37 protein-coding genes and 1 riboswitch (1 of these 38 only partly in view) are annotated in these 57,671 nt (G+C 72.3%); of the genes, 26 read left to right on the forward strand and 11 right to left on the reverse strand.

Annotated elements, in window-relative coordinates; all coding sequences use genetic code 11:
* Positions 1 to 447 precede the first annotated feature (447 nt).
* The 5 genes from ACZ43N_RS23375 (at position 448) to ACZ43N_RS23395 (ending at position 9,886) form a co-directional block, all read left to right on the forward strand.
* Positions 448 to 3,153 carry a protein kinase gene (locus tag ACZ43N_RS23375; protein WP_468100039.1) on the forward strand — a complete coding sequence of 902 codons (2,706 nt, stop codon included), beginning with the start codon at positions 448 to 450 and terminating at the stop codon, positions 3,151 to 3,153.
* Positions 3,154 to 3,329: 176 nt separating this feature from the next.
* Entirely contained in the window at positions 3,330 to 5,213 is a 1,884-nt protein-coding gene (locus ACZ43N_RS23380; protein ID WP_468100040.1) for a serine/threonine-protein kinase, read from the forward strand.
* A 257-nt stretch (positions 5,214 to 5,470) separates the two neighbouring features.
* Complete coding sequence (locus ACZ43N_RS23385; protein ID WP_468100042.1) at positions 5,471 to 7,276, forward strand: serine/threonine-protein kinase; 1,806 nt, start codon at positions 5,471 to 5,473, stop codon at positions 7,274 to 7,276.
* 114 nt (positions 7,277 to 7,390) lie between these two features.
* Complete coding sequence (locus tag ACZ43N_RS23390) at positions 7,391 to 9,088, forward strand: serine/threonine-protein kinase (RefSeq protein WP_468100043.1); 1,698 nt, start codon at positions 7,391 to 7,393, stop codon at positions 9,086 to 9,088.
* 192 nt (positions 9,089 to 9,280) lie between these two features.
* Positions 9,281 to 9,886 (forward strand): TIGR03086 family metal-binding protein, encoded by a 606-nt coding sequence (locus tag ACZ43N_RS23395; RefSeq protein ID WP_468100044.1) that lies wholly within the window; start codon positions 9,281 to 9,283, stop codon positions 9,884 to 9,886.
* Positions 9,887 to 9,977: 91 nt separating this feature from the next.
* Here ACZ43N_RS23395 and ACZ43N_RS23400 read toward each other — a convergent pair whose 3' ends face one another.
* Positions 9,978 to 12,197: a glycosyltransferase family 4 protein gene (locus ACZ43N_RS23400; RefSeq protein ID WP_468100046.1), complete on the reverse strand. Its 2,220-nt coding sequence runs from the start codon at positions 12,195 to 12,197 to the stop codon at positions 9,978 to 9,980.
* A 231-nt stretch (positions 12,198 to 12,428) separates the two neighbouring features.
* Between ACZ43N_RS23400 and ACZ43N_RS23405 the strand changes: the two genes are divergently transcribed.
* From ACZ43N_RS23405 to ACZ43N_RS23425, 5 genes are all read left to right on the forward strand, one after another.
* Positions 12,429 to 13,820 (forward strand): diacylglycerol/lipid kinase family protein, encoded by a 1,392-nt coding sequence (locus tag ACZ43N_RS23405; protein WP_468100047.1) that lies wholly within the window; start codon positions 12,429 to 12,431, stop codon positions 13,818 to 13,820.
* A gap of 86 nt (positions 13,821 to 13,906) precedes the next feature.
* On the forward strand, positions 13,907 to 15,670 hold the full coding sequence (locus ACZ43N_RS23410) for a serine/threonine-protein kinase (RefSeq protein ID WP_468100049.1): 1,764 nt from the start codon (positions 13,907 to 13,909) through the stop codon (positions 15,668 to 15,670).
* 177 nt (positions 15,671 to 15,847) lie between these two features.
* Positions 15,848 to 17,503: a succinic semialdehyde dehydrogenase gene (locus ACZ43N_RS23415; RefSeq protein ID WP_468100051.1), complete on the forward strand. Its 1,656-nt coding sequence runs from the start codon at positions 15,848 to 15,850 to the stop codon at positions 17,501 to 17,503.
* Positions 17,504 to 17,557: 54 nt separating this feature from the next.
* The gene (locus tag ACZ43N_RS23420; RefSeq protein ID WP_468100053.1) at positions 17,558 to 19,363 is read left to right on the forward strand and encodes a GMC oxidoreductase; all 1,806 of its coding nucleotides are present in this window, start codon (positions 17,558 to 17,560) and stop codon (positions 19,361 to 19,363) included.
* Between the two features lie 245 nt (positions 19,364 to 19,608).
* The gene (locus ACZ43N_RS23425; RefSeq protein WP_468100055.1) at positions 19,609 to 20,337 is read left to right on the forward strand and encodes a hypothetical protein; all 729 of its coding nucleotides are present in this window, start codon (positions 19,609 to 19,611) and stop codon (positions 20,335 to 20,337) included.
* 666 nt (positions 20,338 to 21,003) lie between these two features.
* Here the strand turns inward: ACZ43N_RS23425 and ACZ43N_RS23430 are convergent.
* The gene (locus tag ACZ43N_RS23430) at positions 21,004 to 21,348 is read right to left on the reverse strand and encodes a chorismate mutase (RefSeq protein ID WP_468100057.1); all 345 of its coding nucleotides are present in this window, start codon (positions 21,346 to 21,348) and stop codon (positions 21,004 to 21,006) included.
* 393 nt (positions 21,349 to 21,741) lie between these two features.
* On the opposite strand from ACZ43N_RS23430, the gene guaA reads away from it, so the two are divergent.
* A complete protein-coding gene (guaA, locus tag ACZ43N_RS23435; RefSeq protein WP_468100059.1) occupies positions 21,742 to 23,322 on the forward strand; it encodes a glutamine-hydrolyzing GMP synthase in 1,581 nt (526 codons plus the stop codon).
* 20 nt (positions 23,323 to 23,342) lie between these two features.
* On the opposite strand, the gene ACZ43N_RS23440 is transcribed toward guaA, so the two are convergent.
* The gene (locus ACZ43N_RS23440) at positions 23,343 to 23,849 is read right to left on the reverse strand and encodes a pyridoxamine 5'-phosphate oxidase family protein (RefSeq protein WP_468100060.1); all 507 of its coding nucleotides are present in this window, start codon (positions 23,847 to 23,849) and stop codon (positions 23,343 to 23,345) included.
* A gap of 199 nt (positions 23,850 to 24,048) precedes the next feature.
* Here ACZ43N_RS23440 and ACZ43N_RS23445 point away from each other — a divergent pair, with 199 nt between their 5' ends.
* Entirely contained in the window at positions 24,049 to 24,843 is a 795-nt protein-coding gene (locus tag ACZ43N_RS23445; protein ID WP_055519575.1) for a class II aldolase/adducin family protein, read from the forward strand.
* 39 nt (positions 24,844 to 24,882) lie between these two features.
* Here ACZ43N_RS23445 and ACZ43N_RS23450 read toward each other — a convergent pair whose 3' ends face one another.
* Positions 24,883 to 25,806 (reverse strand): DUF4429 domain-containing protein, encoded by a 924-nt coding sequence (locus ACZ43N_RS23450; protein WP_468100062.1) that lies wholly within the window; start codon positions 25,804 to 25,806, stop codon positions 24,883 to 24,885.
* Between the two features lie 316 nt (positions 25,807 to 26,122).
* Here ACZ43N_RS23450 and ACZ43N_RS23455 point away from each other — a divergent pair, with 316 nt between their 5' ends.
* On the forward strand, positions 26,123 to 27,376 hold the full coding sequence (locus tag ACZ43N_RS23455; protein ID WP_468100064.1) for a hypothetical protein: 1,254 nt from the start codon (positions 26,123 to 26,125) through the stop codon (positions 27,374 to 27,376).
* A gap of 487 nt (positions 27,377 to 27,863) precedes the next feature.
* Complete coding sequence (locus ACZ43N_RS23460) at positions 27,864 to 28,397, forward strand: DoxX family membrane protein (RefSeq protein ID WP_468100065.1); 534 nt, start codon at positions 27,864 to 27,866, stop codon at positions 28,395 to 28,397.
* Positions 28,398 to 29,233: 836 nt separating this feature from the next.
* Here ACZ43N_RS23460 and ACZ43N_RS23465 read toward each other — a convergent pair.
* The gene (locus tag ACZ43N_RS23465) at positions 29,234 to 30,811 is read right to left on the reverse strand and encodes a PspC domain-containing protein (protein ID WP_468100067.1); all 1,578 of its coding nucleotides are present in this window, start codon (positions 30,809 to 30,811) and stop codon (positions 29,234 to 29,236) included.
* A gap of 130 nt (positions 30,812 to 30,941) precedes the next feature.
* Here ACZ43N_RS23465 and ACZ43N_RS23470 point away from each other — a divergent pair, with 130 nt between their 5' ends.
* Together ACZ43N_RS23470 and ACZ43N_RS23475 are read left to right on the forward strand one after the other, a co-directional pair.
* Positions 30,942 to 32,267, forward strand: coding sequence for a PspC domain-containing protein (locus tag ACZ43N_RS23470; protein WP_468100068.1), 1,326 nt, complete (start codon positions 30,942 to 30,944; stop codon positions 32,265 to 32,267).
* Positions 32,264 to 33,163 (forward strand): LuxR C-terminal-related transcriptional regulator, encoded by a 900-nt coding sequence (locus tag ACZ43N_RS23475; protein ID WP_468100070.1) that lies wholly within the window; start codon positions 32,264 to 32,266, stop codon positions 33,161 to 33,163. The genes ACZ43N_RS23470 and ACZ43N_RS23475 overlap by 4 nt, the downstream gene beginning before the upstream one ends.
* A 218-nt stretch (positions 33,164 to 33,381) precedes the next feature.
* Here the strand turns inward: ACZ43N_RS23475 and ACZ43N_RS23480 are convergent, their stop codons facing one another.
* Positions 33,382 to 34,461 carry a C40 family peptidase gene (locus ACZ43N_RS23480; RefSeq protein ID WP_468100071.1) on the reverse strand — a complete coding sequence of 360 codons (1,080 nt, stop codon included), beginning with the start codon at positions 34,459 to 34,461 and terminating at the stop codon, positions 33,382 to 33,384.
* A gap of 489 nt (positions 34,462 to 34,950) precedes the next feature.
* Here ACZ43N_RS23480 and ACZ43N_RS23485 point away from each other — a divergent pair, with 489 nt between their 5' ends.
* Positions 34,951 to 35,304, forward strand: coding sequence for a hypothetical protein (locus tag ACZ43N_RS23485; RefSeq protein ID WP_468100072.1), 354 nt, complete (start codon positions 34,951 to 34,953; stop codon positions 35,302 to 35,304).
* A gap of 52 nt (positions 35,305 to 35,356) precedes the next feature.
* On the opposite strand, the gene ACZ43N_RS23490 is transcribed toward ACZ43N_RS23485, so the two are convergent.
* Positions 35,357 to 36,538, reverse strand: a complete 1,182-nt coding sequence (locus ACZ43N_RS23490) for a C40 family peptidase (RefSeq protein ID WP_468100074.1) — start codon at positions 36,536 to 36,538, stop codon at positions 35,357 to 35,359.
* Positions 36,539 to 36,547: 9 nt separating this feature from the next.
* Positions 36,548 to 36,721: riboswitch (cyclic di-AMP (ydaO/yuaA leader) on the reverse strand.
* A 275-nt stretch (positions 36,722 to 36,996) separates the two neighbouring features.
* Here ACZ43N_RS23490 and pcrA point away from each other — a divergent pair.
* Positions 36,997 to 39,495, forward strand: coding sequence for a DNA helicase PcrA (pcrA, locus tag ACZ43N_RS23495; protein WP_468100075.1), 2,499 nt, complete (start codon positions 36,997 to 36,999; stop codon positions 39,493 to 39,495).
* 101 nt (positions 39,496 to 39,596) lie between these two features.
* Here pcrA and ACZ43N_RS23500 read toward each other — a convergent pair whose 3' ends face one another.
* Both ACZ43N_RS23500 and ACZ43N_RS23505 read right to left on the reverse strand, forming a co-directional pair.
* A complete protein-coding gene (locus ACZ43N_RS23500; RefSeq protein ID WP_468100077.1) occupies positions 39,597 to 41,186 on the reverse strand; it encodes a M23 family metallopeptidase in 1,590 nt (529 codons plus the stop codon).
* Between the two features lie 417 nt (positions 41,187 to 41,603).
* A complete protein-coding gene (locus tag ACZ43N_RS23505; RefSeq protein WP_468100078.1) occupies positions 41,604 to 42,464 on the reverse strand; it encodes a lipase family alpha/beta hydrolase in 861 nt (286 codons plus the stop codon).
* 690 nt (positions 42,465 to 43,154) lie between these two features.
* Here ACZ43N_RS23505 and ACZ43N_RS23510 point away from each other — a divergent pair.
* Positions 43,155 to 43,571 carry a cobalamin B12-binding domain-containing protein gene (locus ACZ43N_RS23510; protein ID WP_468100080.1) on the forward strand — a complete coding sequence of 139 codons (417 nt, stop codon included), beginning with the start codon at positions 43,155 to 43,157 and terminating at the stop codon, positions 43,569 to 43,571.
* Between the two features lie 176 nt (positions 43,572 to 43,747).
* Here ACZ43N_RS23510 and ACZ43N_RS23515 read toward each other — a convergent pair whose 3' ends face one another.
* Both ACZ43N_RS23515 and ACZ43N_RS23520 read right to left on the reverse strand, forming a co-directional pair.
* Positions 43,748 to 45,376, reverse strand: a complete 1,629-nt coding sequence (locus ACZ43N_RS23515; RefSeq protein WP_468100082.1) for a DUF5691 domain-containing protein — start codon at positions 45,374 to 45,376, stop codon at positions 43,748 to 43,750.
* 82 nt (positions 45,377 to 45,458) lie between these two features.
* Positions 45,459 to 46,817 carry an SWIM zinc finger family protein gene (locus ACZ43N_RS23520; RefSeq protein ID WP_468100084.1) on the reverse strand — a complete coding sequence of 453 codons (1,359 nt, stop codon included), beginning with the start codon at positions 46,815 to 46,817 and terminating at the stop codon, positions 45,459 to 45,461.
* Between the two features lie 133 nt (positions 46,818 to 46,950).
* Here ACZ43N_RS23520 and ACZ43N_RS23525 point away from each other — a divergent pair, with 133 nt between their 5' ends.
* From ACZ43N_RS23525 to sucD, 7 genes are all read left to right on the forward strand, one after another.
* Positions 46,951 to 48,132, forward strand: coding sequence for an ATP-binding protein (locus tag ACZ43N_RS23525; RefSeq protein WP_468100085.1), 1,182 nt, complete (start codon positions 46,951 to 46,953; stop codon positions 48,130 to 48,132).
* On the forward strand, positions 48,129 to 50,642 hold the full coding sequence (locus tag ACZ43N_RS23530; RefSeq protein WP_468100087.1) for a DUF5682 family protein: 2,514 nt from the start codon (positions 48,129 to 48,131) through the stop codon (positions 50,640 to 50,642). The genes ACZ43N_RS23525 and ACZ43N_RS23530 overlap by 4 nt, the downstream gene beginning before the upstream one ends.
* A 154-nt stretch (positions 50,643 to 50,796) precedes the next feature.
* Positions 50,797 to 51,999 carry a vWA domain-containing protein gene (locus tag ACZ43N_RS23535; protein WP_468100089.1) on the forward strand — a complete coding sequence of 401 codons (1,203 nt, stop codon included), beginning with the start codon at positions 50,797 to 50,799 and terminating at the stop codon, positions 51,997 to 51,999.
* A gap of 295 nt (positions 52,000 to 52,294) precedes the next feature.
* Complete coding sequence (locus ACZ43N_RS23540) at positions 52,295 to 53,455, forward strand: hypothetical protein (protein ID WP_468100091.1); 1,161 nt, start codon at positions 52,295 to 52,297, stop codon at positions 53,453 to 53,455.
* 261 nt (positions 53,456 to 53,716) lie between these two features.
* The gene (locus ACZ43N_RS23545) at positions 53,717 to 55,870 is read left to right on the forward strand and encodes a hypothetical protein (RefSeq protein ID WP_468100093.1); all 2,154 of its coding nucleotides are present in this window, start codon (positions 53,717 to 53,719) and stop codon (positions 55,868 to 55,870) included.
* Positions 55,871 to 56,419: 549 nt separating this feature from the next.
* Positions 56,420 to 57,598, forward strand: coding sequence for an ADP-forming succinate--CoA ligase subunit beta (gene sucC, locus ACZ43N_RS23550; protein WP_468100095.1), 1,179 nt, complete (start codon positions 56,420 to 56,422; stop codon positions 57,596 to 57,598).
* Between the two features lie 19 nt (positions 57,599 to 57,617).
* On the forward strand, positions 57,618 to 57,671 hold the start of the coding sequence (gene sucD, locus ACZ43N_RS23555) for a succinate--CoA ligase subunit alpha (RefSeq protein WP_055542035.1). It continues 831 nt past the right edge of the window; the window shows 54 of its 885 coding nt (coding positions 1-54); the start codon lies at positions 57,618 to 57,620; its stop codon lies beyond the right edge, outside the window.

The following is a 57,671-nucleotide window of genomic DNA, read 5'->3' on the forward strand; positions in this document are numbered from 1 at the left end:
GTCGGCGGGGTGTGCGTGATGACGTGAGTCCGCGGCGCGCCGGGCGGTTCCGGGCCGGCGGACGGAGGGTGCGGACGTACACCGGCGGGCGGCTCGGGCGGTGGTTCCGCGGCTGTTGTGCGCCGGTGCCCATCTCGTTATGGAGCCGTGAGGATGCCGCTCCGGCCGGATGCGCCGTACGGGGGCGTGCGGGGGCACGGGGTGGTGTGAGCTCGTCCGATACGAGGTCGGCCGGGGGAGTCGTGCCCGCCGGGTGAGTTCGGCGACGGGTGTTCCGGGGAAGATCGAGGGCGTTCGAGCGCATTCGAGACGGGTGAGATATCGCATCCCCTCAATGCGGGTTGCCTCCGGCACGTATCGTGAATGGCTGCGGACCGTACGCATCCAGAACGGAACGGGACGCCGGGCGAACGGAATTGACCAACCAGGCGGTCGGGGGAGGGCATCGTGGACGAATACGCGGGACGAGTACTCGCGGACCGCTACCGCCTGCCGCTGCCGCCCTCCGACGACTACGAGTTCGCCGAGAGCCGGGCCTTCGACACCTACAGCGGACAGGAAGTCCTCGTACGGCAGGTGCCGTTGCCCGAGGTCGTCGAGGCCGAGGTGCTCGACGCGGACGGATTGCCCGAGGGGTACGTGGCCCGGGACCGCGGGGCGCGCCGGGGCACGCCGCGCGCCACGCGAGGCACCGCCGACCCGGCCGTGCACCGGGCGATCGAGGCCGCGCAGGCCGCCGCGCAGATCCCCGACCATCCACGGCTCGACCAGGTCTTCGACGTGTTCGCCGAGGGCGGTTCGCTGTGGATAGTGAGCGAACTGGTGCCCGCGCGGCCCCTCGCGGCGCTGCTCGCGGAGCAGCCGCTGACGCCGTACCGGGCGGCCGAGGTCGCCTCCGACGTGCTCACCGCGCTGCGGGCGCTGCACGCCCACGGCTGGGTGCACCGCAACATCACCGAACGGACGGTGCTGGTCTGCGACGACGGCCGGGTCATGCTCACGGGACTCGCGGTCGGGGCCGCCGAGGAGGCCCTGTGCGGGTACGACCCGGTGCCCGCGCCGGACTTCGAGGATCGTCCCGGCACGTCCGGTGGTGGTCCGGGCGCGACGGGCGCTGGGCCGGTCGTGCCGGGCGGCCGTGATCCGGGAGTGTCCGGGGCCGGCCATGGAGGGGCCGCGGGAGCGGCGGGGCACGGTGGCGTCGGCGGTGCGCGTCCGGTTCCGGGGGCACTCGGGGCCGGCGGTGCCGGGGCCCGTGGGGTGGCCGCGCCCGGCGGTGCTCTGACGGGCGGTTCGTACGGCGGCCCAGCCCTCGGCGGCGGTGCCGGGGACCCCGAGGCGGCGCGCCGGGCCGCGATAGAGGCGAGGGCGGTCACCGACCCCTCGGAGGGGCAGCGTGCCCTGGAGGCCGGCGGTGACGTCCGGGCGGCACGGGCGGGCGCGATCGCGGCGTACCGGGCGGGGGCCCGCGCGGCGGCCCGTGTCCAGGACGACCGACGTGGCGGCCCCGGCACCGGGCTGCCCGCACAGCGACCCGCGCCCGGCGCGGCCCCGGACGGCACGGCACCGTCGACCACCGGCCGCGACGACGGCCTCCCTCCCGGACTGGCGACGAGCCCCGTACCACCAGGCCAGATCGCCGACCCGTACGGAGTCCGCGCCAACGGCGGGACTCCGACCACCGCCTGGCACGGCGCGCAGCCCCGAGGGGGCGCGCCCGCGCCCGGTGTTGGCGGCCTGACCGACCCGGCTCCGCGGGACGCGCGCCCCGGTGGCGTCCTGGGCGACGGCGCTTCGGCGAGTGAACCTGCGAGGCCCGCCCCGGACGTCACGCCGTGGGACCGGGCCGTCGGCGCCGCTCCCGGTCGGGGACCCGCCACGGCGCTCGCCGCCGAGCGGGCGCGGCAGGCGCGGATGGCGGTGGTGGGGCCGGTCACCGAGCGGTGGGCGCCCGAACAGGCCGGGCCGGTGCACGAGAACTGGCAGCTGGCGGCGCCGATCGGTCCCGCGACGGATCTGTGGGCGTTGGGGGCGCTGCTGTTCCGTGCGGTGCAGGGACACGCGCCGTACCCGGAGGAGAACACCGCCGAGCTGGTCGAGATGGTGTGCTCGGAGCCGCCCGCGTTCGCCGAGGAGTGCGGGCCGCTGCGCCCGGTCGTGGAGTCGCTGCTGCGTCAGGACCCCACCGAGCGACTGGACTTCGAGGAGCTGCGCGGCTGGCTGCGCTCCCTCGTACGGTCGGCGCCGGAACCCGAGGCCGGGGCCCACGTCGTGCCGGTGCCGCCCGCGAACGCGAGCCGGCTGCCGATCGTTCGGCGACGCGGCGAGCTCGTCCGCAGGCGCCGCGCAGGTCTGCCCGCGACCAGCGCTCACGCCCGGCACCGGCGCGTCCGCCAGGACAGGCCCCCGCAGCCCCGCAAGCTCGGCCGGAACCTGCTTCTGCTGATCCTGCTCGCGCTGGCCGCGGCGGTCGCATACGCCATCGTGTTCATGCCGAAGGCCGAGCCGAGCAGCGACGGCGTGGGCAACGGCGGCCGGACCGGCGCGGAGGGGCAGCCGAGTGCCCCGCCGGAGACCGGCAGCCAGTCCCGGCCCGACCAGAACTCCAGTTCGCCCGACGGGGGCGAGAAGGGGGAGGGGCAGGCGAGCCCGTCGGAGTCGTCCGGCGCGGAGGAGACCCAGACCGGTGGCCCGGAGGTCGCCCAGGGCTTCACCCTGCGCAAGGACGCCGAGGGCTTCCAGGTCGCCGTCGCCACCGGATGGGACCGCAGCCCCAAGAACGGGCGCGGCCAGATCGTGTACTCCCGGGGCGACTTCGAGCTGATCGTCGTACCCGGCCGGGACAGCACGGCGACGTACGGCAGCGACCCGCTCAAGTACCAGCGGGAGAGCGAGCGCGAACTCCAGCCGTTCCGTGACTCCACATGGGCCACGTCCGCCGGCATGCGGTTGGTCGAGGTCGGTGGCGTCACCATGGCCGAGGGGCAGTTCACCTGGCAGGACGCCGAGGGACGCGGTGTCTTCGTACGCAACCTCGCGATACTCCTCGACGGGAAGTACCACGTGGTGCAGGTGCGCGGGCCGGAGGCCGAGCGGGACGAGGTGACACGGCTGTACGAGCAGGCCGCCGACACCTACCGAGTGGCCGACTGACCCGCTGACACGGCGAGTTGGGCGCCCGAACGAACAGGGCGGCGGAAGGTTGCGCTCCGCTCGCGGAAGCGATAACCGTCACAGTGCTGTCTCTGTGCGGCCGTGCCGGTTCCCCGGTGGGAGCGCCGCTCCTTAACCTGACCCTGTCAAGAGCATTGCGGGGCAACGTGAATCAGATGCAGGGCCGGCTCATCGCCGAGCGCTACCGGCTCGTCGACGTCATCGGCAGCGGCGGCATGGGCAGGGTGTGGCGTGCCCGGGACGAGGTGCTGCACCGGGCGGTGGCAGTCAAGGAGTTGACGGCCGCGCTGTACGTCTCGGAGAACGAGCAGGCCGTGCTGCTGGCGCGGACCCGGGCGGAGGCGCGCGCGGCTGCGCGGATCAACCACTCGGCCGTGGTCACCGTGCACGACGTGCTGGAGCACGACAACCGGCCGTGGATCGTCATGGAGTTGGTCGAGGGCGTCTCGCTCGCCGACGCGGTCCGGGAACACGGGCGCGTCGAGGCGCGGGAGGCGGCCCGGATCGGGATGTGGGTGCTGCGCGCGCTGCGCGCCGCCCACCAGGCCGGTGTGCTGCACCGTGATGTGAAGCCGGGCAACGTCCTGCTCGCCGAGGACGGCCGGGTCATGCTGACCGACTTCGGCATCGCCCAGGTCGAGGGCGACACGACGATCACGCGCACCGGGGAGATCGTCGGTTCGGTCGACTACATCGCGCCCGAGCGGGTGCGCGGGCACGAGCCCGGGCCCGCGTCGGACCTCTGGTCGCTGGGCGCCACGCTGTACACGGCGGTGGAGGGCAAGTCGCCGTTCCGGCGCACCACCCCGCTCACCACCATGCAGGCCGTGGTGAGCGAGGAAGCCGCCGAACCGGTGGCGGCGGGCCCGCTCGGTCCCGTCATCGCCGCGCTGCTGTGCAAGGACCCCGCCGTACGGCCCGACGCGCAGGACGCCGAGCAGATGCTCGCCGAGGCCGCGGAGGGGCGGCGGCCGCGCGTCGCCCAGGCGTACGTGCCCACGCGGCAGCAGGCGGCGGGAGCGGCCGCCACGGATTCCGGCCCGCGTCGCCGAGATGACGTGGGCGAGGGCGACGGCGGGTCCGAGGCGGGCTCTCGTGGGGTTGGGGGCGGGCCTGAGACAGGCTCTCGACGTGCGCATGAGGGCGCGGGGGGAGGCGCCGGCGGCGCGTACGGGGGGCCTGTGGAGGGCGCCCGTGTTGCCGGGGCCGCCCATGCGTACGGCGGGACTCCCCAAGGGCCCGGCGGGGCCCCTGAGGAAGCCCACGGCGCGGGGCGTCCCGCCGCGGGCGCCGTGCCGTCCGCCGCCCTGGCTTCCGCCACCCCCGCGCCCGGCTTCGCGTCCGGCGCCCGGACGGTCGCAGGCCACGGCCCCACCGGCACCCCCGGCGGCGCCAGGGGGCGCGGACGCGCCCGTACCGTCGCCCTCGTCGTCCTGCTGGCCGCGCTCATCGGGGGCGGTGGCGCCGCCGCGATGTACTACGCGGACGAGTGGCGGGCGGCGAACACCTCGGCCACGGCCGGTACGACGGCCGGGACGGGTGGCACGACGACGGGCCAGGGCCGGCCGGCGACGGACGGCGTCCCCGAGGGATGGGTCCGCGTCGACGACCCGGAGGGTTTCAGCCTGGTCCTGCCCGAGGGGTGGAAGCGTCGGGTGGAGGGCGCGCAGATCGACTACACACCGGACGGCGGCGAGCACTTCCTCCGAGTGGCCGTCGACGACTCGCCGGACTTCGACAGCCCCTACCTCCACCAGCTCGACCTGGAGGAGCAGGTGAAGGGACGGCTCCCCGCGTACCGGGCGGTGAGCCTGGCCGAGAACCTCTACCGCGACCGCCCGGGTGCGCTGTGGGACTTCACCTGGACGGCGGCCCAGGACACCGACTTCCCCGGTCCGCGCCGGGCGATCGAACAGACGTATCTCGCCCGCGACGGAGTCGAGTACACGATCTACATGTCCTCGCCCGTCGCCGACTGGGACACCGCGCGCGAACAGTTCGACACGGTGCTGCGCAGCTGGCGGGAGGCACGGAAGTGACCCGAGGAACGCCCACTCAGCCCGGCCCCCTCGGTCCCACGGGGCCGGGCATCCATGGCGCCGGGCCCGCTGCCGAGTCCTGACAGGGCGACAGACCCGGCCACGCGGCTTTCCCGGCCCGGGCCCGGCGGATCTCGGGACCGGGGGCCTGTGCACGGCGCGTACGCGGCGCTCGCGAGACGCGCGTACGTCGCTTGTCGGCCAGCCCTGTCACGTGGCACCGGAGGGTTCCGGTCCGGTGCGGCATGATGGGGCGCATGGGGACCGAGGGGGAGAACGTCCGTGTCATAGCGGGCCGGTACCGGCTGGAGGCCAGGGTCGGCCGCGGCGGTATGGGCATCGTGTGGCGCGCCACCGACGAACTCCTCGGCCGGCGGGTCGCGGTGAAGGAGCTGGCCCTCGACCCCTCGCTCCCCGAGGAGACGTCCCGGCAACTGCGCGAACGCACCCTGCGGGAGGCCCGGGCGGTGGCCCGGCTCGGCCACCCGCACATCATCGTCGTCCACGACGTCGTCGAACAGGACGAACGCCCCTACATCGTGATGGAGTTCATCGACGGCGGCTCGCTCGCCGAGCGGGTCGCGGCCGACGGGCCGGTCGAGGCGCGGGAGGCGGCCCGGATCGGGCTCGCTCTGCTGGGCGCGCTGCGGCGGGCGCACGACGCGGGGGTCCTGCACCGCGACCTCAAACCCGCGAACGTCCTGCTGGAGAGGGGAACCGACCGGGTCGTCCTCACCGACTTCGGCATCGCCCAGGTCGCGGGCGCCACCACGCTCACCGAGAACGGGTCCTTCGTCGGCTCGCCCGAGTACACCGCGCCGGAACGGATGTCAGGGGTCCGAACCGGGCCCGAGTCCGACCTGTGGTCGCTGGGCGCGCTGCTGTGCACCGTGCTCAGCGGGGAATCGCCCTTCCGCCGCGACTCGTTGGGCGGCATCCTGCACGCCGTCGTCTTCGACGACATCCGGCCACCGGCCCAGGCCGCCCCGCTGCTCCCCGTCATCCGCGGGCTGCTGGAGCGCGACCCCGACCGGCGGCTCGACGCGGCTGAGGCGGAGCGACTGCTGCGCGCGTTCCGGGAGACCGGCCGTACGCCGCGGCCGCCCAAGGGGCCGCGCACCTCGACCGGTTACACCCCGACCCGGCGCGACGTGCCGCGCACGCCCCCGCCGCCCGCCGTCCAGGACGCAACGCAAGCCGGACACCGGGACCACCCCGAACAGCCGGGACAGCCCGGCGGCCCCGTGCACGACCAGGCGACGGCCCTGCCGGAGCAGCCCGCGCAGCCACGGCGGCCGCAGTCCACCAGGAGCATCATGGTCGCTGCCGCGCTGGTCGCGGCGATGGCGGGAGCGGGGGTGTCGGCGGCCGCGCTGCTGATGGGGGAGGGCGGCGCCGGGGGCGTCTCGCCGACCACATCGGTACCCCGTACGCCCGGCACGTCCAACACGCCGTCCGGCACGGCGGGCCAGCCGGGCGGGCCGGGCAAGCCCAGCACCTCCGGGACGACTTCGGGCGCGACGTCCGGTACGGCGTCCGGGACGACGACGGGCATGTCCTCGGGGACGTCGGGGGACGCCGCGCCCACGGTGACGCGCTCGCGGGCGGCCACCGCGCCGACCGTGCCCTCCGGGTACCGGCTCGCCCGGGACGAGCGGGGCTTCAGCCTCGCCGTGCCGGACGACTTCACCCGGGAGCCGCAGGGGGAGCGGCTCTTCTACATGTCGCCGGGGCAGTCGATCCGGATCGGCATCAAGGTCGACGATCCCGAGGAGGGCGGCCCGGTCGCCGTGATGCGGCGCTCCCACGAGGAGGGTCCCGCCACGAACCCCGGTTACCGGGACGGGCGGGTCGCCGAGACCACGCACCAGGGGCGGCCCGCGGCGCTCTGGGAGTTCACCTGGGACGGCTTCAGCTCGGCGGAGGGGCCACGCCACACGTACGACCTGTGCTGGGAGCAGGACGGGAAGCTGTACGACGTGTGGGTCTCTGCACCGGTCGGGAGGGTGAGCGAGGCGAAGGAGTACTTCGACGTGGCGGTGGACACCTTCGCGAGCCGGTGAGGCGACGTCAAGGTACGCGATAAAACGGAGATAAGGGACTTCCCGCGTCACGGGTCTGTGACTGGAGGGCGACCGGGCTGGAAGCCCGGGGGCTTGCACGATACAGATGAACATATGAGCAGCAACGGGGGAGCCCCTTACGGATCCGGCGAGCCGACGAGTTTCGGACTGCAACCGCCGCAGCCTGCCGTGCCGTACCCGGGCAACCCGTACGCGCAGCCGACGCCGCCGGACCTGCAGCCGACGCCGCAGCCGGCTTCGACCTCCCACCCCGCCCCGCCCACCCCGCCAGGCCCGTCGGTGCAGCCCGCGCGGGACCACGGTGCCGGGCGGCTGATCGCGGGCCGTTACCGACTGCTCGCCAAGCTCGGGCACGGGGGGATGGGCACGGTGTGGCGGGCGAAGGACGAGACGGTGGACCGGGAGGTCGCCGTCAAGGAGCCCCGCGTCCCGGACCACCTTCCCGAGCGTGAACGAGCCAACGTCTACGAGCGGATGCGCCGCGAGGCACGAGCCGCGGCCAGACTCGATCACCCGGCGGTCGTGAACGTGCACGATGTGGCGGTCGTGGACGGCCGGCCATGGATCGTGATGGAGCTGGTGCAGGGGCGTTCCCTGGGCGACGCCCTCCAGGAGGGCACCCTCGGGGTGCGTGACGCGGCGAGAATCGGCCTGGAGGTGCTCGGCGCGCTGGAGGCCGCGCACGCGGCGGGCATCCTGCACCGCGACGTCAAGCCCGACAACGTCCTGCTCGGCCGTCACGACCGGGTCGTCCTCACCGACTTCGGCATCGCCCAGATCGAGGGCGAGACCAACCTGACGGACACCGGCGGCTTCGTCGGCTCCCCCGAGTACATCGCCCCCGAACGCGTGCTGGGCCAGCGTCCCGGCCCCGCCTCCGACCTCTGGTCGCTGGGCGTCGTCCTCTACGCCGCCACCGAAGGGGTCTCGCCCTTCCGGCGCAGCAACACCCCCGCGACCCTGCAGTCCGTCCTCAACGCCGCGCCCACCGCTCCCGCGTCGGCCACGGGCCCGCTCGCCGAGGCCATCAGCGGCCTGCTGCAGAAGGACCCGGCGCGCCGTCCGACCGCCGCCCGCGTCCGCGAACTCCTGGAGGCCGCCGCGAACCCGCCGGCACCGGCACCCACCCAGGTGGTCCAGCAGGTCGCCGCCCCGGCCGGCAAGGGGCTGCGCCTCGGCCCCAAGACCCTCGTCGGCCTCGCCGCGGCGGTGGTCGCGGCCGCGGTCACGGCGTACCTGGTCGTCGCCGACCCCTTCGCCGGACCGCTGCCGGACGGCTGGAAGCAGCGGGAACTCGGGGGCAGGGTCGGCGCGAGCGTCGGAGTGCCCGGGGACTTCACGAAGGACACGTACGAGCCGGACGAGGCGGACGACACATACGCGTCGTACAGCGACCCGAGCGGGCTCATCCAGATCGCCGTGGACCGCGACGTCAAAGCGGACGACAAGGAGGACGAGCTTCCGGCCACCGCGCTGGACAAGGCCTACGCCGACTGGGACATGCTCAAGGACGGCGAGTACTCCTGGGGCATCGCCGACGACCCCGCGCCCAGGGGAAGGCCGAAAGAGGCCAAGTACCAGGAGCGTGACGCCGCCGAGAACACCATCGTCTACACGACCACCGACAGCGAGTCCCCGCGGCTGCGCGAGGCGCGGGTGCTCTACTACCGGGCCGACAACGGCGACACGTACCGGCTGTGGATCGACTATCCGGGCAAGGGGCACTTCACCGAGCAGGGCCGGGAGATCGCCCGTACGGCCGTCGAGACCCTGAAGATCGTCAAGTCCTGAGGGGGCCTTCGGAAGAATGGCCCACAAGCGGGCCCAGCCCGGCCGACCGCGCACGGCCGGGCAGCCGTTGCGCCTGGCACTGGCAGTCCTCCCGTCGCAAAGGGCACTGGTTCTCCTGTCGCCACGGGCCGAGAGTGGACGCATGACGACGACATTCACCACGGTGAGGGCACCACGGCAGGGGGCTCTCCGATGAGCGATGGCATGGTCTCCAGCGGTTGGGCTGTCCTGGACGCCTCCCACGAAGCACTGCGCACGGCGGCCCGCGCCGTCCCCGCCGACGGCTGGCACCTGCCGACGCCCTGCGCTGGCTGGACCGTCGCCCAGGTCTTCCAGCACGCCGTCGGCGACCAGATCGGCTATGCCGCCGCGCTGACCGGCGAACCCGGCCCCGACTTCAACCCGTTCGCCCCCTCGGGCGAGCTGGAGGGGGTGGACCCGGCGGCGTTCCTCGAGGACGCCCTGGCACGCGCGGCGAAGGCGTGGGCGGGGGTCGACCGGGACGCCGCCGAGGTGCCCACGCCGGTGCCGCCGCACATGATGTCCCCGTGGTCCGGCTCGGCGGCGTGCGGGCTGGACGCAGCGGTCCACGCCTGGGACATCGCCCTGGCGACCGGCCGGCCGTCGCCGCTCACGCCCGAGTTGGCCCGCCCCCTCCTCAAGGTCGCCAGGGAGATCGTCGAGCCGCTGCGCCCCTACGGCGCGTACGCCGCCGCCCTGGCGCCCGAGCAGGGCGATGACGACGTGGCGGTCCTCCTGCGTTACCTCGGCCGTGACCCCCGCTGGAGCGCCTCCTAGGGGCCTTTCAGAACGCCGGGCTCTTGCGTGCGGGTCGTGCTGTGGGCGAGCCGGAGGCGTCCTCTTGCACCCGGGATGCCGTATCCGCCGCTCACGCTTCGGCAGCAGCGGCTCGATCACCGCACGCAGACACACTCAGGGCCAGGTCGTTGGTGACGGTGAAGAAGAAGCGGGCCCGCAGGGACGCGCCGGACTGCGTGGGCATGGTGACCGCCGGGTACTTGTCGGTGTCCTTGCGGTCCACGATGTCGCCGAACAGCCGTCCGAGGCGGACGGGTCCGGCGTCGGCGGCGGGGCGCAGGAACAGGTCCCAGATCACCTTGCCGGGGACGGTCGGCTCCGGCAGGGACGGCAGCCGCCCGTGGAACCGGCGTCCGGGGGACTGGTGCCCGTCGGGCAGCTGCCCTCCGGTGGACACCGCCGGTGCCTCGAAGTCTGGCGCCTGCCCACCCCGGGCGACGCCCACCAGCGCCGCGCCGACGCCGAGTTCGGCTCCGTGCAGCACGCCCTCCACGGCCGACGACCCCTCACCGGCCGGCAGTGCGGTGACCTCGGCGTGGGCGGCGCGGTGAAAGGTCCGCAGGGCGAGGCAGCCGTCCCTGGTCGTATACGGGATCCACCACACCACCGGGCCCGCGCCGGTGAACTCCGAATCCAGCAGGCCCCGCTGCTCCACGAGCCCGGCCCGCAGCCGGCGCCGTACACCGTCCTTCGCCCGCTCGGCGTACAGATCCCAGCGGCCCTCGGCGAGGGGCGGACGGGCTGCGCTCAGCGTGGCGGTCCACCTGCCTCCGGAGTCGTCCCGCGGCTCTCGGTCCGACGGGCTCCGGGCGCCGTCCGTCCGCTCCCGCTCCAGGGATGCCGGGCCGGCGTCGTGCGACGGGAGTCGTTCCAGCGGCATCCGGATCTCGTCCTCCCCGCGGCGGTGGCGCAGGATCAGTACGAGGTCCTGCCCGGACGCGTCGGCCCAGCCGACCGACACCCGTACGTCCCGCCGTGCGTCGACCCGGCAGTCGCCCCACGGACGTGACGGCCTCAGCGCGATCTCCGTCGCGGGCGCCGCCCCGGCCCGCCACGCCCCTGGCTCCGGAGCCGCCCGCCGCATCCACCGCCCCGGCGTCGTCCGGCCCAGCCACCGCCCCATCCCCGCCACCAGCCCCGGCCGTCGAGCGCCCAGCAGTTCGGCGATGAGCTGCTCGTACCGGTCCGCGATCGTGGCCGGCCCGTACCGCTGGACCGTGGTGCGGCCGGCGGTGCCGATCGCGCGCCGGAGACCGGGGTCGTTGATGAGGCGGAGCAGCCCCGTCGCGAGGGCGTCGGGGTCGCCCGGCGGGACGAGGAGGCCGTCGGAGCCGTCGGTGATGATCTCGCCGGGGCCGTGGGGACAGTCGGTGGCCACCACGGGGACCCCGGCGTGCATGGCCTCCAGGATGGTCATGCCGAAGGACTCCCACGCGGAGCTCACGACGGCCACGGAGGCCTTCGCCCACTCGGTCTCCATGGTGGTGTGCGGGCCCATCAGGAAGACGTGGTCGTTGAGGTTGTGGGCCGCGACGGCGGCGCGCAGGTTCGCGCGCTCAGGTCCCTGGCCGTGGATCCGCAGCCGCCACTCGGGGCGTTCGGCGACGACCTTGGCGAAGGCCTCGACGAGCAGGTCGTAGCGCTTGACCGGCACCAGCCGCCCGGCGGCGACCACGAGCGGGGCCCGCAGGCCGGACGGTTCGGCTCTCGGGCGGGGCGCGGCATTGGCGATGTCCGTGATCCGGGTACGCAGGCCGGGCAGCAGACGGCGATGGTCGGCGGCGTCCCGCGCGGACACGGTGACGAACGCGTCGAGGCGGCCGATCGCCTCGTTCTGCGCCGCGCGCACCCCCGGCACGTGGTTGTCGTACGACAGGTGCTCCTGACCGATGCGGATCGCGTGCCGCGGTCCGTGCTCGGCGAGGACGACGACCAGCGCGGGACGGGTCGCGATCACGACGTCGGCGTCGGTGGAGCCGAGGAACGCGCGCAGGCGCGCGTCGGTCAGAGCGGTGTAGCGGTGGGCGAGGACCTCGGCGGGTGGCACCAGCGCGGAGGGCCGCGCCATCAGTTCATGGCCGCCGTCGTACGCCGCGGAGTCGGGGCGCTCGTCGACCAGCGGGATCAGGCGCACATCGCCGCTCACCCCCAGCAGGGGCTGTGCCGCCGTCCGGAACACCGAGACGATCTCAACCTCGTGCCGGGCGGCCAGCGCCCCGGCGAGGGTCAGGGTCGAGCGGACCGTGCCGCCGATCGCGTAGGCGTTGTGCAGCAGAAAAGTGATCTTCATGGGTGCTCGGACTCCGCGTTCGTCGGCCACGCCGACTCGCCCAACACCCCGCTGCGCCGTCAGGAACCGCCCGGACCTCGACCATGACCCCAACGGGCGTATGCGGGTCGCGGTCTCGTGCGGCGCTCGCGACGGCGTTCCCGCGGATGATCGGAAGGCCATCGCCTTGGCCCGCCCCCTGGCCCTAACATGCCGTGTCAAGTGCGTGATCGGCGCGGAGGGCGGGCGGGCGTGGGCATCGAACACCTGGATGTGCGGGCTCATGCGAGACAGCGGTGGGCGGCACGGGCCGCCCTCGGCAGCGCGGCACTGGCCGTCCTGCTGCCGATCGTCTACGCCCGGGAGGCGAGCCTGCTGCTCGTCGCGGGTCTGCTGCTCGGCGCCGGTCTCACGGTGGCCGCACTGTGGTGGGTGCTGACGCATCGGGGCGCCGTCCGGGCCGCGGCGGCCACACTGGCGGTGGCAGCGCCGGTGGGGGTCATCTGGTGGTTCGCGACCGTCAACCTGCTCTGGGTCGTGCTCGTGTCGGCCGCGCTGTGGGGTGCGGCCGTCTGGTCCGGGAAGTTCGCGCTCAGCCTCACCAAGTCGCACCGGGTGGACGTGCCCGAGCACCGCACACCCGCGCCGGCCCGGCCCTTCCTCATCATGAACCCCAAGTCGGGGGGCGGGAAGGTCGAGCGTTTCCGGCTGAAGGAGAGAGCCGAACGGCTCGGCGCCAGGGTCCATCTGCTCGACCCGGAGCACCACGAGGACGTCGCCGTACTGGCCCGTGACGCGGTCCGGGCAGGCGCCGACCTGCTCGGCGTCGCCGGCGGGGACGGCACCCAGGCGCAGGTGGCCGCCATCGCGGCGGCGTACGACGTGCCCCTCCTCGTCATCTCCGCCGGCACCCGCAACCACTTCGCCATGGACCTCGGCCTCGACCGCGACAACCCCGCCGCCTGCCTCGACGCCCTCACCGACAAGGGCGTCGAACTCCACGTCGACCTCGGGTACGCCAGCGGCCACCCCTTCGTGAACAACGCCTCCTTCGGCGCGTACGCGGCCGTCGTGCAGAGCCCGGCCTACCGTGACGACAAGGTACGCACCACGCTGGAACTGCTGCCCGAACTGCTCACGCACCAGCGCGGCCCGCGGCTCACCGCCCGGATCGGTGACGCCGTGATCGACGCGCCCCAGGCCGTGCTGGTCAGCAACAACGTCTACCGCAGCGACGACCTGGTCGGCCTCGGCCGCCGTGAGCGGCTGGACGCCGGGGTACTGGGCGTGGTCGGCGTACGGGTCGACAACGCGGCCGACGCCGCGAGCCTGGTCCTCGGGCCGAACGCGCCCGGCCTCAGCCTCCTCATCGCCGACGAGATCATCGTCGAGGCGGACCGGCCGGAGATCGAGGTCGGCGTCGACGGTGAGGCCCTCGTCCTGCCGACGCCCGTGCACTGCCGGATCTCGGCCAAGGCGCTGCGCGTACGGGTACCGCGCGACCGGCCGGGCGTACCCGAGCCCAAACCTCCCCTGGACTGGCGCCGGTTGCGCAAGCTCGCCGCGGCCGTCGGCCGCACGGCCCTGCCCAAGCACCGCGAACGGTACGGCTGGGCCGAGGACCTGTGGAACCGCCGGCGCTAGCGCTCACGACTGCCCGTTCCCCGGGGAACGCGCCTTGTCCTGGCCGTACGTCGACAAATTCCGCGTCCGCGCGGTACTGATGTCGCATGAGCGACGACGGCGAACATCAGCGCGAGGCACGCAGGTTCGGCGGTCGGTCGGCCCGGTGCGACGAGCGCCTGGTCGGCGGTCGCTACCGCCTGACCGAGCGCATCGGTTCCGGTGGCATGGGCACCGTGTGGAGGGCGGTCGACGAACTGGTGGGCCGCGAGGTCGCCGTCAAGCAGCCCAGGCTGCCGGGCGACCCCGACGACCCGGAGAACGAGGCCCGCCGCCGGGCCGCCAACCGCCTCTACCGCGAGGCCCGTGCCGCCGCCCGCGTCGACCACCCGTCGGCCGTCACCATCCATGACGTCGTGATCGACGACGGCCACCCCTGGATCGTCATGGAGTGGGTCCGCGGCGAGTCCCTCCAGGAACGGCTCCGACGCGGCGCCCTCACGCCCGCCGAGTCGGCCCGTATCGGCCTCGCCGTCGTCGGCGCGCTGGACGCCGCGCACGGCGTCGGCATCGTGCACCGCGACGTCAAACCCGCCAACGTCCTGCTCGGCCAGCACGGCCAGGTCGTCCTCACCGACTTCGGCATCGCCCATGTCCAGGGCGAGGAATCGCTCACCATGACGGGGGAGTTCGTCGGTTCGCTGGAGTTCGTCGCTCCCGAGCGCATGTCCGGCCATGGTGCCGCCGGGCCGCCCTCCGACCTGTGGTCGCTCGGCGTCCTCCTGTACGCCGCAGTCGAGGGCGCCTCTCCCTTCCGCCGGGCGTCCCCCGAGTCCACGCTCGCCGCGATCCTCTCCACCGAGCCGGCCGAACCCGCCGGTGCCGGTCCCCTGGGCCCCCTGGTCGTACGGCTCCTGGCCAAGGACCCCGCGGACCGTCCGGACGCCGAGGAGGCCGCGAGGATCCTGGCCGACGTGGCGGAGGGACGGACCCCGGACACGCAACTGCCGTCGCGGCTGCAGTACTTGGGCGAGGACGAGGGGACGCTGCGGCTCGCGGACGAACGGCCGGGGAAGGCGTTACGCGAGGACGCGGCACCCGCGGCCGTCGCACCCGGTGACCGGCACGAGGCCGGGCCCGGCAACGCCTCCCCAACCCCGCCGGCACCCCCACCGGCAACCGTCGACGTACGACGAGCCGAGCCCGCTCGGCGGCCCGGCAGGCGTTCCCACCGGCGGCTGGTCGCTGTCGGGGCAGTCACCGGAGTCCTGTTCGCCGGCGGGGGAGTCTGGGTCGGGACGGTGATCGGCGCCGAGGACGACGGCTCCATGGTCGCGCCTCCTGTCACGACGCCGCTCCGCCCCGAGTCGAGCGCCGCGTCCGAGTCCGCATCCCGGTCCGGCGCCGACGCCGGCAGCCGATGGGTCGCCCACCGCGAGAAGGAGATGAACGCCGTCCTGTCCCTCCCGAACTCGTACGAGCGGATCCGCGCGAAGAGCGGCGAGGACGGCAGGTCCCGCACGGTCATCTACGACGGCGAGAAGGTCATCCGGGTACGGCTCACCCAGTGGGACAAGGCGCCCACGTCGCCCATGAAGCAGGCCAAGGACTCCTCCGACATCGTGGGGAGCGGCGTGAAGTCCACCGCGCAGTACACGAGTACCAGCTTCGACGAGCAGGAGGCGGTGCTCGCCGACACCACCCACTACGCGGACGGCACCCCCACCCGCGTCCTGGAACTGATCGTCCGCACCGACGACAGCCGGATGTTCGAACTCCGGGTGGACATGCCGAAGGGCACGCCGGACGAGAAGAAGGGGACCGCGGTCTTCAAGGGGGCACGGGAGCGGCTGAAGATCCTCGCGGGGTGAGGCCCCGCCGAGGCGAGACCAGGGTTCCGCGCGATGTGACCAAGTCGCGACCGCGGGGCGCCCAACGCGCTGATCAGCGTCTTCGTGCCACTGATCACTGGCATGGTGTGTGCGGACGGTGAAAGCCTGTTACCGCCGGGTACCCAAAGTCGTCCGCTCCGGAATACCCTGCGCGTCATGACGGACTCGCAGGCCCCCGAAAAGACCGGCACGACCGCCACGGGCACGACCGGCACGGCACGGACGACCGGCACCAACCCCCTCGCACCCGCCCCGGCGGGCGCCCGCACCGCCGCCGACGTGGTCACCCCCGAACTGGTCGCCCAGCTCACCAAGGGTGTGGTCGGCTCCGGCCGGACCGCCAACCACACGCCGTTCACCGGCGAGAAGCTCGCCGACCTGCCCGAGTCCACCCCCGAGGACGTGGAGAAGGCGTACGTGCGGGCCCGCGCCGCGCAGGCCGTGTGGGCGCAGGTGCCCGTACGCGAACGCGCCGCCGTCCTGCTCCGCTTCCACGACCTGGTGCTGGAGCGTCAGGCCGAGGTGCTCGACCTGATCCAGCTGGAGACCGGCAAGGCCCGTCTGCACGCCCACGAGGAGGTCCAGGCCGTCGCGGTCGCGGCCCGCCACTACGGCCGCAAGGCCCCCGCGTACCTCAAGCCGAAGCGGCACGCCGGCGCCGTTCCGACCCTCACCAAGGTGGTCGAACTCCGCCATCCGCGCGGTGTGGTGGGCCAGATCGCCCCCTGGAACTACCCGCTCGAACTCTCCGTCGGCGACGCGATCCCCGCCTTCGTCGCGGGCAACGCGGTCGTGATGAAGCCCGACACGGAGACCTGTCTGACCGCCCTGTGGGCGCGTGACCTCCTCATCGAGGCCGGGCTGCCCGCCGAGGTCTTCCAGGTCGTCCTCGGCGAGGGCCCGGTCATCGGCCCCGAGGTCGTCCGGCACGCCGACTACGTCTCCTTCACCGGCTCCACCCGCACCGGCCGCGAGGTCGCCCAGGGCGCCGCCGCCCGCCTCGTGGGGGTCTCCCTCGAACTCGGCGGCAAGAACGCCATGCTGGTCCTGGAGGACGCCGACATAGAGAAGGCCGCCGCCGGAGCCGTCCGCGCCTGCTTCTCCTCCGCCGGCCAACTCTGCATCTCCATCGAGCGCCTGTACGTCCACGAGTCCGTCGCCGACGCCTTCCTGGAGCGCTTCGCCGCCCGCACCAAGGCGATGCGCCTCGGCACATCCCTCGCCTACGGCGCCGACATGGGCTCCCTCGTCGGCGACCGTCAGATGGAGACGGTCACCCGGCACGTGGACGAGGCCGTCGCGAAGGGCGCCAAGGTCGTCGCCGGCGGCGTCGCCCGCCCCGACATAGGCCCCTACTTCTACGAGCCGACCATCCTCGACGGCGTCACCGAGCCCATGGCCGTCTGCAACGAGGAGACCTTCGGCCCCGTCGTCTCCGTCTACCGCTTCACGGACGAGGAGGCGGCCATCGACGAGGCCAACGCCACCGCGTACGGCCTCAACGCCTCCGTCTGGACCAAGGACGGCCGCCGGGGCCGCGCCGTCGCCGCCCGCCTGCGCGCCGGCACGGTCAACGTCAACGAGGGCTACGCCTCGGCGTACGGCAGCGTCCAGTCCCCCATGGGCGGCATGAAGGACTCGGGCCTCGGCCGACGACACGGCTCCGAGGGCATCCTCAAGTACACCGAGGCCCAGACGGTCGCCCAGCAGCGCCTCCTCCCGATGGCCCCGTCGTTCGGCATGGACGACGAGAAGTACGCGCAGTTCATGAGCACCAGCCTCAAGGTCATGAAGGCGCTTCGGCTGCGTTGACACCCCGCGCCCCTCCGGGGGCGCGGTACGCACCGTTCTCAATGAGGAGAGCTCGTGTCATACGACTACGACGTCATCGTCGTCGGCTCCGGCTTCGGCGGCAGCGTCACCGCCCTGCGCCTGACCGAGAAGGGTTACAAGGTCGGGGTGCTGGAGGCGGGCCGCCGCTTCACCCGCGCCACCCTCCCCAAGAACTCCTGGGACCTCAGGAACTACCTGTGGGCACCCGGACTCGGCCTCTACGGCATCCAGCGCATCCACCTGCTCGGCAATGTCATGGTGCTCGCCGGGGCCGGTGTGGGCGGCGGCTCACTCAACTACGCCAACACCCTCTACGTACCTCCGAAGCCCTTCTTCGAGGACCCCCAGTGGAAGGACATCACGGACTGGCAGGAGGAGCTGAAGCCGTACTACGACCAGGCCCGCCGCATGCTCGGCGTACGGCTCAACCCGACGATGACCCCGTCCGACGTGCACCTGAAGGCCGCCGCCGAACGGATGGGCGTCGGCGACAGCTTCCACCTGGCCCCGGTCGGCGTCTTCTTCGGTGACGGCGAGGACGCCGACGGCAGGGCCAAGGCCGCGCCCGGCGACCAGGTCCCGGACCCGTACTTCGGCGGCGCGGGCCCGGCCCGCAACGCCTGCACCGAGTGCGGCGAGTGCATGACCGGCTGCCGCCACGGCGCGAAGAACACCCTCAACGAGAACTACCTCTACCTCGCCGAGAAGGCGGGCGCGGTCATCCACCCGATGACGACGGTCGTCGCCCTCACCGAGGACTCGCAGGGCGGCTTCGCCGTGACCACCCTGCCCACCGACGCACGCCGCAAGGCGGGCAGGGGCACAGGCAGGGCCGGGGGCCGTGTCTTCAAGGCCCGCCGAGTCGTCCTCGCCGCCGGAACCTACGGCACCCAGACCCTGCTGCACCGGATGAAGGCGAACGGCCGGCTGCCCCACGTCTCCGACCGCCTGGGCATGCTGACCCGCACCAACTCCGAGGCCCTGGTCGGCGCCCAGACCGACAACCGACGCTACCGCAAGGCCCACGGGGCCCCCGAGGTCGACTTCACCCGGGGCGTGGCCATCACCTCGTCCATCCACCCCGACGAGAACACCCACATCGAGCCGGTCCGCTACGGCAAGGGCTCCAACGCGATGGGTGGTCTGTCGATCCTTCAGGTGCCGTACGCGGGCGGCACGGCGTCAGGTGTGTCGCGGGTGCTCGGCTGGCTGGCCCACGCGGCGAAACACCCGCTGCTGGTGGCCCGCTCGCTGTCCAACCGCCGCTGGTCGGAGCGGACCATCATCGGTCTGGTGATGCAGTCCCTGGACAACTCGCTCACCACGTACCTGAAGCCGAAGGGGCCCGGCAAGGGCCTGCTGACCGCCCGACAGGGCCACGGCTCCCCCAACCCCAAGCAGATCGCGGCCGCCTCGGCCGCCGCGTCCGCGATCGCCGCAGAGATCAACGGCTTCGCCGGCAGCAACGTGGGCGAACTGATGGGTACTCCGCTCACCGCGCACTTCCTCGGCGGCTGCCCCATCGGGGTCACCCCCGAGGAGGGCGTCATCGACCCGTACCACCGTCTCCACGGCCACCCCGGCATCTCGGTCGTCGACGGCGCCGCGGTCTCCGCCAACCTGGGCGTCAACCCGTCCCTGACGATCACGGCCCAGGCCGAGCGCGCGATGTCGTACTGGCCGAACAAGGGTGAGCCCGACCACCGTCCCGCCCCCGGAGCGGCGTACGAACGTCTCCGTCCGGTGCAGCCGGTCAGCCCGGCGGTCCCGGCGGACGCCTTCGGCGCGCTGCGGCTGCCGCTGATGCCGGTTCCGACGGTGCCGCCGAAGGAGAAGTGAGAGAAGCGGAGAAGGACCCGCACCCCCCTCCGAGCGCGGGTCCTTCTCTCGTGTGCCAGATGTGACAAGCGAGGCAGGCGAAGGGTTGCCCTCCGGATCACACCTTTCTGGAGTGACGTGAGTCACATGTGAATGTGGCTGGAGTGACGCAACGAATTCACGGGGCCGGCTGTCACATACATGTTCGATGGGCCCGTCGGGGCCCTGGAAAGACGTACAGAGCGCAAGGCGCAAAAGGTGGGGACATGAAGTCGAAGATGTCGCGGGCAGCGGTGGCCGTCTCGGTCGTGGCCACGCTGGGTCTCACCGCGGCGTGCGGTGGCGGCGGCGAGGACAAGGAGGCGGGGACCAAGCCGTCGGCGGGCGCCTCCGCCTCCGCCGGCAGCAAGAAGGACGCGGCGGGGCAGGGCGCGCTCACCGAGGCCCAGCTGCAGAAGGCCGCCCTGACGAAGGGCGACGTCAAGGGCTACACCATCGCCGACATGCCCGCGGAGGACATGCCCGCCGAGACCGTCCCCGCGGAGCCGGCTGCCTGCCAGCCCATCGCGAACATGTTCTTCTTCACCTCGGACCCGCAGGCCAAGGCCCGCGCCGGACGCACGGTCACCCCGAAGGACGAGCTGTCCGGCAGTGTCATCTCCCTCGCCCTCGCCGCACATGAGCAGAGCGACGCCGAAAAGGTGATGGCCGACCTGCGCAAGGCGACCGAGAACTGCACGAAGTACGAGCACGTCGGCAACAAGTACTCCGGCGTCGAGGTCCTCCCCGCCCCCGAGCAGGGCGACGAGGCCGTCGCGTACAAGATGAAGGGCGACATCGAGGGCGCCAAGATCCCGATGTCCTTCACGGTGGTCCGCAGCGGCTCGACCCTCATCGGGTTCTACTCGATGAACATGCTCGACGCGGACAAGGCGAAGGTCCCGGCGGAGGTGCTGGAGGCCCAGGTCGCGAAGGTGGAGAAGGCGGCCGGCTGAGACGAGTCCGGCAGGCCGACACCGATCCGGTGGTGGTACGGCGAAGGGCCCCGCGGATTCCGTCCCGCGGGGCCCTTCGCCGTCAGCACCGCCGTCAGCACCGCCGTCAGGGCGGCGTCAGTGCCTCGAAACGGCGCAGGGGGTGCGCCGCTGGTGGGGGGTGGATGTCGGACACGCGTCCGGGGGACGCGGTACCAGGTGTCGACCTCGGGGGTGCGGGCTGGTCCTGCATCGTGCCGGCCGGCTGAGGCTCCGTAGCCGTCTCGCCGCCCTCGGAGCAGTCCACCGGTCGGCCCCGGGCGTCCCCGGAGCCGACTGTTCTCTTGAGTGACCGGGCTGCTGTCCCCTGCGGTCCGGTCACCACCCTGGAGCGAGGTCCCACGGCGCACGGCACGATCCGAACGCCTCATCGCTCCAGCGGAGCCACGCGTGGTTCTTTCGCACCCGGGCCTGGCTGGCACGGGCATCGGGACCAACGAAGCGTGTCGTACGACGGTCACGCGCCGTACGGGTGAGACGGCAGGCGTACGTCCGTGCGCCGCCGTGGTGATGAGGCCGTGGCCGTCGCAGCGCGACGTGTAGCGCGGTGCCTTCGCGGCGGTGCTGCGAGAGGGCGGTACTGCGAGAGGGCGGCGTCGTGAGAGGACGGCGTTGCGCGTCGGCAGGTCAGATACGTCCCCGGCACAGCTCCAGCAGGATCATGGCGAGGGCGGTGCCGGGCTTGCCCAGGGCGTCGCTGTAGTGGGCGAGGACCTCCATCTCCCGCGACAGGTTCACGCGCCGGCCGCCCGACCCGATCCGGGCCTCCTGGATCACGGCCGACACCGCCATCCGTTCCTGCACCAGCCCGATGATCCGGTCGTCCAACGCGTCGATCCGCTCCCTGGCCCCGCTGATCACGCCCGCCGCTTCCTCGGTACGAGCGCCGGTCCTCTCCGTGACCGTGGTCTTCTGGGCGCCCGGGGTCTTCGCCGTGACGGTGGTGGTCTTCTCCGTGGCGGTGGTGGTCATTTTTCTAACTCCTCGTGTCCGGTCCCGCACCCCGCCCCGACAGTCCCCGGAAAACGCCAGGCGCCCCGGACCTTGTCGGCCCGGGGCGCCTGGGGAAGTCGCTTGTCAGTAGCTCAAGCAGCACGACCATGGCAGCCGGTGGGCCGGTTGCCATAGGTAAAGATGAAGGTCGAGTGCGCGAACATGGGCGCCAGTATGCCACGGGTTCCGGCAGGACCGGTTCCGTGGAGCGGGCCGGAGGCCGACGTGCGTGTGCGCGCCGGGACCGCGGCGCCTCTCGTTCCCGGGTGCTGGGAGGGCCGGGGCCGGAGCTCCCGGTGGGCCCGCACCACAGGAGCGCACCCCGGTAGACTCGGCCACACAGACCCCCGCCCGACCGCCGGAAGGCACCCCGTGTCATCAGCGACCTCCGCTGCCGCCGCCCCCGACACCGTCCTGGTCGTCGACTTCGGCGCGCAGTACGCCCAGCTCATCGCCCGCCGCGTCCGCGAGGCCCGGGTCTACAGCGAGATCGTGCCCAGCACCATGCCGGTCGCGGAGATGCTCGCCAAGAACCCGGCGGCGATCATCCTCTCCGGCGGCCCCTCCTCGGTCTACGCCGAGGGCGCCCCCCGCCTCGACCGCGAGCTCTTCGAGTCCGGCGTCCCCGTCTTCGGCATGTGCTACGGCTTCCAGCTGATGGCCACCACCCTCGGCGGCACCGTCGACAACACGGGCGCCCGCGAGTACGGCCGCACGCCGCTGCACGTCACCAAGTCCGGATCGACCCTCTTCGAGGGCACCCCGGACGAGCAGTCGGTGTGGATGTCGCACGGCGACGCCTGCTCCGCCGCCCCCGAGGGCTTCTCCGTCACCGCCTCCACCGACGTCGTACCGGTCGCCGCCTTCGAGAACGACGAGAAGAAGCTGTACGGCGTCCAGTACCACCCGGAGGTCATGCACTCCACGCACGGCCAGCAGGTGCTGGAGCACTTCCTGTACCGGGGCGCCGGACTGACCCCGTCCTGGACCACCGGGAACGTGATCGAGGAGCAGGTCGCCGCCATCCGCGAGCAGGTCGGCGACAAGCGCGCCATCTGCGGCCTCTCCGGCGGCGTGGACTCCGCGGTCGCCGCGGCCCTGGTGCAGAAGGCCATCGGATCCCAGCTGACCTGCGTGTACGTCGACCACGGTCTGATGCGCAAGGGTGAGACCGAGCAGGTCGAGAAGGACTTCGTCGCGGCCACCGGCGTCCAGCTGAAGGTCGTCGACGCGGAGGAGCGGTTCCTCAAGGCGCTCGCCGGGGTCTCCGACCCCGAGGAGAAGCGGAAGATCATCGGCCGCGAGTTCATCCGCGTCTTCGAGCAGGCGCAGGCCGAGATCATCGCGGACGAGGGCCCGGCGGTGGAGTTCCTGGTCCAGGGCACCCTGTACCCGGACGTCGTCGAGTCCGGCGGCGGCACCGGCACGGCCAACATCAAGTCCCACCACAATGTGGGCGGTCTCCCCGAGGACCTGGAGTTCCAGCTCATCGAGCCGCTCCGCAAGCTCTTCAAGGACGAGGTCCGCATGGTCGGCCAGGAGCTGGGCCTGCCGGAGGAGATCGTCCAGCGGCAGCCGTTCCCCGGCCCGGGCCTCGGCATCCGCATCGTCGGCGAGGTCACCAAGGACCGTCTCGACCTGCTCCGCGAGGCCGACGCCATCGCCCGCGAGGAGCTGACCGCGGCCGGCCTCGACCGCGACATCTGGCAGTGCCCGGTGGTCCTCCTCGCGGACGTCCGCAGTGTCGGCGTCCAGGGCGACGGCCGCACCTACGGCCACCCCATCGTCCTGCGCCCGGTCTCCTCCGAGGACGCCATGACGGCCGACTGGTCGCGGCTGCCGTACGACGTGCTGGCGAAGATCTCGACGCGCATCACCAACGAGGTGCGGGACGTCAACCGCGTGGTCCTGGACGTGACGTCCAAGCCGCCGGGCACCATCGAGTGGGAGTGACCCGCTTCGGGTGACGGGGCTCAGGTCCGTTTGAGAGTGCGCACCGGCTCTCCGGGCTGCCAGACCTGGACGACCAGATACGTGTCGTCCTCGACGTAGGTCCGTACGACCTCCGTCAGCTCGGTGCGGAAGAGGTGGAACGGCTCCGGCGGTTCCACCTCTTCGCCGTACGCGGCCTTGACGGCCGGATCGTCGACCTCGACCGCCCGCCCGCTGATCCGTACGTCACCGCCGCCCATCTCCGTACCCGGGCCCGGGTTGGCCTGCAGCGCGAACCGGGGATCGCGCCGCAGATCGAGCGCCTTCAGCGAGTTCGGCATCATCCCCAGCCACAGCTCGCCGCGGACGAACCTGACCTCCAGTCCGGTCGTGCGTGGGGAGCCGTCCCGGCGGAGGGTGGCGAGGACGTGGTGGGTGAAGGCGCCGAAGCGCTCCTCCACGGTCTGCGCGAGACCCGGTTCGGCAGCGGTGAAGGCGGCCCAATTCGCGGCACTCCGCGGGACGCCGCGTGGCGTAGTTCCTGGCATGGGACGAGTCTTGCGCGGATACCCGACAACCACTGTCCGGTTACCCCGAGCGACTGACGGCTCGGCCCTGGGCGATGGAGCGCCGACGCGCTTCTGTGACTTGCGTAACGGTTGCGCACCCTCTTCAGGGAACGGACCTGTTCTGCAGGGGGACCGACGGTAACTTCCGATTCGTAAAGGAAGTCAGTCTGGAGGACACATGCACGGGCCCACACCGCCCCTGCCCCTACCCACCGACCAGCTGCGGTTCGCCATGCCGCCGATGCACGAGTCGGTGGAGGACGAACGGCGGCACCGCAAGGAACGGCTGGCCGGGGCCCTGCGGATCTTCGGACGGCTGGGGTTCGAGGACGGGGTCTCCGGGCACATCACCGCCCGCGATCCGGAGTTCAGCGACTGCTTCTGGGTCAACCCGTTCGGCATGTCCTTCAAGCACGTCACCGTGAGTGACCTGGTCCTCGCCAACCAGGACGGCCAGGTCATCGAGGGCCGCTACCACGTCAACCAGGCCGCCTTCACCGTCCATGCCCAGGTCCACGCCGCCCGCCCGGACGTCGTCGCCGTCGCCCACTGCCATTCCGTGCACGGCCGTGCCCTGGCCGCACTCGGGGAGCTGATCGAGCCGATCACCCAGGAGTCCTGCGCCTTCTACGAGGACCACGCGCTCTACGACAACTACACGGGCGTCGCCGTGGACGCGGACGAGGGCCGGCGGATCGCCGCGGTGCTGGGGAGCCGCAAGGCCCTCGTCCTGCGCAACCACGGTCTGCTGACCGTCGGCGACTCGGTCGACGCGGCGGCGTGGTGGTTCCTGTCGATGGAACGCTCCGCCCAGGTCCAGCTCACCGCGAAGGCCGCGGGCCGCCCCCTCCTCGTCGACCACCGGCTGGCCGTCGCCACGCGCGAACAGGCGGGCGGCGACCTGGTGGCGTGGATCAACTACCAGCCGCTGTGGCAGGACATCAGCCGAAGCGAGCCGGACCTGCTCAGCTGAGCCGCCCTGAACGGGCGACGGCGAGCGCGGCGCCGTCGCTCAGAAGTCCCGCAGCACGGCCGCCTTCGTGGCCGCGAACTCCTCGTCCGTGAGGACGCCGTCGCGGTGCAACTCGCCCAACTCGCGCAGCCGGCGCAGCAGCACGTCGTGATGGCCCGGGGCCAGGGCCGAGGCCGTGGCGGGGACCGGACCGTGCGGCGGAGGCGGGCTCGCGGCTTCGACCGGCCGGGGGCGGTCCGCATGGCCGCCGACCCTGGTCGACGGGTGGGGAAGCCGTGCGGTGACAGCGGTGGCCACCAGCGCCGTCAGCAGATCACGGCGGGCGCTGCCCCACAGATCGAGGGCGTAGGGGTCCTTGTCCGGCGGCAGCTTGGAGAACACGGTCTCGCGGGTCACGAAGCGCAGGAAGCCGTCCTCGTAACCGGAGTTCGGCAGCCACTCCACCTGCGCCAGATCGCCGATGCCGATGATCCGGGGGCCGGTCGCGCGCTTGACCCGGTCGGAAGTGTCGTTCCAGTCGATCCTGACCTGGGTGCCGTCGAAGGAGACGGTGCCGTCACTCGACCGGACCGACACCGGCACCGGTGGTCCCGGCAGGAGATACGCCTTGGCGGGCTCCTTCGGGGTCTGTTCGAGGAGCAGGGCCTGCCGTATCTCCTCGGCCACATACTCGGCGACACCCGACCGGTCGAGGTCGACCGTCAGCCGATAGGGGTCGGCCGCGTCCGGCAGTCGCCCGCCGGTGGCCTGGAGCAGCGGATCACTGCCCTCACGGAGCCGCAGCCGAAGCCGGCCCCGTCTGCGTTCGGGCTCGTAGACGACACCCGCCACGGCATCCAGAGGAACCGTGACCTCCCCGTACGTCTGCCGGAACAGCGCCACGGACCGGTGCAGCCCCGGCGTGATCCGGACCGTGCTCCCGTCGAAGGCCCAGGTCCCGTCCCGCTGGATGATCTCGGCCATGCGGAGATTCTCCCAGCCGGGTCAACAAGACGACCCGTACTTCACCCCGCCCCCTCCTTGCGCTCAGTGCCCCTGCCGGGCGCAGGCCGCACTCCGTACGGCACAATTCGCTGTCATCGCGGGTCGGAATGTCCGGCAGCACGGCTGTGGTGGCGAGCAGATGCATGGGCGGCGCCCCGCGACGGTGGTGAGGCGTCGATGACGGTGACGGCGTCGATGACGGTGACGGCGAATGCCGAGGACAGCGGACGCAGAGGGCGTGCGCGGCGCGGGAAGGCGGGCTCGGGCGGTGGCGGTGCAGGATGCCGGAGGGGGCATGGGCTCGGCTGCCCATGAGGGCGGATGCACGTGCGGGGACTGCCCGCACGGTGCGCGCACGGGACACCGGCGCGCAGTCGCCGAGTTCCTTTCGAAACGCGAGGAGTTCGCCTCCGGGCAGGGCCTGCCCGCCGCTGTCGCCCACTCCGCGCCGGCCTCCCGCCAGTGGGTCTCCGACGAACTCACCCAGTCCGCCGCGGTCGTCGCCGAACGCGGCCGAGTCGAGGGCGAGGCCTGGCTCGGCCGGCTCTGGCTGCGCACGGCGATCGCCGTCTGGGCCGTAGTCGTGGCCCTGCTCCTGGTCCAGGCGCTCACCGCGATCGGCGCGGGCTGGACCGCCGCCCGCTCGGCAGGTCTCATCGCCGCCCTGCTCGTGGCCGCGGCGCTGACTGGCGCCGGCTATCTGCACCGTGCGCGCGGCGGCGCCCTCGCCCCGGTCATCGGCGAGGACAACCGTCTGTCCACCTCCCGCGCGATCGCCGCGAGCTGGGTGCTCTTCGTCGTCTTCTGCGTTCTCGTCCTGGTCGGCCGTCTGGCCGCAGCCTCCGAACACCGCGCACGCGACGCCCTCATCGCCGGCTTCGAACTCGATCGCGGCGCCGGCATCGTGACCGTCCTCGCCGTGGTCTGCGGCATCGCCGTCCTGGTACGCCGAGTCGTCGGCGTCCGCGTCCTCGGCCAGCGCCTGCAGAAGGTTCGCGCCCACCGCCCCCGCGCCGCCGACCTCCTCACCGACGACTCCGGCCGAGGCAGCTTCACCGACATCCAGTACGTGACCATCTGTGCCGTCGCCCTGATCTTCGCGGCGGTACGCCTGGCCCGCCGCCCCGATCAGCTCCCCGACCTCCCCTGGGGCCTCGCCCTCCTCGTCCTCGTCTCCGCCGCCACCTACGTCGCGGGCAAGTACGCCGAGGGTGGCCGCCCCGTCATCCTCTCCGTCGTCCGCGCCCGCGAGGCCGGCGACCTCGACGCCCCCATCCGTAACGGCGACGACATCGAGATCCGCGGTGCCGGCTTCGTCCCGCCGGGCGCCCAGTCCGCCGACCGCCTCTCCCGCATGGTCGTCCGTATCGGCCCCGTCCATGTCCACGTCCCCCTCGTCCCTGTCGCCGGCGGCTTCAGCAACCCCACCGACGCGGTCCTCACCGTGCCGGTCCCGGCCGACGTCGAACCCGGCAAGGTCGACGTCCAGGTCGTCACGGCAGCCGGCGTCGAAACCAACCGCTACACCATCGAGGTCTCCGCCGACTGATCGACACCGGGTGGGTGGACGGCGTGGCCGTCGACGCCGGGTGGGTGTGCGGCGTGGCCGTCGACGCCGGGTGGGTGTGCGGCGTGGCCGTCGACGCCGGGTGGGTGTGCGGCGTGGCCGTCGGCGGTGGGTGGGTGTGCGGCGTGGCCGTCGGCGGTGGGTGCCGTGTGACCTTCGGGTGGGTAGCGTGGCTGCCGGGTGGGAGTGCCGCGTGGCCGCCGGGTGGGAGTCCGGGTGGGAGTGCCGCGTGGCCGCCGGGGCGTTTTGCTGCGGGGCAACGGGGGGTGCCCTGGGGTTGCAGAAGGCACTGTCGTGCTTCGGCCATTGCAGCGGGGGATCGGGGGTGAGTCGGGGGCCGTGGGACCGTCTCGGGACGAGACCACCCAACTCGGAAGAAGAGTGACGCACCATTGAGCTTCCCCACCCCGGTGAACGTATCGTCTGTTGAGGGGTCAACGGCACGGCGGACACGAGGCGGCGCAGACTGATGACTCACGGTTCTCGCACGGACTCCCACACCTCCTACCTCGACAGTGGCCACGACTGGCGGGACGCAGCCACCCGCTATGCGCTTCTGCCCCTAAGGGTCTTCCTCGGCGTCACCTTCATCTACGCCGGCCTGGACAAACTCACCGACAGCGCGTTCATGGCCGAGTCCGGCTCCGGATCGATCGGCGACATGATGAGCGCCGCCCGCGACTCGTCAGCCATCCCCGCCATGATCGACATGGCCCTCAAGAACCCCGTCGGCTTCGGCTACGCCATCGCCATCGGCGAACTGGCCGTCGGCATCGGCACCCTCCTCGGTCTCCTCGCCCGCCTGGCCGCCCTCGGCGGCGCCCTCATCTCCCTCAGCCTCTGGCTGACGGTCAGCTGGTCCTCCAGCCCGTACTACTACGGCAACGACCTCCCCTACCTCATGGCCTGGATCCCCCTGATCCTCGCCGGCGCCCCCATCCTCTCCGTGGACGCCGCCTTCCGCTCCCGACGCAACGGGCACCGAGTCGGCAGCTACCGCTGACCCACCACGACGAGCTCCAGCCCACCGACCAAAGCCCCCGCGCCGCTCCTTGCCTCACTGCCTCGGGGCCTCACTGCCTCGGGGCGTGGCTGGGCAGGTCTTCGGGCTGTGGCGCTGACGTCGGCGGTGAACACGTTGAGATGAGCTCTCTCGGGGTGAGTCCTGGCGGGATGAGTCCTGCCGGGATAAGTCCTGCCGGGGTGACTCCAGTGAGGATGAGCCCTGTCCGGGCGAGCCTCCGCGCTGTGCGGCGGGCCGGAGCAGGGTGGACCGAGCGCGCCCGCAGCGACCCGTCCGACCGGGCTTCCTGTGTCCCGTTCCGCAGGTGAAGCAAACAGGTCTGGCCGTCGGCCTGGTCAGGCTCGTCGGGCCGGCGGCTGACCCGTGCCCGTGGCCTCCGCCCCACGCACCCAACCACCCCTCGGACCCTCGGCGACAATGCCCCTTTCGGTCCCCGAGTCGCCCGCGCGCCGCCCTGTCCCCGCCCGCCGGATCAGGCCATACCGTCCCCAGCCGAGCGACCCGAGCCGCCCGGTCCGTCTCCCGGTATTCGTCCTGCTGACCCCAACCCTGCCGAGCCCGCCGACCCTCTGGTGCCGATCGGCCCCGTCCGCTCCGCCGCTCCCGCCGGCCCTCCCCCTTCCGGCCGCCCGGACACCCGGTTGCCTCGTAGCGCGTGGTGTACGAAGGCCACGGCGCCCGCGAGGCACAGGCCGCCGACGGTGAGTGGGAGGACAACGAACCAAGGTGTCTCCCAGGAACCGCCCGCGTCACCGAGGTAGATGACGCCGGCGGCGGTGAGGAAGAAACCGCCGACGAGCTTTCCGGGCTGGAACTCATGTCGCAGCACGGGCCACCTCCGCCTGTCCCAGACCGACCTCCAGGTCAAGGGTGATCGTGCCGCCGCTCGCCGAGCCCTTCGGCGGGGAGAGCGTCAGACGATCGCTCTTGTCCGGTGCCACGTCCACCTCCTCCTTGCCCTCACCCGGCAGCTGGATGTCACCGAAGCCCACCTGCACATCAAGCCGCACCGTGACGTGCGGCGGGACCACGACCTTCACCTTGCCCGCGCCGACTTCCACCCTGGTGGACAGCGTCTGGCCCTTCGCCAGGTCCACCCGCGTCAGATCCAATGTGCCCACACCTGTCCCCAACTCGTATCTCGACGCCACCTCGGCGGCCTTTCCGGGCGTCCACTCCGTGCGGGCCCAGTCGGTCGTGATGTTCGACGGGAGCGCCGCTGCGCACGCGAGGAGCCCCGCGGTGACCAGGGCCAGGAAGATCGACCCCGCTCCCGTGCGGCCCAGGATGGCGCTCACCGCTATACCCAGGCCGAACACCACCAGCGCACACGCCAGCCCCGTCTGCACACTGTCGGCCAGCGTGCGGTCCTCCCATGTCGCGGTGGTACCGAGACCGCCGGCGAACAACGCGAGCAGGAAGACCCAGCCGCCTATCCAGCGCGGCCCGCGCGGCTTCGGCCCGCGCGCGGTGCGGAGGTCCTGGCGGGAGGGAGCGCCCCGGGCGATGTTGACCGCCGCGGCGACATCCCGCCCATGAGTCTCCCAGGGGCCCCACAGATAACCGGTGCTGCCCACATGGGTGCCGTCCTTGACTATCGGGTCCCGCCACCACGAGGGGTAGGAGGCGGCCACGGGGGGTGCCTGGGCCTCCGGCGGCGCGTCGGCGACGGCCTGGGCTGCCAACGGGTCGGGGTCGGGAGTGCCTCTCTGCCGTGACCAGTACCCCGCGCCGGCCAGCAGGAGGGAGACGATCACGGAGAACGTCAGGACGGTGCTGTTGCCCAGCATGGTGAGGAACACGCCGCAGCCGACCAGCGCGAAGAGCACGGCAGCCAGGGCCTGGCCGTCGACACGGCCGGTGAGCAGCTTCCGTACCTCGTTCTCCTCCTCGTCGTCGTACGGCACGAGCAGCCAGGCGAAGCCGTAGAAGATGAGGCCGAGACCGCCGGTCGCGGAGAGCACCGCGAGCACGATCCGGAAGATCACCGGGTCCATGTCGCACTGCCGCCCCAGGCCGGCGCAGACACCGCCCAACATCTTGTACCGCCGGTCTCGGCGGAACCCTTGAGGAGTGACTGGGGCGCCGACGGGTTCACCGGGAGCGGCTTGCCCCGTCGGACCGGCAGAGCCGCCGGAAGCGGCCTGACCCGTCGGACCACCTTCACCCGAGCCGGCCGCGTACGCTCCGTAAGCCGCTTGATCCGCGGGCGGGCCCGGAGGCGCGCTCGTGTCTGCATGCGGCTCCTTCGCCGCGCCCTGGCCGTCCTGTGCGCGCGGCTCCTCCGCCGTGCCCGGCGGGGGCACGGCGTCCTGCGGCTCGGTGGTCGGCCGCTGGGAGTGGGGGCCCGAGCTGGGTCCCGACTCCGATGCCGCGTGCTGGTGATCCGTCATGCGTCCATCGTGACCGCCGCGCCGGTTCGACGGCAGTCGGGATGACCCTGGTCGAACCCTGATATCCGCCCCGGGATGCGTTCGATCAAGGCCCGGCCGAAGATCAGGGGCGTCTCGGGGATCGACCCTGATGCCTCGATCGGCCGTGCGTGTGAACATCGATGGCATGCCGGAAGCCGCAGCACCGCCCATCGACACTCCGCGGCCCCCGCGCAAGCTCTACCGCAGCAGTGACGGTCGCTGGCTCGGTGGAGTGGCGCGGGGGCTCGCAGGGCATCTCGGGCTGCCCGTGACCTGGGTCCGGCTCGTGTTCGTCGGCCTGTTCACGGCAGACGGCCTGGGTGCGCTGGTGTACGCGGCGTTCTGGTTCTTCGTGCCGCTCGGCGTCGGCGGCGTCGACAACCAGCGGCCGTCGGCCATCACCACCGAGACGTCACCCGACGGCCGCCGCCGACTAGTGGCACGCCGGCCCGACCGGGGCCAGATCGTCGCCCTTCTCCTCATGGTCGTCGTGGCCATGGTCTTCGTCGGCAAGGTGAATCTGGGCGACGGCGCGAGAGCGTATCTCTGGCCGACGGTCCTGGTCGCCGCCGGTGTGGCCCTCGTCTGGCGCCAGGCTGACAATGCGCGGCGCGCCCGCTGGGCGGAGGTCGGCCGCCGTCGGCGCACCATCACCCTGCTCCGCTCGGTGGCCGGAGTCCTGCTGGTCACGGCCGGCGTCTCCGGAATATTCGTGCTGCAGGGCTCCGCCGCGCATCTCGGCTCGGTGCTGCAGGCGGCGCTCGCGGTCCTCGTGGGGATAGCGCTGCTGGCGGGCCCCTACCTCGTCAGGATGACCCAGGACCTCTCCGAGGAGCGCCTGATGCGCATCCGCGCTCAGGAACGGGCGGAGGTCGCGGCCCATGTCCACGACTCGGTGCTGCACACCCTGACGCTGATACAGCGCAACGCGGACAACCCGAACGAGGTCCGCCGCCTGGCCCGTGCCCAGGAGCGCGACCTGCGCAACTGGCTCTACAAGCCCGAGGGCACCGGCAAGGACGAGGACGACGAGCCAGACACCCTCGCGGAGGCCGTGCGGCGCAACGCGGCGGAGGTCGAGGACAAGCACGGTGTGCCCATAGAGGTGGTCGTCGTCGGCGACTGCCCCCTCGACGAGGGCCTGACCGCGCAGATGCAGGCCGCGCGCGAGGCGATGGTGAACGCCGCCAAGTACGGTGGCGAGGGCGGCGCCGTACAGGTCTTCGCCGAGGTCGAGGGAAGGACGGTCTTCGTGTCCGTCCGTGACCGAGGCCCCGGCTTCGATCTCGACGCGATACCCGCCGACCGCATGGGCGTCAGAGAATCGATCATCGGCCGCATGGAGCGCAACGGCGGTACGGCACGGCTCCGCGCCGTACCGGGTGGCGGCACGGAGGTCGAGTTGGAGATGGAGAGGGCGGAGACGACGTCATGAGTGACGCGAACGGGCCGAAGGACCTTGCCGCGCAGAGTGGTTCGGGTACGGAACCGACCGGGGACGGGGGAGACGACCGGGCCGCGCAGGGTCCCGGGCGCGCCGGAGGTGAGCCCGACGAGGCCGCGGCGCAGGGGGCGTTCGGTGACGCCGGTGTCTCCGACGCCTCTGCGTCCGACGGTTCCACCGGGCCCGTGCCCGGGGCTGAGCCGGAGACCGAAGTGTCCGGGCCCGGACGGCATGTCCGGGTCGTGCTCGTCGATGATCACCGCATGTTCCGTACGGGAGTGCAGGCCGAGATCGGCCAGACGGAGCGCACGGGGGTCGAGGTCGTCGGAGAGGCGCCTGATGTCGACCAGGCGGTCTCGGTGATCACGAGTACCCGTCCCGAGGTGGTGCTGCTCGACGTCCATCTCCCCGGCGGCGGCGGAGTGGAAGTCCTGCGTCGCTGCTCGGCGTTGATGGCGGACACCGAACGGCCGGTTCGCTTCCTCGCGCTGTCCGTGTCGGACGCGGCGGAGGACGTCATCGGGGTGATCCGGGGCGGCGCGCGGGGCTATGTCACCAAGACGATCACCGGCACCGACCTTGTCGACTCCATCTTCCGGGTCCAGGACGGGGACGCGGTGTTCTCCCCGCGGCTGGCCGGCTTCGTCCTCGACGCCTTCGCCTCCACCGACGCCCCGCCCGTCGACGAGGACCTCGACCGCCTCACCCAGCGTGAGCGCGAGGTGCTGCGCCTCATCGCCCGCGGCTATGCGTACAAGGAGATCGCCAAGCAGCTCTACATCTCCGTGAAGACCGTGGAGTCGCATGTCTCCGCGGTGCTCCGCAAGTTGCAGCTCTCCAACCGGCATGAGCTGACAAGGTGGGCGACGGCACGACGGCTGGTGTGAGGGCCGAGCGGCCACCGACAGGGCCGCTACCCCAGCCGGAACCGACGAGCCGGCCTGCGTCCTGGCACCGGCCCGCGTCCTGGCACCGTGCCGCGTCCTGGCACCGTGCCGCCTCCCGGCACCGTGCCGCCGACGGCTCCGACGGCCCAGCCGCGTGGCGCTGCCTTCTGCCTGGCAGTGTCGACCGGGGGTTCGAGACGCCGGTCATCAGTGCTCGCTCAAGCCACCCTTGTGGCGCCGACGAACGGCATTTCGTCGAGGGGCGCCACGCGTACCGGCGCTGAGGGGTTCGGGGCGTGGATCATCTGGCCGTTGCCCGCATAGATGCCCACGTGGCTGATGCCGGAGTAGAAGAAGACCAGGTCGCCGGGGAGCAGTTCCGAGCGGGAGACTCGGCGGCCGGCGCCGATCTGGGCGTACGTGGTGCGAGGGAGGGAGACGCCGGCGGCGCGGTAGGCGGCTTGGGTGAGGCCGGAGCAGTCGAAGGCGTTGGGGCCGGTGGCGCCCCAGACGTACGGGCTGCCGAGTTTGGAGTAGGCGTAGGAAAGGGCGGACGCGGCCCGGGGATTGGGGGCGTCGGAGGCGGAGGACGCTGGTGACACCGGGCCGGTGACGCCACGCGGGGACGACAGGGAGGAGCGTGAGGCGTGGCCTGTGCCGGATCCGGGGCTGCTCAGGCGGATGCGGTCCTCGGGCGCGAGGCGGTCGAGGAGCCGGCGTGCCTCGGTCAGCTTCGAGTCGACCGTCTTCTTGTGCTGCTTGATGTCCCGCTGTTTCGACCTGAGGGTGCCGAGTTCGACGCGGGCGGCACCGCGGAGCCGTTCGATCTCCAGTAGTTGCTGCCGCACGCCGGCGACATCCGCCGCCTGCCGGTTGCCGACGCGTTCGGCGAGGGCGGCGTTGTCGAGGTACTGGTCCGGATCACCGGAGAGCGCCAGCTGCCACGAGGGGTCGATACCACCGCTGCGGTACTGCGCTGCGGCCAGCGAACCTAGCTGCTCGCGGGCGGAGTTGAGACGGTCGGTGCGGCGGGCCGTCTGGTCGCGCAGTTCCTCCAGGTTCTCCTGCGCCTTGTCGGCCTTCTCCTTGGCGCCGTTGTACTTGTCGGTGGCGACCTCCGCCTCCTCGTACAGCTTGTCCACCTTCGCCTTGATCTGCTCGGGCGTGAGGTGGGGTTCGGCGTGTCCGGTGCCATCGAAACCGGTCGCGGACGCCGCGCCCGCGAGGGCGAGGGTCGCGGCGGTGCGGACCGTCGGGCCGCCGAGCGAGCGCTGTCTGGGCTTGCGGTGCGCTGCCACGTGGACTCCATGTCCTCTCGTACGACCGCCGTCCGTACGTCGGCGCGCACAGACCGCCTGGGGGAGCGGTTTCGCGTCCGGCGACGGCCCGCACAGGGGGGAGCGGGACGCCGCCGGACTTTCTCGGCGGTGGTGTCCGACTGCCGCCCCTGGCCCGGGCGGCGGTGGGGAGCCGGTCACCTGAGGGAGGACGCTAAACCTGGCTGTGTCGGCCCGGTGACGCGTTGTACGGAAGTGGCGTGCACCGACCGTGAGGTGACCGTATGTGACCGCGATCCCGCCCCGGCGTCGCCGCAATCACGCTGCGCGATGATCGATGCGGTGATTCCGGTCAAGGGCGGGACGATGGGGTGCTATGGGGTGCATATATGCAAGATCGTTCGCGCGTCGCGAGCCGTCATCGGGGGCAGCGCAGTGCCCTGTGCCCGCGCCCGGAAGCACCCGCCCCCGGTGCCGGGCCGGTCACCGTCCCCTCATTAGGCTCCGCCCATGGACGTACTCATCCACCTCTTCGTAGCGCTCCACATCATCGGGATCGCCGCTCTCCTGGGCGGCTTTCTCACTCAGATGAAGGCCATGGGCCAGGGCACCGCCCGCTTCGTCCCCGCCATGCTGCACGGTGCGCTCACCATGCTGATCACGGGAGCGATTCTCGTCGGCCTCAACCAGGCCGACGACCAGCCCGTCAACAACATCAAGATCGGCATCAAGATGGCGCTGCTGATCGTGATCCTCGGACTGGTGTACGTGAAGCGCGACGACGAGACCGTGGACAAGTCGATGTTCGGCCTGGTGGGCGCGCTCACCATGGCGAACGTCTTCATCGCGGTGCTCTGGACCTGAGCCGGCCCGCCCCCGGGGCGGACCGGTCGTTCCGACTGGCTGCTCGACGCCGCTACGCCGGCCGCACCACGCTGTGGATGGAGGACTCGCCGTCGTAGAAGATCGACTCCTCGCGGACGTAGGTTCCGGGCTTCGGGGCGTGGATCATCATGCCGTTGCCGATGTAGAGGCCGACGTGGCCGACGTTGTCGTAGAAGAAGACCAGGTCGCCGGGGAGGGCGGAGGAGAGCGGGACGGTCGTGCCGGCGTTGACCTGGTCATAGGTGGTGCGGGGGAGGTCGACGCCGGCGGCCTTCCAGGCGGCCTGGGTGAGACCGGAGCAGTCGTAGGAACCCGGGCCTGTGGCGCCCCAGACGTAGGGCTTGCCGATCTGCGCGCGGGCGAAGGTGAGGGCCTTGGCAGCCTTCGACGCGTACGTCGAGTCCTCGGCCGTCGTCGTGGTCTCGGTGGAGGTGGAGGTGGAGGTGTCCTGAGGGACCTCCTGCGTCTCCGGTGTCTCCTGCGCCGGCTCGGCCTGTGACTGGGCCGCCGCTTGCTGCCGCGCCAGTTCCTCCGCCTTGCGCTCGGCCTCCTCCTGCTTCTGCTGCTCGATCGCCGCGAGCCGGGCCTTCTCCTCCGCGGTGAGCTGGGAGAGCAGTTCGCGGGCCGTGGCGAGCTTCGCCTGGACCTTGGCCTTGCTGGACTTGAGGGCGTTCTGCGACTCGGTGAGCTGTGCGAGGCCTTCGGACGCCTCCTGGCGCCGCTTGGAGGTCTCCGCCTGCTGGGTGACGTACTCGTCGACGGCCTCCTGCTGGCGGTCCGTCAGCCGGTTCATCAGCTGGTTCTGGGCGAAGTACTCCTGTGGGTCGTCCGCCAGGAGCAGGGCCGCCGTGTCGGGTGCGGCGGCACCCGTGCGGTACTGGGCGGCCGCGTACGAACCCAGCTGGTCTCGTGCCTCGTTGAGCTTTTCCGTCCGCTTGGCGACGTCGTCGAGGAGGTTGTCGACCTGTTTCTTCTGCTTGGCCGTCTTCTCCTTGACCGAGTTGTAGCTCTCGGTCGCCGTCTCCGCCTGGCGGTAGAGGTCGTCTACCTTCTTCTCGACCTCCTCGAGGCTCGGCTTGTCATCGGTCGAGGGGGCGGCGGTGGCCGTCTGGGAGAGCAGGGCCACGGAGGTGAGGGCGGCCGTGGCGAAAGCGGGGGTGCGTATGCCCGCGCGTGTTCGGCCGGCCGGACGCGGCTTGCGGTGCGGCGCCATGGTTCGGCGACTCCTTCCGTAGTCCGCCTACCGAGTTAGCTGTCGGGTTCGGGCGCAAGCTTTCGGAAGGTTTGCCCTACGGCCCTCGCCGCGTGCGGCGGTCGGGTCGATTCACCCCAGAGGTCGGTGGGTCCCCGGCTCCGGCTGCCGTGAGGGGCGCACCGGACTCGGCGGAGGCCGTGCGGCCCGGCGACGTTCGCCGGTTGGGTCGTACGGCCTGACCCAAGACGCTAGCCAACTGGTGTGGTCCGTGTGAAGGTTGATGTTCGATATGCCCGATACGTTTTCCTGACCTCGACCTCGCGTGCACGACAAGTGGTATGTTCGATCGCTCACCGTGACGGGGGCGGTGCGACCGGTGGCCGGTGGCGCCGCGGAGAGCGGTCCGGAGCGACCCCGGTACGGACTTCCCGGGGCGGCCCCTCGCTGTCGGTGGGGGCGCCTAGACTCGGAGAGCGATGAGCAGCCTCTTTGACGACAGCTTCCTGGCGGACCTCCAGGCCCCCCGCGGCCGTGACGAGGAGCCCCCGCCGCCGCCCGAGGACGATCATGTGCCGGAGTCGATTCCGGACGATCTGTTCGGCGGGAAGTTCGACGTGCCGCCGGACCGGGACGCCTACTACCGCGACGGCGCCCCGCGCCCCGCGATCGACGCGGCGGCCCTCCTGGACGGGCTGAACGAGAACCAGCGCGCGGCCGTGGTGCACGCCGGCTCCCCCCTGCTCATCGTGGCCGGCGCCGGCTCCGGCAAGACCCGTGTGCTCACCCACCGCATCGCCCACCTCCTCGGCGAGCGGAACGTCCACCCGGGCCAGATCCTCGCGATCACCTTCACGAACAAGGCCGCGGGCGAGATGAAGGAGCGCGTCGAGCAGCTCGTGGGACCGCGGGCGAACGCGATGTGGGTCATGACCTTCCACAGCGCCTGCGTCCGCATCCTGCGCCGCGAGAGCAAGAAGCTGGGCTTCACCTCCTCCTTCTCGATCTACGACGCCGCCGACAGCAAGCGCCTGATGGCCCTGGTCTGCCGCGATCTGGACCTCGACCCCAAGCGCTTCCCGCCCAAGTCCTTCAGCGCCAAGATCAGCAACCTGAAGAACGAGCTGATCGACGAGGAGGACTTCGCCGCCCAGGCATCCGACGGCTTCGAGAAGACCCTCGCCCAGGCCTACGCGCTCTACCAGTCGCGCCTCCGCGAGGCGAACGCGCTCGACTTCGACGACCTGATCATGACGACGGTCAATCTGCTGCGCGCGTTCCCGGATGTCGCCGAGCACTACCGCCGCCGCTTCCGGCATGTCCTCGTCGACGAGTACCAGGACACCAACCACGCCCAGTACGCCCTGGTGAGGGAGCTGGTCGGCACCTCCGAGCACCCCGTCGACGTGCCCCCCGGCGGGTACGACATCCAGCCCGCCGAGCTGTGCGTCGTCGGTGACGCGGACCAGTCGATCTACGCCTTCCGCGGTGCGACGATCCGCAACATCCTCCAGTTCGAGGAGGACTACCCGAACGCGACGACGATCCTGCTCGAGCAGAACTACCGCTCGACGCAGACGATCCTGTCCGCCGCCAACGCCGTCATCGAGCGCAACGAGTCCCGCCGCCCCAAGAACCTGTGGACCAACGCGGGCGCGGGCGCGCAGATCACCGGATACGTCGCAGACACCGAGCACGACGAGGCCCAGTTCGTCGCCGACGAGATAGACCGCCTCACGGACGCGGGCCAGGCGAAGGCCGGGGATGTCGCCGTCTTCTACCGGACCAACGCCCAGTCCCGTGTCTTCGAGGAAGTCTTCATCCGCGTCGGCCTGCCCTACAAGGTCGTCGGCGGAGTCCGCTTCTACGAGCGCAAGGAGGTCCGGGACGTCCTGGCCTATCTGCGTGTCCTCGCCAACCCGGAGGACTCGGTCCCGCTGCGCCGCATCCTCAACGTCCCCAAGCGGGGTATCGGCGACCGCGCCGAGGCGATGATCGATGCGCTCTCCCAGCGCGAGAAGATCAGCTTCCCGCAGGCGCTGAAGCGTGTCGACGAGGCGTACGGCATGGCCGCACGGTCGACGAACGCGGTCAAGCGGTTCAACACACTGATGGAGGACCTGCGGACCGTCGTAGAGTCGGGCGCCGGCCCGGCGACAGTCCTGGAGGCGGTCCTCGAACGCACGGGCTATCTGGCCGAGTTGCAGGCGTCCACCGACCCGCAGGACGAGACCCGCATCGAGAACCTCCAGGAACTCGCTGCGGTGGCCCTGGAGTTCGAGCAGGAGTCCGGCGCCGCCGAGGGGGAGGGCGCGACGTCCGCCGGTCTCGCCGAGTTCCTGGAGCGGGTCGCCCTGGTCGCCGACTCCGACCAGATCCCCGACGAGGACGAGGACGGCTCAGGGGTCATCACGCTCATGACCCTCCACACCGCCAAGGGCCTCGAGTTCCCCGTCGTCTTCCTGACCGGCATGGAGGACGGCGTCTTCCCGCACATGCGCGCCCTCGGCCAGACCAAGGAACTGGAGGAGGAGCGCCGCCTCGCGTACGTCGGCATCACGCGCGCGCGGGAACGGCTCTATCTCACCCGGTCGTCGATGCGCAGCGCCTGGGGTCAGCCGTCGTACAACCCGCCGTCCCGCTTCCTGGAAGAGATCCCGGCGAACTATCTGGAGTGGAAGCGCAAGGGAGGCTCCGCGCCGATGTCCTCGGGCCCGGTCGGCGGGATCGCGTCGTCGTTGTCGTCGTCGCGCTCCCGGTCCTCCGCCTCGGGCGCGTCCGGCTTCGCCACCCGTCGCACCAACGAGAAGCCGGTGGTCTCCCTCGCGGTCGGCGACCGTGTCACTCACGACCAGTTCGGCCTCGGCACCGTCGTAGCCGTCAAGGGCACGGGCGCCAACGCGGAGGCCACGATCGACTTCGGCGACGCCAAGCCGAAGCGGCTGCTGCTGAGGTACGCGCCGGTGGAGAAGCTGTAGCGAGGTTCATCGGCGGCTCGACGACGAGCTTCCGGCGACATGACTCGGGCCCCTGCGTAGCAGGGGCCCGAGTCATGTGCCGACTTTGTGCGGTGTGCCGGTTATGTCGGGTCCAGTCCATGGCTGCGCAGCCACGGCAGGGGGTCTATGGCCGAGCCGCCCGCGGGGTGGACCTCGAAGTGCAGGTGCGGACCGGTCGAGTTGCCCGAGTTGCCCGAGTAGGCGATGACGTCTCCGGCCTTGACGGTCGCACCGGAGGCGACCTTGTACGTGGAGAGGTGGCAGTACCAGGTCTCGGTGCCGTCCTTGGCGGTCACGATGACCATGTTGCCGTAGGCAGGGTTCCACTGCGTGCGCACGGTGCCGTCGGTCGCGGCCATCACCGGCGTGCCGTAGGAGACGGGGAAGTCGATCCCGGTGTGCAGCGACATCCAGTTGACGCCGGACTGCCCGTAGTACGCGCTGAGCCCGTGCTTGGCGACCGGCAGCGCGAACTTCGGCCGCAGTCGCTCCTTGCGCGCCGCCTCGGCTGCCGCCTTCTTCTGCTCCAGCTCCTGCTGGGCCTTGAGGTCGATGCGCTCCTGCGTGCGGCTCGCCCGGTCGGCGAAGTCGTCCGCCTCGGCGGAGAGGTTCTCCAGCTGGGTGTCGAGCTGGTTGTTGGCGGTGGACGGCTTCACTGCGGTGGCGTCCGACTTGGTCGCCGCCGTGGTCTCCGTCTCGCCTCCGCCGACGCCGACGGAGGCCGCCGCGATGCCCGCGACACCCATGACGCATGCCGACGGAACGGCCACGGTCAGCAGGGCGGAACGTTTGGCCGGAGCGCGACGACGTGATCGTGAGGCCGCGCGAGTGGCCGCCCGGCCCGGGCTCGCGCTGCCGGTGCTGATCGGGGTGACCTCTTCCTGGTCGTCGAGGAGCGCGGCGCGGTCTGCGTCGCCCGGCTCGAACTCGCCGTTTCCGGGCAGGGGTTGGTCCTGGTCGTACGGGGCGATCTGTTCGAAGGTGGCGGTCGCCTGCTGGGCGAAGTCCACGGCTTCGGGGGAGGGGTGCTCGTGCGCCTCGGGCGACTCGGGGGCGCTGTCGCCGTGGTCGTACGACTCGGAGGCGACGCCGTCGTGCTCGTCGGAGGCCGACGCGCCGTCGGTGTTCCACTGCGTGGCGTCGAACACGCCGGTCGCGAAGTGCTGGACCCCGACCCACTGCTGGGTTTCATCGGCGTCCAGCTGTTCCGTCCGGCCGAGCTGTTCGGCCTGGAGCCAGCCGCTCGCATCCCACTGGCCGCTGGTGTCCGGGCCCGGCGACTGGGCCGGGATCTGGGCGAGGTGCCCGTAGCCGGTGGACCAGGACGTCGCGTCGTAGTTGCCCGTGTCGTACGCGGCCTGGTGCTGCGCGGCGTACGGGTCGTAGTTCAGCGTCTGGTGGCTGCCCGTGGACCACTGGGAGGCGTCGTAGGAGCCGGTACCCGGGTCGTTGCCCGGAAGGTCACCGAAAAGAGGGTCGGTCTCGAAGGTTCCGGTGGCGCCTGACCGGGCACTCGTGCCGGAGTCAAAACCGGTGGCGGAGTAATCGCCGTACGTGGTGAAGTCGCCGTAACCGGCTCCCTGGTGGCCGTACGACGCGTACTGCGCCGGGTCGGCATCGGAGGCCGCAGCCGGGGATGTTGCGGTCCCCGACGGGTGACGATCGTTCACCAACTTCTCTTTCGCCTCGACGACAGGGGCTGGCAGAGCAGTGCGGCGACTGTACCCGGCGGTATGCGGGCGCGACAATCTTCAACGGGTTTCACAGCCGCAGGAAACGGGCATTCGAGCGTCTTTCGGCGGTCTGTGGGTACGAGCTTGGTTTTGCGTTCGAAGTCTGTTCGATAATCGGCGGCTGTGTGGGGCTTGTGAGGCGGCCGAGTTCCGGGGTTCGGGCGCTTCTCGGCGCATGGGTGAGCCGCCCGTGGGGCGCGCGGATGCCGAGCGGAAGGGTGTCGCGGATCCGGCGCACGGCAAGGGCGCGCGGAGGTGCGCCGCGTTTAGGTAGGTATGTCCGCTCTGGTCACACCGCGACAGTGCTTCAGTGGAGGCAGTGGGAGTGCCGGGGCGATCGTGCCGCGGTTGCTGTCACGCGACGGTCAGGCCGCCCGGGTGTGCGACGGGGCGGGTCGCGGTCGGAGCCGAGTCCAGCGCCTGGCGGATCTCCGTGGCGACGGTGGGGTGCACGGGCAGCGCGAGGTGACCGATGCCGGTGACCTGGACGTTCCGCACCATGAGGTCCGGGTGGTCGATGCAGGCGGTCTCCACCGGAACCATTACATGGTCGAAATCGCTCCAGAACGCCACGAAATGAGTACGGCAGCCCGGTGCCGGCTCACGCAACTCCTCCAGTACGTCCGAACCCGGTCGCATCTGCCGGACGATCGGGTGCGCGTTCGCGAGGGGCGCGACCTGGGTGCCGCCGTGGGGGGTGCCGAGAGTGACGACCGTACGGACGCGGTGGTCGCCGCCGAGCCGCTGCACGTAGTACCGCGCTATCAGTCCGCCCAGGCTGTGCCCGACGATGTCCACCTGCTCCCGGCCCGTGCGCTCGCAGATGTCCTCGATGTGCCGGCCGAGCAGCTCGGCGGCGGTGCGGATGTCGAACGTCAGAGGCGAGTAGTTGAGGGACTCCAGGTGCCGGCCGCCGTCCTGGGCGAGGGCGCGGCGCAGCAGGACGAACACGGAGCGGTTGTCGATGAAGCCGTGCAGGAGCACGACAGGTGGCTTGTCCTCCGTCGGCAGCCGGGGTGCGTCCGTCGAAGGGGGCGCCGGTGCGGTCCGGCGCTCCTGGGCGATCCCGGAGGGGTAGAGCAGCAGATGTCCGGCGAGGATCGCCAGCTCCAGGGCGGTCGCTTTGAGGAGGGCCATGGAGAGTCCGGCCAGCCTGGTGGGCAGGAGCCGCTCGCAGAGCGGAAGAAGGGGCGCTGCCGCCCTGGTGACCTTCATGCCCGACCCTCCCGTCGGCAGACGGCCGGACGGCCGGCGTCCCCCGTATGCCCTAGTGGAGAGCCGGCGGTGCGGGCGGCGGGCGGCGTGGACACGATGCCGGATCATCTGCGACGCCTGGTGCGTCCGCGCACATCCGGGCTGTCCGAATGCCTCCGATCGGTGCAACGCGTGGTGCGTAAGCGGTGCGTGATGCACCGGTCACGCTACGGGAGCCGTCGATCCTCCTCATGGCCCCGCTTGTCCTGCCATCCACCGTCCGGCGTCGCTCCTCCATCGCCGTGGCTCCCGTGAACGGCGAGGGTGGTGCGGCGCCTTGCTGACGGCCCTCCTGTGCGCCTGCTCCCGTTCGTGACGTGCGCGGCGCGGGGGCTGAGGTGCCCGGCGGTTGTCGTGGCACCTCGATCCCTGCGACGCGTGAGCCGCGAGATCCGGGAACAGTGCGCGGTGAATGTGTCCCACCGTGTGATTTCCCCCTCGGTCTGCACCGTGAAACTGCCGGTTGCGGGATGCTGGGGATAACGTTCGTTCACTTCCCCGGTATGTGGTGCGGGTGGCTGTTCTGCGGGACTGATGACATGCGGGCATGCCCGGTGCGGCGGGTAGTGATATGTGCGGTTTTCGCGGTACGTGCAGTATTGGCGGCCGTGCTCTGTTACGGATGGGTGTAGTCGTTTCATGGAGGCAGTGATGGGTGTGGCAGCCGGTCCGATCCGCGTGGTGGTGGCCAAGCCGGGACTCGACGGCCACGATCGCGGGGCCAAGGTGATCGCGCGGGCGCTGCGCGACGCCGGTATGGAGGTCATCTACACCGGTCTCCACCAGACGCCGGAGCAGATCGTCGACACCGCGATCCAGGAGGACGCCGACGCGATCGGGCTCTCCATTCTCTCGGGCGCCCACAACACGCTCTTCGCGGCCGTCATCGAATTGCTCAAGGAGCGTGACGCCGAGGACATCCTCGTCTTCGGCGGCGGCATCATCCCCGAGGCCGACATCGCGCCTCTCAAGGAGAAGGGGGTCGCTGAGATCTTCACGCCCGGGGCGACGACGGCGTCGATCGTGGACTGGGTGCGGGCGAACGTGCGGCAGCCGGCGGGCGCGTAGCCGTCCCTGCGGGGGCCAGGGCAGGTCTCCCTGCGCCCCTGAAGCCCTGAAGGGAGGGCCTGCGGGCCCCTTCAGGGAAAAGCGTGGGGCGCAGCCCCCGCTTTTTCAGGGGGGCGGGGAACCGCGCGAGAAACCACACCCCACCCGCACCCGCCAACGCACGCCGCTGCCCCGAGCTATGAGGCGCTGGGCGTGTCCGGCGACGCCAACTCCGCTCGCATCGTCGCGCGCAGCCGCAACGTCGTCGCCAGTCGCTGGAACGCCTCGGCCCAGTAGCCCCCGGCGCCGGGCGCCGCGTCCTCCGGTTCGTCCGTGGCCGCGGTGAGCGGTTCGAGTCGGGCGGCCTCGTCGGGGTCCAGGCATCGCTCGGCCAGGCCCATCACCCCGCTGAAGCTCCAGGGGTAACTCCCGGCCTCCCGTGCGATGTCGAGGGCGTCCACCACGGCGCGGCCCAGCGGCGGCGCCCACGGGACGTCGCACACGCCGAGCAGTTGGAACGCCTCCGACAGGCCGTGCGTGCCGATGAACCCGGCCACCCACTCGGCCCGCTCGCCGGCGTCCAACGTCGCCAGCAGCTTCGCCCGCTCGGCGAGCGACACGGCCCCCGGCCCGCCCGCCTCGGGAGTGGCGGGCGGCCCCAACAGGGCCCGTGACCAGCCGGCTTCGCGCTGGCGCACCGCCGCCCGGCACCAGGCGCCGTGCAGTTCCGCCTGCCAGTCGTCCGCGACCGGCAGGGCCACGATCTCCTCCGGTGTACGGCCGCCGAGCCGTGCCGACCAGGCGTCGAGCGGTGCCGCCTCCACCAGCTGGCCCAGCCACCAGGACCGTTCCCCCCGGCCGGTCGGTGCCTTGGGCTGGATGCCGTCGCGTTCCATGGCCGGGTCGCACTCGTGCGGTGCCTCGACCACGATCGTGGGCGTGTCGCCCGTGCGGTCCAGGGCCACGCACGCGGTCGCCCGGCGCGCCATCCGGCCGGCCAGAGCCGAGGTGGGCAGCGCCGACAGCAACTCGGCCGCTGTGGCCCGCACATTGCGGCTACGGTCGGCCAACGCCCCCTCCAGGAAGGGTTCGTCCGCCGCTTCGAGCCCCGTCCGCAGAGAGTCGAGGAACATCAGCCGGTCCTCGGCCCGTTCCGTCGACCAGGTCGCGGCCAGCAACTCCCGTGCGGTCGCCGCGTCCTGGGTCCGCAGGGCGGTGAGCAGCGCCACGCGTTCGGCGAACAAGCCCTCCTGCCAGAGGCGTTGCACACGCTCCCGTTCGTCCGGGCCGGGCAGCGTCGAACCGCCGCCCGGCGCGGCCCGCAGCGCGAAACGCCAGTCCGTGTTCAGCCTGGCCAGCCACAACGCACGCGTGCCCGCGAAGGTCAGGGCCGCGGTCCGCAGATCAGTACGGCCGCGCGCCGCGTCCAGCAGCGCGGGCAGCGTCTCCGGCGGCGCCGCGTACCCGTGCGCGTTGGCCAGTGCCAGCCACTGGGGCAGCAGCTCCATCAGGTCAGGCGCCGCCCCCCGGCGGCCGGCTCCCGTACCGGGCCGGTCCGTCAGGAGCGTCGCCAGTCGGCGTGCCGCGGCCGGCGGCAGCGGGGGCCGCCCGTCCGGCGCGGCGGGCTGCGGTCGGGCCGCCGCCCGCACCGCGCGCAGCCCCGCCCTGCGCCGAACGGTCTCCACCGCGGCCGCGTCCAGCAGGGCCACGGGTGCCGCACGATCCGACGCCGGCACCGGGGGCGTACGGCGGTCCGTCCCGAGGAGTGCCGAGGTGACGAGTTCCTCCCAGGCGGGCCCCACCGGGGCGGCTGACGTGCTGGTCATGAGGGTTCCTTCCGTGCGGGGACGGCCTGGTGGGCGGGTCCGGTCGGTCGGCCGGGGCGAGGGCGCTCGGTGTCGCGGTCCCTCAGCACAGGGCCACCGCCTGTCGCGACGGCCCCTCCGCCCATGCCGTCAGCGGGCTGAAGCCGCGGTGGCCGCACTCGCCGAAGACGGTGACGGGGGCGCCACCGGAGAGGGCGACGAGGCGCCACAGGCCGGGGCGTGCGCGGGCGGACGGAGTGATGGGCAGCGCCAGGTCGGTGTCCGGGTCCGTCAACTGCCAGGAGTCGCCGTCCGGGGTGGGGATGACGCGGGTGAGCGTGACCGGGTACGAGTCGAGCCACGGGTCGTCGCGCAGGGCCTCGCCGTAACGGGCCGCCGCCTCGGCCGGAGTCACTCCGGCAGGCCGTATGTCCGCCGGTGCGGGCGCCGTGAACCGCTGGCCCAGCGCCGCTCGGAGCTGCCCGCCGCCCGGGTACGCCGACACCTCCGCCTCGAACGCCAGGCCCACCGGAAGCGACAGCTCGGGCGCGCGGCCGGCGGCCCCGTAGGACAGGAGCAGAGCCGTACGGCCCGACTCGGCGCCGTGAAGCCAGATACGGCGCGTGGTGAGGCGGGAGTCGGACGTGTCGTACTGGGCGAGGGCCAGCCAGCTGTCGCGGACCGGTGGGCCATCGGCGGAGCCCGGCAGGCCGACGCGGGAGCGGACCGTCGCCGCCAGACCCTCCGGGAGGCTGTCGCGGCGCAGCCAGCCCTGGTCGAGAAGGTGGAGGAGGGCGCACTCCTCCAGGAGCCGGACCGGCCACCCTGCGCCCGATCCCGGTATGGCGCCCAGCTCCCGGACCCGAGCGGCGAGTCCGGGAGCCTGCGCGTCGACCATACGGGCGGCCGTCTCCTCCCACAGGCCGTACCCCGCCTGCTCCGCGGCGGCGAGGCCGCCGCGGAGCAGGTCGGTCAGGCGCTGTTCGAGCTCGGTCGCGCCCGCGGTGATGCGCTCGGCGCGTCGCTCGGCCCGGCGACGCGCCGCCTCGGGGTCAGCGGACGTGGCCCCAGATGCCGCGCCCGTCCTCGTCGTCCTCTCCGCTGCGCGCCTGCGGCGGCCTTCCAGCCACTGCTCCGCCCAGTCCGGCGCCTGCCCAGGCGGCACCGCACCGGCGTCGCCCGCCCAGAGCAGCAACAGCCCCAGTGCGTGCTTGCACGGGAACTTGCGGCTCGGACAACTGCACTTGTACGCGGGCCCGGATGAGTCCGCGACGTCGACCACAGTCTGATACGGCTTGCTGCCACTGCCTTTGCACAGTCCCCACACCGTCCCCTCGTCCGAAGTGCCCGCCTGCGACCACGGTCCGGCCGCGGCGAGTTTGCTTCCGGCTTTGCGCGAGGCTGCGTCAGGTGCCAGTGCCAGCACCTGCTCAGCCGTCCAGCGCACCCCCTGCTGAGTCATGTTTCGAAGGTAGATCCCACCACTGACAATTGGCTTGCGCCAACGGATTTCCGCAGGTCAGACTGGATTGTCAGTGGCGTGGTGCAGTGTGGTCAGCAGATCCGAACCGGCCGAGCTGGAGGGGGACTCAGCCATGCCTGCGTCCGTAGAAACGACCACTGTCGACCCGAGCCGCAACCAGTCCGCGCCCGCGAACACGCACACGGATGCGCGTGTTGAGCGTGCGCCCGCCGGCGGCGAGGAACTGCGCCCGCACGCCGAGCACGCGTTCGCCCACGAACTGGCCGCGCTCGCCGCCCAGGACGACCGTCCCCGCCCGGTCCGCTGGAAGCTGTCGCCGTGGGCGGTCGCCACGTATCTGCTCGGCGGGACGCTCCCGGACGGCACGGTGATCACACCGAAGTACGTCGGCCCGCGCCGCATCGTCGAGGTCGCCGTCACCACCCTCGCCACCGACCGCGCCCTGCTGCTGCTCGGTGTGCCCGGCACCGCCAAGACCTGGGTCTCCGAGCACCTCGCGGCGGCCGTCAGCGGCGACTCGACCCTGCTCGTGCAGGGCACGGCCGGCACCCCGGAGGAGGCGATCCGCTACGGCTGGAACTACGCGCAGCTGCTCGCCCACGGCCCGAGCCGCGACGCCCTCGTGCCCAGCCCCGTCATGCGCGCCATGTCCGAGGGCATGACCGCCCGTGTCGAGGAGCTGACGCGCATCCCGGCCGACGTCCAGGACACCCTGATCACGATCCTGTCCGAGAAGACCCTGCCCATCCCGGAGCTGGGGCAGGAAGTGCAGGCCGTCCGCGGCTTCAACCTCATCGCCACGGCCAACGACCGCGACCGCGGGGTCAACGACCTGTCGAGCGCCCTGCGCCGCCGCTTCAACACGGTCGTGCTGCCGCTGCCGGAGAGCGCCGACGCGGAGGTCGAGATCGTCTCGCGACGCGTCGACCAGATCGGCCGCTCCCTCGACCTGCCGACCGCGCCCGACGGCATCGACGAGATCCGCCGTGTCGTCACCGTCTTCCGCGAGCTGCGCGACGGCGTCACCGCGGACGGCCGTACGAAACTGAAGTCGCCCAGCGGCACACTCTCCACCGCCGAGGCGATCTCCGTCGTCACCAACGGGCTGGCGCTCGCCGCCCACTTCGGTGACGGCGTCCTGCGCCCCTCCGACGTGGCCGCGGGCATCCTCGGCGCCGTCGTCCGTGATCCGGCCGCCGACCGCGTCATCTGGCAGGAGTACCTGGAAGCGGTCGTGCGTGAGCGCGACGGCTGGACCGACTTCTACCGCGCCTGCCGCGAGGTGAGCGCGTGACGGCCCAGCAGGAGCGCCGGGAGAGCGCGCGGCGGCCCGGCGCCGGGCCACTGCTCCTCGGCGTACGGCACCACGGGCCCGGCTCGGCGCGGGCGGTGCGGGCCGCGCTGGAGGCGGCCCGGCCCCGGGTCGTGCTGATCGAGGGCCCACCGGAAGCGGACGCCTTGATCCCGCTGGCTGCCGACGAGGACATGCGGCCCCCGGTCGCTCTCCTCGCCCACGCGGTCGACGAGCCCGGCCGGTCCGCTTTCTGGCCGTTCGCCGAGTTCTCCCCCGAGTGGGTGGCCATCCGCTGGGCCCTGGAGCAAGCGGTCCCCGCCCGCTTCATCGACCTCCCGGCGACGCACACCCTGGCCTGGGGCAGGGACGACGCTGCGGCCGCCGAGCCGCACGGACCGACCTCGGCGGCGGAGGGCCCGGCAGCGGGGGCGGAGGCGCCGCCTCAGGGAGCGCAGGGGAAGACCGTCCCGGACGGGGCCGACGAGCGGTCCGGGGGAGGCGGTGGTGAACCGGTCGAGGGGAACGCCGGGGACGACGGCCCGGCATCCGGCGGAGACACGGTTCGGGTCGATCCTCTGGCCGCGCTCGCGGAGGCCGCCGGCTACGACGACCCGGAGCGTTGGTGGGAGGACGTCGTCGAGCACCGGGGCACGGGCGGGAACGCGTTCGCACCGTTCGCCGTGCTGGAGGAGGCCATGGGCGCGCTGCGGGAGGTGTACGGGACCGGGGACCACGACCGAGACCCGGTGCGCGAGGCGTACATGCGCTTGCAGGTGCGGGCCGCGCAGAAGGAGTTCGGGGACGACGAAGTCGCCGTGGTGTGCGGGGCCTGGCATGTGCCGGCGCTGCGGGAGAAGCGGACGATCGCCGCCGACCGGGCCCTGCTGAAGGGGCTGCCCAAGGTCAAGACCGACATGACCTGGGTGCCCTGGACCCACCGGAGGCTGGCCCGGGCCAGCGGCTACGGCGCGGGTATCGACTCACCGGGCTGGTACGGGCATCTGTTCGGCGCGCCCGACCGTCCCGTGGCGCGATGGCTGACCAAGGTGGCCGGCCTGCTGCGTGAGGAGGACCGCATCGTGTCCTCCGCGCATGTCATCGAGGCGGTACGGCTGGCCGAGACGCTGGCCGCGATGCGCGGCCGCCCCCTTCCCGGCCTCACCGAGACCACCGACGCCGTACGGGCCGTGATGTGCGAGGGCTCCGACGTGCCGCTGTCCTTGGTGCACGACCGGCTGGTGGTCGGGGACGTACTGGGCGAGGTGCCCGCGGCGGCGCCGGCCGTTCCGTTGCAGCGGGACCTGGCGCGGCTCCAGCGGCGGCTGCGCCTCAGGCCGGAGGCGCTGGAACGGGAGCTGGAGCTCGACCTGCGCAAGGAGAACGACGCGGAGCGCAGCCGTCTCCTGCACCGGCTGCGGCTGCTCGGCATCGAGTGGGGCGAGCCCGCGGTGTCGCGGAGCAGCACGGGGACGTTCCGGGAGACCTGGCGGCTGCGCTGGGAGCCGGAGCTCGCGGTGCGGGTCGCCGAGGCCGGGGTGTGGGGGACCACGGTGCTCGCGGCGGCGACCGCGAAGGCCGAGGCGGACGCCTTCTCCGCCCAGTCGCTCGCCGACATCACCGCACTCGCCGAGCACTGTCTGCTGGCCGAACTGACCGACGCGCTGCCCCTGGTGATGCGGGTTCTCGCCGACCGCGCCGCCCTCGACACCGACGTCGCCCATCTCGCCCAGGCGCTCCCGGCCCTGGTCAGGTCCCTGCGCTACGGCGACGTCCGCGCCACCGACACCCGGGCGCTGTCGGAGGTCGCCGCCGGGCTCGCCGAGCGGATCTTCGTCGGGCTGCCGCCGGCCTGTGCCGCGCTCGACGCGGAGGCGGCACAGGAGATGCGCCGCCATGTGGACGCGGTGCACGCAGCGGTGGGTCTGCTGGGTGAGGCCGTCGGCGCCGGGCACGGTGACCTGCCCGACCGCTGGCACTCCGTGCTGCGGGTGCTCTCCGGGCGGGACACCGTGCCGGGTGTCATCCGAGGCCGGGCCGTACGAATCCTCCTGGACGACGGGGAGTTGGGGCAGGACGAGGCGGCCCGGCTCATGGGGCTCGTGCTGTCGCCGGGCACGGCGCCGCCCGACGCGGCTTCCTGGATCGAGGGGTTCGTCGGCGGCGGCTCGGGCGGCGGGATGCTGCTGGTCCACGACGAACGGCTCCTCGGACTGGTGGACGCCTGGCTGACCGGGGTGCCGGGGGACGCGTTCACGGACGTACTGCCGTTGCTGCGACGGACGTTCTCCGCGTACGAGCCGGGGGTGCGCAGGACGCTCGGCGAACTGGTGCGGCGCGGACCCGGGCGGGGGAGCGCGGCAGCGGTCGGCGGTTCCGGCGCACCGGGCTTCGCGGACGAGCTCGACAGCGAGCGCGCGGACGCGGTGCTGCCGGTGGTGCGGCTGCTGCTCGGCCTGGACGAGGACCGGGCGCACATCGATGACAACGAGCTTGCGGGGGTGGCGGGATGACGACGAACGGACTGAGGGAGACAGGGCGGGTCGCCGAAACGGTGGCCGCCGGGGACGCGCACGGCCACGCGCCGGGGAACCGGTCGGGTGACAGGCCGACGACGACTGTGCCGGTGATGCCGCTCTGGGCCCGCCCTCGTACGGGGGTGCGCGGATGACGACGAAGGGGATCGCGGACGGGGCGAAGGGGGCCATGGAGGGCCCGCGCGGGGACGCGGCCGACGAGCGGTTGCGGCGCTGGCGGATGGTGCTCGGCGGGGACTCGGCCGACGGCACCGGGTGTGCGCTCGGCGGACGGGACGCGGCGATGGACCAGGCGCTGACCGCGCTGTACGGCAAGGGGGACAAGCCACAGGCCGGGAGGGACCGTTCGGCCGGACTCGGGGCGTCGGCGCCGTCGGTGGCGCGGTGGCTCGGGGACATCCGGACGTACTTCCCCTCCTCCGTCGTCCAGGTCATGCAGCGCGACGCCATCGACCGGCTGGGGCTCTCCACGCTGCTGCTGGAGCCGGAGATGCTGGAGGCGGTGGAGCCCGACGTCCATCTCGTCGGCACCCTTCTCTCGCTCAGCAAGGCCATGCCGGAGACGACGAAGGAGACCGCACGGGCCGTCGTGCGCAAGGTCGTCGAGGACCTGGAGAAGCGGCTCGCGACCCGCACCCGGGCCACTCTCACCGGTGCCCTCGACCGCAGTGCCCGAGTCACCCGGCCCCGCCATCACGACATCGACTGGAACCGCACGATCGCGGCCAACCTGAAGAACTATCTGCCCGAGTACCGCACGGTGGTGCCGGAGCGGCTGATCGGGTACGGCCGGGCCTCGCAGTCGGTGAAGAAGGAAGTCATCCTCTGCATCGACCAGTCGGGGTCGATGGCGGCGTCGGTCGTCTACGCGTCCGTGTTCGGGGCGGTGCTCGCGTCGATGCGGTCCATCAGCACCCGTCTCGTCGTCTTCGACACGGCGGTCGTCGACCTCACCGACCAGCTCGACGACCCCGTCGACGTCCTCTTCGGCACCCAGCTCGGCGGCGGCACGGACATCAACAGGGCACTCGCGTACTGCCAGTCGCAGATCACCCGGCCCGCCGAGACGGTGGTCGTGCTGATCAGCGACCTCTACGAGGGCGGGATACGCAACGAGATGCTGAAGCGGGTGGCGGCGATGAAGGCGTCGGGGGTGCAGTTCGTGACGCTGCTCGCGCTCTCCGACGAAGGGGCGCCCGCGTACGACCGCGAGCACGCGGCGGCCCTCTCCGCCCTCGGCGCACCGGCGTTCGCCTGTACGCCCGACCTCTTCCCCGAGGTGATGGCGGCGGCGATCGAGAAGCGGCCGTTGCCGATACCGGACAGCGCCTGAGGGGCCCCGACCACAGTGAGCCACGGCGGGCGCGGGGCGCTGGGTGCGAGTGCGGGTTGGGCATGGCGCGGTGGAGCCGCCCAAGGGGGGCGGTGTGACCCGCGCGAGGAACCGGACAGGGGAGGTCGAAAAGCGGACATGACACCGCATCGGCGACGTGGGGCTTGCGCGACGGCGGGCGGTCCGTGCGAGGATCGGCAGCGCTTCACGGCCTTCACACGGGTGTTCGCATCTTCGCCCCGTACTCCGTGCCCCCTACTCCGTAGTTCCGCCGCACGGGAGGAACCTCCTCGTTTTGACTCCAGCAGCCGCACTTCCCGGTGCCGGTGCCGCCCTGCGCGCGTTGCGCGGGGCCACCGGGCGCCGTGTGGTGCGACTCCTGCTGGTGGTGGGCGGGTTGTTCGTCCTCGGGATCCTCTGCGGGGGACGCGCGAACGCGGCGGAAGTCGCGACGACGTCGACCGCGGTCGCCACGAGCGCCGTGGACACCCGCCCTGGTGACATGCGGCCCGGGTACCTGGGCCCCGTTGGTCCGGTGGGCGCCCTCACCGACTCGGTCGCCGAAGTCACCGGCGTGGTCGATGACGTGGTGTCGCCGGCCGGCGAACAGATCACCGAGCCGGTGAAGCGGGACGCGGTGCGGCCTGTCACCCGGGATGTCGTGCGGCCCGTGACGCAGCACGTCGTACGGCCGGTCACCCAGGACGCCGTACATCCGGTCACCCAGGACGTCGTACGGCCGGTGACGGACGAAGCCCTGCGGCCGGTCGCCGACGGGATTCTGCGGCCGGTGTCCGAAGACGCGCTGAGGCCGGTCACCCAGGATGTCCTGCGGCCGGTCACCGAAGACGTCCTGAGGCCAGTCGTCGAGGGCGTGTTGCGGCCGGTCGGTGATGTCGTGGAGCCGGTGACCGATGGGCTGGAGGACGCGCCGTCGTTCCCGCCAGGGCCTCAGATGCCGTCGTGGCCTGGGGGCTCCGGTCTTCCGCAGCTGCCGGAACTGCCTGAGCTGCCCGGGGTCCCGGAGTGGCCCGCGTTGCCCGGGGAGACGTCGCCCGTCGACGTGACGCCTCGGGAACCGGGCGCGGCGCGGCCGGAGGAGGCCGACCGGGGCGTGGACGGTGGCCGTGAGCGGCGCGTCGGTCCGGCTCCCGCCGTCCATGGGCCGTTCGCCGGGCACGGTGACATGGCAGCCGTGGCGGTGCCCCGCCGTGACGCCGGGGCAGGGGACGCGCATGTCGGGCGGACGCCCGGACCGCAGGGCCCCGGCGGTGTACCCACGGGTGCCCTCGGCGGCCACTCCGCGGCCGACAACGGCGGGCCGCGCCACGCCGAACCCCATGCCGTCACTTCTCTTCACCGGGCGCCGCTGAGCCTCGCGCCCGGCGCCACCGCGGCCGATACCGCGGACGGGACCCGGGACCGGCACCGGGACATCCCCGAGTTCCCCGGGTAGGGCAGTCCGTCCTCCCCCGCCGCACTCGTCGAGCGGGGGCGCGACAGATCCGCCCTCCGTCCGGAACGCCCCTCCCCTTCCCGGAGGACCGGACGAAACCCCTCGGAATCGGTACCGCGACCCCGTCGTAGCGACGGAGGCGACGACGCCGGTGCGCAGCCGCCGGTCCCCACGCACGGGACCACAGACAAAGCGGCGGCACCGGTCACGGTTCCCCACCCGGTTCCCACGACTCGGATTCCCGAAGGAACTGACGTACGCATGAACAAGAACATTCGCCGCTCCATCGTCATAGCCGCCGGTGTCACCGGCGCGTGGGCGCTCGGGTCCACCGCCGCCAGTGCGGACGAGCTGCCCGCGTCGACGGTCACCGTGCCCGACGTGAGCGTGGACACCGCCGACACGGATGCCGCAGGCACGGTCGCCGACACGCTGGGCACGGTCACCGGCACGGTGGACGGCGCCCTCTCCGAGGTCACCGGCACTGCCTCGGACGTCACCCCGTCCGACGAGGTCAGCGGCGCGGCCGGGAAGGTCGCCGACACCACGGCCGGGCTGACGTCCGACAGGGCCGGCGACACGGTGGGAGCCGTCACCGGCGACGCCTCCACCAAGGTCAGGAAGGCCGCCACCCCGCCTGCCAAGGACGCCGACCAGGCTCGCCGCTATGTCGACGGCAAGCTCCCGCGGACCGCCGAGAAGGTCACCGGCAGGGCCGCCGCGACCATGGAGTCCACGGCCGGCAGCACACGGGCGACCGCCGCCGACCTCCAGAGCCCCGGCGACGAGATCGACTACCTCTTCGGCCCGCTGGCCGCCTTCGCCCCGGAACTGGAGGAGGCGCTCGCCGCCGCCCAGACCCGGCTCCACGGCGCCAGCACCGGCGCCCGTGGCATGGCACGGCAGAAGGCGCAGGCCGTGACCACCGGTGCGGACCGCACGGCGACCGCCGCCCGCACCGCGGCCCACGGCACCGCCGACGGCGCCCGGACCCGCCTCACCACGTGGACCGGCGAGGCCCAGTCGCAGGTCACGGCCGCCGCGACCGCCGCCCGGTCCGGGGTCGCCGCGGTTCCGGCCCACATCACGGGCAGGGCCGGGGACGTCCGTACGACGGTCGTCGGAGCGGTCGGCACCGCCACCGGCACCGTGAACGGCGTCGTGGCGCATGCCCGCGGCACCGCCACCGGCACGGTCGAGGGCCTCCCCGGCGCTGTTACCCACACGGTCACCCCGGTCGTCGACGAGACCGGCACCGCCGCACTGCCCCCGGTCGTCGGCACCGCCGTCGACGGTATGACCCCGATGGCGGGCCACGCCGCCGGTGACACCACGACGCTGACCGGCACGACCACCACCCACACCACCGCCGTGGCGCACGGCGCTGTCGCCGGCGCCGCGAACATGGCGCAGGGCGCTGTCGCCGGTACCACCGCCGTGGCGCAGGGCGCTCTCGCCGAGACCGCCGCTCTCTCCGATCAGGCGTGGACCGGCGGTCACACGCTTGGCCACGGGGTCGCCGGGGACGCGTCCGCGCTCGCCGGGCACGTCGTGGCCGACGTGCCGCCGTGCGCCTCCGGCGTCGCCGCCCACGCCGTCGACGGCACGACCGACGCGGTGCTTCCGCCGGTCGCGGGCACCGCCGTGGACGCGGTGCTGCCTGTCACCGGACAGGCGATCGGCGATGCGACCGGGGTGGTGTACGGCGTCGCCGCGGATGTGACGCCATTCGCGCACGGCGCGGTCGCGGGGGCCGGTCAGCTGGCCACGGGCCTGGTCGGGGGGCAGATCGCGCCCTTCACGGAGCAGCTGGTCGGGGACAACGTGGCCACCTTCGCGCAGGAGCAGGTCACCGACGGCGCGGCGGTCTTCGCCGGTCAGCTGGTCACGGAGGACGCGGTGCCGTTCGCGGGGCAGCTGGTCACGGGGGACGCGCGGCCGTTCGTGGGCGGCACGGTGGACGCCGTGCAGCCGTTCGCGGACGGCACGGTCGGTGCCGTGCAGCCGGTCGCGGACGCGGTCGTCGGTTATGTCCGGCCCGTGGCCGACGGTGTCGGCGGGAGCACGACCGGCCTGGCGGGCGGTGTGGCAGGCGACGCGGCGCCCTTCGCCTACGGCGCGGCGGGCGACGTCGCCCCCTTCGCGCACGGCGTCGCCGGTGACGCGGCGCCCTTCGCGTACGGGGTGAGCGGGGCCGTGGCGCCCTTCGCCCACGGCGTGGCGTGCGACGTCGCCCCCTTCGCACACGGCGTGGCGGGCGAGGCCGGCCCGTTCGCCGGGCAGGTCGCCCCGTTCGCGCAGGACCTCACCGGGACCGTCCGCACGACCGGCCCCCGGCTGGCCGGCAACGCCGTCACCGGCGTCGAGGCCGGCGCCGACTCGGTCACGCCGGGCTATGTCCCACGCGGTGTCTGACCGGGCCTGCACGCGGCGCCCGGCGGTGCCTCGGCCCGGGCGGCGTCCGACTGGGCCACGTCCCGCACGGTGTCCGATCAGGACGGCCGGGTGAGGACGGCCGGTCCGCAGTACTCCCCTCCGTCGGTGGAAACCCGGACGGCCGAAAGCCGTCGGTTGGATCGGGTGGAAGCCGACGGAGGGCGGCGGGTGGTCCTCAATGGGGAGACGACCACCCGCCCGGGGCCCTTCCGAGTCAGGCGGGGAAGGGCTTGCAGAGGGCCTCACCGGGCGCACCCCAGCCCGGTGAGGCACCGCAATCCCGCGCACATGCGGCTCACTTCCGGCACGCCGTGCCAGTGAGCGCGGCATCATGTGACAGGTATCACCGCTCAGGTGTGACGCGCGATTTAGAGGGCTCCCGGAAGCAGAGATAACCTGCGAGACGGACATGCCGCGCGCTCGGACACCGTGTGCGCCTCCCTTGTGACTCTCGGCGGACGTCACGTTGCCCTTCGCGGCACGCCCACGCATCCAACGAACCGCGATCACTGATAGGGACGGAAGCGCGTGGACCTGTTCGAGTACCAGGCGAGGGACCTCTTCGCCAAGCACGGTGTACCGGTGCTGGCCGGTGAAGTCATCGACACGCCTGAGGCGGCGCGCGAGATCACCGAGCGGCTGGGCGGCAAGTCGGTCGTCAAGGCTCAGGTGAAGGTCGGTGGTCGAGGCAAGGCCGGCGGTGTGAAGCTCGCCGCCACCCCGGACGAGGCCGTCGCCCGTTCGACGGACATCCTCGGCATGGACATCAAGGGCCACACGGTCCACAAGGTCATGATCGCCGAGACCGCTCCGGAGATCGTCGAGGAGTACTACGTCTCCTTCCTCCTCGACCGCACCAACCGCACCTTCCTCTCCATCGCCTCCGTCGAGGGCGGCATGGAGATCGAGGAGGTGGCGGCCACCCGCCCCGAGGCCGTCGCCAAGACCCCCATCGACGCAAACGAGGGTGTGACCCCCGAGGTCGCCCGCCGGATCGTCGCGGACGCGAAGTTCCCGGCCGAGGTCGCCGACAAGGTCGCCGACATCCTCGTCACCCTGTGGAAGACCTTCGTCGCCGAGGACGCGCTCCTCGTCGAGGTCAACCCGCTGGCGAAGGTCGCCTCCGGTGACGTCCTCGCCCTCGACGGCAAGGTGTCCCTGGACGAGAACGCCGAGTTCCGCCAGCCCTCGCACGAGGAGCTCCAGGACAAGGCCTCGGCGAACCCGCTGGAGGCCGCCGCCAAGGAGAAGGGCCTCAACTACGTCAAGCTCGACGGCGAGGTCGGCATCATCGGCAACGGCGCGGGTCTCGTCATGAGCACCCTGGACGTCGTCGCGTACGCCGGTGAGGCGCACGGTGGCGTCAAGCCCGCCAACTTCCTCGACATCGGCGGTGGCGCCTCCGCCGCCGTCATGGCGAACGGCCTGGAGATCATCCTCGGCGACCCGGACGTCAAGTCCGTCTTCGTCAACGTCTTCGGCGGCATCACCGCGTGCGACGAGGTCGCCAACGGCATCGTGCAGGCGCTGCAGCTGCTGAAGGACAGGGGCGAGGAAGTCACCAAGCCCCTCGTGGTCCGCCTCGACGGCAACAACGCCGAGCTGGGTCGCAAGATCCTCTCCGACGCCAACCACCCGCTGGTCCAGCGCGTGGACACCATGGACGGCGCGGCCGACAAGGCCGCCGAGCTCGCGGCTGCGAAGTAAGGGACGAGGACACACAGCCATGGCTATCTTCCTCAACAAGGACAGCAAGGTCATCGTCCAGGGCATGACCGGT

It is taken from the genome of Streptomyces sp. NPDC030814, from assembly GCF_055572155.1.

Bases quoted from the DNA above. Each gene is read 5' to 3' on its own strand.
- ACZ43N_RS23380 (WP_468100040.1), top strand. From the start codon at position 3,330: ATGCAGGGCCGGCTCATCGCCGAGCGCTACCGGCTCGTCGACGTCATC.
- ACZ43N_RS23385 (WP_468100042.1), top strand. From the start codon at position 5,471: ATGGGGACCGAGGGGGAGAACGTCCGTGTCATAGCGGGCCGGTACCGG.
- ACZ43N_RS23390 (WP_468100043.1), top strand. From the start codon at position 7,391: ATGAGCAGCAACGGGGGAGCCCCTTACGGATCCGGCGAGCCGACGAGT.
- ACZ43N_RS23395 (WP_468100044.1), top strand. From the start codon at position 9,281: ATGAGCGATGGCATGGTCTCCAGCGGTTGGGCTGTCCTGGACGCCTCC.
- ACZ43N_RS23400 (WP_468100046.1), bottom strand. From the start codon at position 12,197: ATGAAGATCACTTTTCTGCTGCACAACGCCTACGCGATCGGCGGCACG.
- ACZ43N_RS23410 (WP_468100049.1), top strand. From the start codon at position 13,907: ATGAGCGACGACGGCGAACATCAGCGCGAGGCACGCAGGTTCGGCGGT.
- ACZ43N_RS23415 (WP_468100051.1), top strand. From the start codon at position 15,848: ATGACGGACTCGCAGGCCCCCGAAAAGACCGGCACGACCGCCACGGGC.
- ACZ43N_RS23425 (WP_468100055.1), top strand. From the start codon at position 19,609: ATGAAGTCGAAGATGTCGCGGGCAGCGGTGGCCGTCTCGGTCGTGGCC.
- ACZ43N_RS23430 (WP_468100057.1), bottom strand. From the start codon at position 21,348: ATGACCACCACCGCCACGGAGAAGACCACCACCGTCACGGCGAAGACC.
- ACZ43N_RS23440 (WP_468100060.1), bottom strand. From the start codon at position 23,849: ATGCCAGGAACTACGCCACGCGGCGTCCCGCGGAGTGCCGCGAATTGG.
- ACZ43N_RS23445 (WP_055519575.1), top strand. From the start codon at position 24,049: ATGCACGGGCCCACACCGCCCCTGCCCCTACCCACCGACCAGCTGCGG.
- ACZ43N_RS23450 (WP_468100062.1), bottom strand. From the start codon at position 25,806: ATGGCCGAGATCATCCAGCGGGACGGGACCTGGGCCTTCGACGGGAGC.
- ACZ43N_RS23455 (WP_468100064.1), top strand. From the start codon at position 26,123: ATGGGCTCGGCTGCCCATGAGGGCGGATGCACGTGCGGGGACTGCCCG.
- ACZ43N_RS23460 (WP_468100065.1), top strand. From the start codon at position 27,864: ATGACTCACGGTTCTCGCACGGACTCCCACACCTCCTACCTCGACAGT.
- ACZ43N_RS23465 (WP_468100067.1), bottom strand. From the start codon at position 30,811: ATGACGGATCACCAGCACGCGGCATCGGAGTCGGGACCCAGCTCGGGC.
- ACZ43N_RS23470 (WP_468100068.1), top strand. From the start codon at position 30,942: ATGCCTCGATCGGCCGTGCGTGTGAACATCGATGGCATGCCGGAAGCC.
- ACZ43N_RS23475 (WP_468100070.1), top strand. From the start codon at position 32,264: ATGAGTGACGCGAACGGGCCGAAGGACCTTGCCGCGCAGAGTGGTTCG.
- ACZ43N_RS23485 (WP_468100072.1), top strand. From the start codon at position 34,951: ATGGACGTACTCATCCACCTCTTCGTAGCGCTCCACATCATCGGGATC.
- ACZ43N_RS23490 (WP_468100074.1), bottom strand. From the start codon at position 36,538: ATGGCGCCGCACCGCAAGCCGCGTCCGGCCGGCCGAACACGCGCGGGC.
- pcrA (WP_468100075.1), top strand. From the start codon at position 36,997: ATGAGCAGCCTCTTTGACGACAGCTTCCTGGCGGACCTCCAGGCCCCC.
- ACZ43N_RS23505 (WP_468100078.1), bottom strand. From the start codon at position 42,464: ATGAAGGTCACCAGGGCGGCAGCGCCCCTTCTTCCGCTCTGCGAGCGG.
- ACZ43N_RS23510 (WP_468100080.1), top strand. From the start codon at position 43,155: ATGGGTGTGGCAGCCGGTCCGATCCGCGTGGTGGTGGCCAAGCCGGGA.
- ACZ43N_RS23515 (WP_468100082.1), bottom strand. From the start codon at position 45,376: ATGACCAGCACGTCAGCCGCCCCGGTGGGGCCCGCCTGGGAGGAACTC.
- ACZ43N_RS23520 (WP_468100084.1), bottom strand. From the start codon at position 46,817: ATGACTCAGCAGGGGGTGCGCTGGACGGCTGAGCAGGTGCTGGCACTG.
- ACZ43N_RS23525 (WP_468100085.1), top strand. From the start codon at position 46,951: ATGCCTGCGTCCGTAGAAACGACCACTGTCGACCCGAGCCGCAACCAG.
- ACZ43N_RS23535 (WP_468100089.1), top strand. From the start codon at position 50,797: ATGACGACGAAGGGGATCGCGGACGGGGCGAAGGGGGCCATGGAGGGC.
- ACZ43N_RS23545 (WP_468100093.1), top strand. From the start codon at position 53,717: ATGAACAAGAACATTCGCCGCTCCATCGTCATAGCCGCCGGTGTCACC.